This is a genomic window from Niabella terrae, assembly GCF_054783135.1.
Genome location: NZ_BAAGRD010000012.1, coordinates 230,686 through 277,595, shown reverse-complemented (window position 1 = coordinate 277,595; position 46,910 = coordinate 230,686). Strand labels below are relative to the sequence as shown.

The window sequence follows — 46,910 nt, the reverse complement described above, 5'->3', positions numbered from 1 at the left end:
TCTTGGATTACTTCAAGGAGTTGCAATCACGCCATCAGGTTAGCTAAGGAACCGCCGTATACGGAACCGTACGTACGGTGGTGTGGGAGGTCAGGTAGCGAAATAATCGCTACCTTCCTACCCGATTACTTATTGCGCCAAGTCATTTCAACTGGGATAACATATCAATTTAGAAGGTTATACAAAAGATAAACATAAGAAGGAGGCCGACAAGAGGCCTCCTTTGCTGAACAGGTGCGGGTTACCAGGAAATTTCACCATTGGTCGGATTGGTCTCTTCACTGAAGAATTTTCCTGTCGGACCATTTTTATCTACCAAGGCGTATTTAATAATACGTTGAGCAGCGACGCTGACCTCACCTCCATTGAAAAATGTAAAATCGGTTTTTGTTAATCCCGGGCACACTGCATTTACTTTAAAGTTGGTGTCACGCAATTCATAGGCGAGCTGTATAGTGTACATGTTCAACGCTGCTTTTGAGATAGCATAAACACCATATTTGGCATAGTTATAGGCCGGCCAGTTCGGATCGCTCTGTAAGGAAAGAGAACCGACGCTGGTACTCACATTCACTATTCTCGGTTCTGGGGACTGCCGCAACAGATCAATAAATGCTTGTGTAACGCTTGCCACTCCGATTACATTTGTCTTGAGCGCCTCCAGGTACTGAGTGGTTGTGGCGTCCAAAACGGTATATGGATCGCTCCCACCATTAATACCCGCATTGTTAATAAGGATATCCAGCACTGGCGTCTTGCCGCCAATTTCTACCCGGGCAGTTTGAACCGATTGATCATCGGTGACATCTAGCTGGACGGCTTCAACACCCGTCAAGCCTTCTGCTTGTAATTTCCGTACCGCTTCCAGACCGTTTTCCAAATTCCGGCTTCCCAGGAAGACATAAAACTCCTTTTGTAGTAGCTGCCTCGCTGTTTCAAAGCCAATACCCTTGTTGGCTCCTGTGATTAATACTGTTTTCATATGTATACTCTTTATTTGAGTACAAAATTCCAGTATCGGATAATGAAACTATTTACCAAATGATAAAAAGTGAACTATCGGATATTTTTACGTATCCGGCTTAGGGATTGTTGTGTAATACCGAGGTAGGAAGCAATATGGGACAAAGGAATGCGATTGATCAGCAAGGGGTAATTTTCCAGGAATTCCAGGTATCTTGTGGTAGCATCTTGCGATATGACGGGACCTTTTCTCGACTTTTGATACATGCATAATTGTACCATCTTATTCTTGATATTATCCCATTCGACAATAATATGGGAGAGCTCTTCCCAATCTTTTTTGGAAAAAACAATAAGGGTGCAGTCAGTAATGGCCTGTAGGTATTCGGAGGATGAGGTATTTGCTTCAAAGTTCACATAATCGCACACAAGGCTATTTTCACCAATAAAGCACCGCGTGATTTCTTCACCACGATTATTGTAGTAGCAGCCGCGAATAACTCCTTCGACAATAAAGCCTACCTGCTTAGGGATCTTTCCTGCTTCTGAAAAATAGTCGCCCTTCCTTAACGTGAAGGAAGTTCCTTTACTGACAATAAGCTGTATTTGTTGCTGGTTGAGGTTGCCGAATTTCAGAATGTATTGAACTAGTTCTTCCATAAAATCACCTTTCTAATAATTTCTTTAGAGCGGTGGATGTCGGTTTATCCCGACAACCAATGTTATTTGGTTAAATATTCCCATTTAGTCATACTGGCCCTGAGATCTTTTGTTCGCGCGTCTATACTAAAAGTTCCATCGCCTCTATGATGAAAAATGCGCTGTTCCTTTCTGTCAGTATTTACCCAGGCATTCACCGCTTCCGCAATAAACAGGTTGTACTTGCCAGACAACTGTGTGTTAATGATGCGGCATTCGATGTTGGCCAGGCATTGCTTTATAAGCGGGGCTTTAACTGTTTTTGCCTGCAGGCCATCTAAATTAAATTCTTTAAGCTTGTCCATGTCGGCACCACTGCAATTTCCTATGTCAACAGCTTTTTTCATTAAATCCACACCCGGGATGGCAATGACACACTCTTTGGTTTTTACAAGTGCGCTATAGCTGAAGTCCCAGGGCCCGAGTACAAAAGCAATTAATGGGGGATCATGCTGGACCATCATATGGAAGCCCATTGTCATAATATTGCTTTTGCCTTTGTCAGCTGTTGTTACAAGTACCAAAGGCCCCGGTTCGAGCAGCCGTACTACCTTGTCCAGGGGAAATTTAGTTAATCCATTATGTTTAGAGTCCATTGATCAGTTCGATTTTTTGATTCCTAATACGACAATAGCTTCCAGCAAAGATAATGTTATCGTCAGCGGATTTTTCATAGCATTGTTATCACCAGCCGCCTGAGATCTAAGTCTGCAGGTACTAATTTCGAGCATTAGACGGGATTTCGATTTAACAAATGGTAAAAAATAGTTCCATGTCCATTTAGGTATACTCAAGTGAGTTTCCGGTGTGGTCGGTGTGTCTAGGAAACCAAAATAAGCGATGGAGAGTAAGGTTTTGATCAATTTTACCTTTTTCGAGAATTTATTTAAGTATCTTATGTGGGAAAGGCTGCTTTATGCGATATTTAATTCAAAAATAAGGTAAAAGGATGGGAGTGGAAAACATGAATGAACTTGATTGGAAGGGGTACGAGCAGGTTACCAAGTACACCTACGAAAAACTCGGTAGCAAGTATGGGATCAAGATAAGAGGGCACGGTAGAGATTGCAAGGTGAAGGGAAAATCCGGAGTCGAACACCAGATCGACTTGTTGACAGAACAACCGGTTAGCGAAGGTTTTCACCTTACCGCAATCGAATGCAAGTACTTGAATAAAAAGGTTACCAAGGAGATTGTGATGAAGCTAAATTGCGTGATGAAGGATGCCGACATACAAAGCGGCGTTATTGTTAGTAAAGCCGGTTTTACAAAAGACACAATGGCATATGCAGAGCATGTGGGTATAAAATTGGTGCAATTTAGAAAAGCTGCGGTAGACGATGTAAACTTTGAACAAGCAATCAATGTTGGTGTCCTGGAAGTGCGCACCAAAGCTAGTATTCGTCGTCCCATAATCACAAAAATAGACTTGGGGAGCGAACAGATTACCGACGAGCGTGACATAGAGGCGATGCATTACTTCGAAATAGTTACATCGGAGGGTAGGAAAGCACCATTTAATAATTATATGATGTCCTTCAGTGAGGAGTTACATAGACAACCCCTTCTGCGGACAATTTTCAGAGAGTATCAGCCAATTATTGGAAAAATTGACCGGGGGAATAGAAACGACATCATTATCAAAAAGATCAGTTTTAGTGGGTTTTTAGTTGAAATAGACGCAAGCACCAAGAAATCGTTTCGACTCACTGATCAGGTTTGGATGATTATGAAAGAAATTTTTGAGAAAAAAAGCTATTTACTTTCGGAAAGCGGCATAATATATAACGGGGGATAGGTATATAGTACCAAAAAGTATCAGGAAACGTAATTAAATGTTCCAACTTGTCCGTTTTACCTTTCTTAATCCTACTTTATTTTAGCTTCAATTAGCTTTTTCAGCGGTGGCTATCTTTTCTAAAATTCTTTGGCCTGGCTATCCGCTCTATCTTTTGCGGGGTGGCCTGCTCACCCTTTCTCTCCATGAGCCCGCAAAAAATGCCATTAATATCCATCAAACGAAGGAAGGGTGTTTTCCAATTTCAAGTAAGGTCTTATTCTTCATCTCTCTTATCAAGAAATAATTTACTCAGAGTATTTAGAGTATGAAGTGACTTTACGAAAATACCATGAGCAACCTCTCTGTAGTTATCCTCGCTTATTTCAAAAAAAGCCACGGTTTTTTACAATTTTTATTGGAATTACTAAACCGGTGAGCCATCATGCCTAACCTCAAATCTTGCAAATTTCGTAAGTAGGTAATCATATCTGGTATTTGAATTTGACGGCGATCAAGAAAGCGATCTAACTTTGCAATCCCCTTTTTGTTCTCAACTTTTGGTAATCCTTTTACCAGCATTTCTTCATTTAAACTGTCAATTGTAAGTTTTACTAGAATCAGCATTTTGTTCACAAAACGATCGGATATTATCTTCCGAGGGCAGGTGTAGCGAATTGAAATGATGTAGATCACTGCCTACCGGCTCTTTATAAAAATGCCAACCATATTTTTTAAACCATTTTTTGTTGAATTCCCGGTACTTGGCTTTAAATCGAATATCAAAAGAGTCAGAATCTCTAGCCCAGTTACCCAATATCATAGTAGCATAATAGGATCCGCTAATCCCCATTTTATTTTGTGGAGCAAGATTGTACTGTTTCCAATGAAGTTGCTCTTTCTGTGGTAGCATAGCAGGTCATTCAGAAACACAACGACGTAGTCGTCGTTATTGTTATCCATTTTAACGCTGATATAATTTGATTTAACACGAAATCCATCCACTTGATATTTCTGTGGATTGTTATAATATTTGTTTAGTACTTCTTTTTTGAAATAAACAGGAATAAAGAATTTATGTTCCTCAGCGTTACAAAGAACTGATAGTTCTGTTCCGTCATCATTATTAAACACTAACTTTAAGAAAATAATAAAACTTGATTCAAATGGCGTAAAGGTGATTTTTACAGATCAAATGATATTGAGTCGGCTTATGACTGTATCTATCAATGACTCATTAACAAGGATTATTATTCCTAATATTAATGGATCCGCAACTATTAGTACGAATATAATCCTAGGGTACCGTTTCGATTATTTTATTACTGGTCGAATATTTTAGTAAGATGATTTACAGAATAATTATATTTATAATTGTATTGCAACCTTTCCCAAAGGATCTATATCCTCAACTTGCAATTGACACTAACACCGTAAAGAAAATATTAAATACTGGAGATAAAGCACTAGTTGAGAAAACTTTGGATAGAATTGAAAATTTGGTTTCTACCGGGGATGCTAGTATTGACGATCAATGGCCTGAAATCTTGTACAGTTGCTATTTACTTTCATCCAAAATAGGCGAAGAGTCTGATTCTTGGTATTTTCTTCAAGACGCTGTGTCACATGGATTTGATGATAGCATCCAATATATAACCGACAAAAATAGATATGCTTTAACCACGATTGACGACGATAACGAAAAGCTTTTTCTAAGAATTATGAAATCAAACGGCGAGAATAAAAAACTAATTCGTTCATATATTAATGCATTTGAAAACCCTAAAGGAATTCCATTCGATATAGGTTATAAACTATCAGCGAAAGAACTATATTTGAAATTCTCCAATTGGAACAACTACCCAAGAATACGTAGGGGAATTGATGATGTATTATTCGAACTTACTGACGATAATTATGGAAAAATTCCTTTTAGGGTTCAGATCCCCCAGTCCTATAGTAGATTAGACAAAAGCCCATGCATTATTTTATTACATGGTGCAACAAAGTCTTCTACATTCAAGAAAGCAAATGAACTTAATTTAAATCAGGACTTTTCGGCCGAGGCGTTAGCGAGAGGCTATATTGTAGTAAGACCTATTGCAGATGAAAAAAGATATTTTAGTTGGCAACCCAACCCTTATAGAGAATTCCCCGAAAGTTCGAATTTATCATATATTCTACTGCTCAAAATACTTTCATTTACAAAAAAATATTTAAATATTGACGATAATAGGGTTTTCATTACGGGCCATTCTGATGGAGCTGATGGCGCATATTGTAGTTCCTTATATTTCCCCAATTTTTTTGCAGGCGTAGGAGTGTTTAATTCTATGTTTACCCAGTTGGGCGCAAAGGATCTGTTTTTCGAAAACTACTTATCTAATAGTTATTACATAGTACATTCAACAGAGGATAATCTCAGGCGGGTTTCGCATACAAGACAGGTCGTTAACGCATTACGGAATACATCGGTTAATTACGTTTATAAGGAATATGAAGGGTTTAAACATTATGATAAACATATTTCATTAGAACAGGGGAATCTATATAACTTCTTCGATTCTCTGTCAAGGATTCCCTATCCGGATACTGTTTGTTTTTCTTTTAATAATGGGATATTCAATAGAGTTGCGTGGTTGGAATCTACTACTGGAAATACTTTTAACCTAGCTAGCGATTTTAAATTTAGTAACTCCGGAAGTGCGTTACTAGGCTTGATGAATTTAGGTCCCAAAGATGAAGTCAAATCGAAAGTTATTGCCACATATAAAGATAATGTATTTAGAGTCTTCTGTAGAAATATTGGATCAATAAAGATATTCTTGTCCCCGGTTATGGTCAAGTTTGACAAGCCTGTCACAGTTTTTATCAATGGAAAAGAAACTTATCACAAAAAGGTAGAAGAAGATAGATATTTTATGGCGAAAAATTTCAGGGAAAAATTTGATCGATCGAGAGTATATGCCACGTTTATCATATTAAATAGCCATGATTGAAGAGCGGTGACTATGAAGCGGTTTAATAATTTGCGAAGCTAGTATTACTTGTAGCAATATTCCGGTCCAACTTCAATCTGGGACTAATCAAAAAAAATGGAGGTATTTATCTTCGAAAGATCGGGTAAATGTTTATTTTAAATATGATTTTATGGGACCCTTTAAAAGTTTATTGGTTTTGATATTATCTTTGATTGTTATTGAATCAAATGCCGCTATTGGGTATGAAGTTGAAAAACACATGCTTCCAAGCATCATCGACACAGTACCTTCTAAATCATTAGATACAGTTTTAATAAAAACAATTCCGAAACTAATAACATACAAGTCTGATGGCTTGTTTTTTAATATCTCTCAAAGCCCGTTTTCTCAGGGTGAAAGTATATTTGACATCTTAAAGTATATTCCCAATATTGAAACTGATCAACATGAACGAATTCGAGTAATGGGCAAAGGGGGTTTTATTTTGCAAGTAAATAATCGGAATGTAAATGTCTATGGCGAGCAACAGACAAATTTTTTGAAAACACTTAATTCGGAAAATGTTGAAAAGATTGAAATAATAACGAGTCCTTCTTCTAAGTACGACGCTCAGGGAGCCTCCGCAGTTATTAATATAATTTTAAAGAAGGTTAAACCAGGCACATCAGTTAGTATCTTTTTAAATTCGTCTCAAGGAAAATACAATTCGACATCAGCTGGTGGCAGCTTTGCTATGGGTGGCAAAAAATACTCTTTGGGGATAGATCTGTCAAAAGGAATTGACCATCCGAATGAACGCAAAATTGAGCAGAGAAGACTTAGTGGCAATTCTTTTACAGAATATAATTCTTTCGAAAATTCTCTATCAAAGGATAAAAATTTTAATCTGAGAATCTTTGGTGATTTTAATATTGGAAAAACAATTTTAATTAGTCCTTCTGTCAACATTCTTAATAGCAATGCAAAGGGGAGTTCGATCTCAGATATGACAATCACTTCAGATCAAGTTACAAATGCGAACAGCAATACTACCACGAAAAATAGCAATTACTTAATTATCCCTCAGTTATATATGTCCAAAATTTTGGGGAAGGAAAAATTGGATAAGATAGAATTAAATTTAAATAGTATTAGTTATGAGTATAAATATAATTCCAAGTATGAATATATATCTCAAGGTCCTACTTCAATTTCAGACAGTGTATTCAATGTTGATATTCCAAAAAATAACTCACGAACAAAATCAAGGGAGGCGTCTTTAAATTATGAAAAAACATTTCACGAAGGGTTAAAATTAGAATCGGGAGTGAAATATTTTGCAAATTCATTTTCTAATAAATATGAATATGTTGATCCTGATAATTTAATCCAGTCGCATTATGACTACAAAGAAAATATCACCGCTTTATTTTTTAATCTGAAAAAAGATACCGGAGTAACAACCTACCAGACTGGATTTAGAGTAGAAAAGTCAAATATCAATGGAGTATTAAATAATAACAGCGAAGACATTAATTACAACCTGTTTAATTTTTTCCCAAATTTCTCTTTTAATCATAGGTTTAAAAACAGAACGAATGTTTCGTTAGCGTTTAATACGAGAATTCAACGACCCTCATTTAAAAATTTAAACCCTTCTCGAACTATTTACAACCCATATACTTCAGAAGTTGGTAATCCTGATTTGAAGGCAACATTGACCTATGCTTTTACCGCCAGGTATGCGATGAAATCGGGTGTTAATATTACTTGCAGTTATACAATATTAAAAAACAGTATCTCACAAGTACCCGTTTTAATTGACTCTACTAATAGTATACTAAATAAATATATTAATATCAATAATCGGAGTGTGTCATATTTTGGAGTTTATTACCCAATAAGGGTGTCAAAATCTCTTTTCTCAATATTCAATGGATCCTGTATTTTAAACACTTATTCAAATAATAATGATTTGTACAAACTAAACAAAAAGGCTCAGACATATAGAATTTCAAACACGACAAATTATAAAGCCTCGAAAACATCATCAGTGCGTTTATCGATGATTTATTTTCCGAGAAGCCAAAACGACGTAGCCACTTCGAAGAATAAGTTTATCCTTGATATTGCATTCAAGAAATCTTTCTTTAATCAAGCATTATCTGTGGTGGCAAAAGTTGAGGATCTATTTTATACCGGTAGAGAGATTGGGGTATACACAATTCAAGGTCAAACCGGTTCCTTTGAAAAGTCATTTGATTCAAGAAGGATAAGTTTATCTCTTTCATACAGTATTCAAAAGGGGAAAATAAATAGGAGTACGTCAAAAAATGACAATATCGAGAACCAGGGCAGAATTATGTAACCTGATTTATTTTTAATAAACAAATGGATTCAACTGTAATTTAATATCCATGGAAAATTAATTTATATGGAAATTTGTCAAACCCCGTATCCTAAATTCCCATATGCCCTGGCCAACTGGATACTTTGATCCCGCCTGTTGTAGTTGGTAACTGCCGCTTCTGTATCTGACTTTCGAGCATTTTGTTTTTTCCTGTTCCTTTCTGGGTAACGATGGAGCATCCCTGGCGCGCAGCAAATTGCTAATCTGAGGGCCTGTGAAAAAAGTAATCAGTGGAATAAAGTTGTCAATCCGGTCAAAAATGCCGCTTTGGATGATTTGTCATATACCCAATCTTTTTCATTTTATTTTATTTACAATATTAATCGTAATATTGCAATACGGTTATGGGTTTAACAAGAACTGAAATATTTACTGAGGAGCAAAACCAGCTTGCTACCATGCTAAAAGCGCTGGCGCATCCTGCCCGGATTGCTATCCTGCAATCTATTATCCGCGCAAACACCTGCATTTGTGGTGAACTGGTAGGGGAGTTAGGTCTGGCGCAGCCAACCATTTCCCAACACCTGAAGGAATTAAAAAATGCCGGTATCATTCAGGGAAATATTGAAGGGGTACGGGTCTGCTATTGTATTGATCCCCAAGCCTGGAAATTATTGAAAAGCAGTCTTTCTGCTTTTTTAGATTCCTATAAAGGAGGAAGCACCTGTTGCTAAAAAAATTTGATCTCATTAATCGTAAAATTGCAATATAATATGAACAATTCTGAATTTATCAACTGGCAGTCATTTAAAAACGAACTGGGTAAATATCCGAACCAGGTTTTACAGTTTGAATATGCAGAAGGCAAATGGGTCGATGCCTCTTACCATATTACTGAAATCAAGCAGGCGCCTATTGTTTCCGTGGATTGCGGTGGTGTGATGAACGCCTGGACAGAGATTATCGTGCAGCTTTGGGAACCTCGCGAAACAGAAGAAGGCCGGGCTATGCAGGTCAGTAAAGCGCTGTCAATTGTAGACATTGTAGAAAAGAAATTATCATTGAATCCTACAGCTATTGTAAAGATAGAGTTTGGAAATTCTAAATTTGATACCCGCCAGATGTACCCGAATTCTTTTACCGTGAAAGATGGCAACCTGGTTATTGGCCTTAGTCCGGATTATACCCAATGCAAGGCAATTGGCCGCGGCCAGAGCTGCGGTACCCCTGCTGAAGGAGAAGCCTGCTGCGCACCCGTTGATAAAACAGAGAAGAAAAAAATTGAAATGGTAAACCTTGCAGCCGACGGGCAGGCCTGTACGCCGGGAAGCGGTTGTTGCTAAGCAATACACAATCTATGCAAATTCGCAATTTAGAAAGCCAGGATTGGCAAGTGGTAAAGGAAATTTATGAATTAGGCATTGCAACCGGCGATGCTACTTTTCAAACCGAAGCCCCATCGTGGGAGGAATGGGACAAAAATCACATTCAAACCTGCAGGCTGGTATTAGAAATAGAAAGTTTGATTGTTGGTTGGGCTGCCCTTACTCGGGTGTCCTCCCGCTGCGTATATGCCGGAGTTGGCGAAGTCAGTGTCTACATTCATCCTGCGCAATCAGGCAAGGGCTATGGTTCGCAATTGCTGAATGCCCTTATTGAAGAAAGCGAAAAGCAGGGTATTTGGACATTACAGTCTGGCATCTTCAGGGAAAATATTGGAAGTCTCCGTATACACGAAAAAACAGGATTCCGGTTAGTGGGCTACCGTGAAAAAATTGGGAAAATGAATGGTATTTGGCGGGATACGCTGCTATTGGAGCGAAGAAATCAAAATATAAAATAAATGAAAAAAGTATTGGTACTCTGTACCGGGAATAGTTGCCGGAGCCAGATAGCAGAAGGCTTTTTGAGACAATTTGCTGGTGATAAGGCACAAATTTACAGTGCGGGCATTGAAACTCATGGCGTAAACCCTAAAGCAATAAAAGTGATGGCAGAAGATGGAATTGATATTTCCGGCCACACTTCAAACAATGTGAATGAATATGCTGGTATTGACTTTGACTACGTAATTACTGTTTGTGATAACGCCAAAGAAAACTGCCCGGTATTTCCTTCGAAAGCAGAAAAATTTCATTACGATTTTCCGGACCCGGCCAAGGCTACCGGCACTGATGAAGAAGTCATGAATGAGTTCCGCAGGGTGCGTGATATGATCAAAAAATATAGCCAGGACTTTGTAAAAGAAAATATTGGTATCTAAAAAGCAAAAAACTGTGTCTGCTCAAAATTGCGCACCTGCTCACGAACGGAGAAAATTAAGTTTCCTGGATCGGTACCTTACCCTATGGATTTTCCTGGCAATGGCTGTTGGTCTGGAATACTTCTTTCCATCTTCCGCCACCTTTATCAATTCCCTTTCCCGGAAAATGACCGAAGAGTTGTCCTGATGGCCGAAGACCGAAGCCAGAAAACTCTTTCCACACCGGTAGGGCAACAATGAGTAAATTCTCTTTTTTTTAAATACTGCTAAATGGGAAGATGGTGTTCCCTATAAATAGTTTGTCCTGGAGTGTCTAAAACTAGAAAATTGTTTAAAGCCAGCGTTTCTTGCATAGAATTTTTAAAAACCACATACATCGGATACTTATGTATTGATTATTTATGTATATTTGAAATACAAAATGATACTTTTTTGAATAAAATCAACTTATATAAGGGATGTCTTGAGCCCATCTTACTTAAACTTTTAAAGGATAATGGCCGCATGTATGGTTATGAAATCACGCAGAAAGTAAAAGAGATTACCACCGGCGAGTTGCAAATTACGGAAGGGTCGCTTTACCCTTTGCTGCACCGCCTGGAGGCTAACGGTGTGCTAACCGTGGAAACGGAAAACCTGGGTAACCGTATTCGTAAGTATTATTCCCTGACTACAACCGGAAAAAAAGAACAGATAAAGGCTACAGCTGAATTGGAAGCCTTTAGGAACACATTGCAACTTATTTTCAATCCTAAACTCACATGATATGCTTACCAAAGAACAAATTCAATCTCTTGACCAGTTCTGTCAGAAAAAAGGTGTGCGTTATTATGATCTTAAAATGGAAATGGTAGATCATCTTGCGGCAGGCATTGAGGAAAGGGTTGCAGCAAATTCCAACGTAGGGTTTAATACAGCCCTTCAGCAGGTATATGCATCCTTTGGTATTGCTGGGTTTTCAAAACTGGTACAACAACGAGAGGAAGCTGCACGGAAGGCCTGCCGGAAAAAAGAGTTCCGGCTTTTCCTCGATTTTTTTACATTTCCAAAAGTTGCCATCTCCCTACTTCTTTTTTTTCTTTTAATGGCACCTGTATCTATTTTTAAAATACAGGATGCTGGCGCAGTGTATAAGATATACTGTGTTTTTCTCTTTGTTTTCAGTATTTTGTCCGTCATTTTCGTGAGCAGGAAATTCAAACGCCCGATTCAGAAGTTGCTTACATTAAAAGGCACAGGAACCTTCACGGTATTTATAGGTCTTTTCCAGGTGCCGAATTTGTATTACAACCTTGCTATTAAAGGCTTTGAGATTGATATTAATCATGCACTATGGTTTAATCCGGTAATGGCTGGATTTTGCACCCTTGCTGTTCTATTTACACTGGCTCGATATCATGCTTATAGAATCACCTACAACCATGCCCGTTATCACTACCCAATGGCATTTGAGAAATAATTAAACAGCACAACACAACGGTAGGCCTTCTAATGTGAATAATTGCCAAGCTGCTTGTTCAAAAGCACTTTATGGATCTACCTTTCTGTTTGGATACCCTGGAAGAAGCCTCAATTTCGACTATGACCAGTATTTTGAACTCATATCCGTAAATGTAATGATACCTCTTAAACTATATTGACACTCAAATTTCGCAAACGCCCCCATTTTAGGAATAATCTGGTGCTTTGTATACAATAGGATCCATACTAATTGCTGTTTTAGTTGTAAGCCGACCTAACGGACATTGCAGATGCTAGTTCTCTTATCCGTATTTGTGATATCTGGAACATTTTGATTTTCCAAAAAAAAACCGGGCGATTTACCCCGCGACTGAATAAAGAATATTTGATAAATGCATTAAAAATGTCAAATTAACAAATAATGAGTAGCTTTATTTGAGAACGGCTGTCGGAATTCATAAAATAAGAAATAAAATTAGATAAAGCATCTAATTATGATTTATCTTTCGGTTGACAATATTTGACGATAGCGGGCAGGCAGGACTCAGTGGTGTGTATTGAGTTATAATTTTCAATAAAAAAGTTTTAATGAAAAGACTGATCTTAGTTCTCCATTTTATTTTTATGGCGGGCCTATCATTGCTTTGGGCAAAGGATCCACCTAAACCGAATATCGTGTTGATTTTAATAGATGATATGGGTTGGAAGGATGTAGGGTTTATGGGTTCCTCCTATTATGAAACACCTAATATAGACCGACTGGCAGCATCGGGGATGCGTTTCACTCAGGCGTATGCCAGTTCCTCGAACTGTGCGCCGACCCGGGCCAGTCTACTGAGTGGTCAGTATACCCCCCGTCATGGTGTCTATACCGTAGGAAATTCAGATCGGGGTAAAGCTGAGCAACGTCGTCTGGTACCGCTAAAGAATTCGCTGGGTATTCCGTTGGACAAGATCACCATCGCTGAAGCATTGCGACCAGCAGGATATGTGAGCGCGGCAGTGGGAAAATGGCATATTGGCCATACGCCGCAAGAACAGGGGTTTGATTTTGGAATAGATCGTAAGGAATTGGGCTATAAAGGTCATCGTAAAGAAGGTGATGCCTATCTCACTGATAAGCTTACTGATATCGCCATAGATTTTATGGAGCAGCACAATCCCCAAAAGACGGGCAAACCTTTTTTTCTGTATCTGGCGCACCATGCGGTTCATACGCCCATCCAGGCTAAAAAGGAATATATTGAGAAATTCCGAAAAAAATCAGGATCCGGATGTCAGCAGGACCCTACTTATGCAGCCATGATCCAGAGCGTGGATGAAAGCGTTGGCCGGATTAACGCATCGCTGGAAAAAATGGGTATCAGCGAGAATACGATACTGATCTTTTTCTCCGATAATGGGGGACATGGCGCCATTACCTGTCAGCGACCGCTGCGTGGCGGTAAGGGCATGTATTATGAAGGCGGCATAAGGGAACCGATGTTTGTTTACTGGCCGGGCAGGATAAAAAAAGGGGCTGTCTGTCAACAGCCGATTATGAGTACTGATTTTTATCCGACTTTTTTAAGCCTTGCCGGACTGCAGCCCGCCAAAAACTACTTGCTGGATGGTGAGGATATTTCACCATTGCTTTATGGTGCATCATCAGTCGAACGACCACCTTTATTCTGGTATTTTCCTGCTTACCTGGAAGCTTATAAGGGGTTAACGGAAGATTCCAGGGACCCGGCCTTCCGCACCCGGCCTGTAAGCGTGATCCGGAAAGGAGACTGGAAGCTACTGTTATTTCACGAAGAATGGAGTCTTGATGGAGGTATGGCTAAAATTGCGACGAACCGTGCCGTAGAGTTATATAATTTGAAAGAAGATATCAGTGAAAAGGTTAATCTCGCGAACAAGGAAATTAAAAAAAGGGACGAACTCCTCAAAGACTTATTTCAATGGCAAAAAGAGACCGGAGCGACTATATTGTCCCGACCCAACAGCCAGATCAACAGAGAATCAGGTAGGGGAAATCGTGAGAAAAGGAAGAAAAAGGCGGTTTAGCCTTTTTCCGGTAGAAATCGTAGCTATACAGAACGGGTAACCGGCGACCAGGAGTAAACGACCAACACTTTTCAGAAGATTAAATAGAAAAATGATGATAGGTGACTTTTTCGATAGTTTCTAAAAGATACCTGCCGGAGAATTTTGATCCGGCAGTCATTAAAAAGTTTTTTAAATAGTATAAATGAAAGGGATACAGATTAAATATGTCATGGTGCTAACATTCATATGCCTGGTGAATGTTCTGTTAACAGCTGCATATGGTCAAGTGGGATTTGGTCAGGCGGAAAAAATAAATCGAGACTGGAAATTCGCTTTAAATGATGTAGACCAGGTCGAAACATCTTCTTTTGATGACAAGAACTGGCTACGGGTGGATCTGCCTCATGATTGGAGTGTTAAAGGCCGGCTGGATTCTGTATTGGCCAGCTGTACGGGTTATCTGCCTGGAGGTATCGGTTGGTACCGAAAACGCCTGGAGATCAACTCGACACATGCGGGGCAGAAAGTGTATCTGTATTTTGAGGGAGTATATAACCGCAGCGATGTGTATATAAATGGCCATCTGCTGGGCCATCGTCCTAACGGCTATATTTCATTTATGTATGATGCTACGCCTTACATCGAATTTGGTAAAGAGAATATTATATCTGTCAGAGTCGATCATAGCAGGTATGCAGATTCCCGTTGGTATACAGGATCGGGGATTTACCGGAATGTGTGGTTGGTGTATGCTAATCCGCTGCACCTTGCCCAATGGGGCGTTTTTTCCTTTCCCCAGGTTAAAAATGATAAGTACCAGTTACATATTAAAACGGAACTTGAGAATGAAAGCCGGAAAGAAGAAAATTTAACTGTCATACAGGAGCTGTTTTCACCGGACGGTAAAACTGTAGCAACAGTCAAAAAGGAGTTAATGGTAAAAGCCGGGCAGAAAGGCGAACTGAGTGTTGATTTACCGGTACAAAATCCCAAGTTATGGGATCTTGCGACGCCCCATCAGTATAGGCTGGTAACCAAAGTGGTTCACAAAGGGAAATTGGTGGATAGCTCATCGGTAATGACCGGATTCAGAAATTTTCAGTTCGACCCCAATACCGGGTTTTCGCTAAACAGAAAGAATATAAAGATGAAAGGCGTCTGTCTGCATCATGATGCGGGCGTATTGGGAGCCGCGGTACCAAAGGAAGTTCTGAAGAAAAGGCTGATGACACTCAAGGAAGTAGGTGTGAATGCGATACGTACGTCCCATAACCCTCAGTCGCCGGATTTGTATGCAGTTTGCGATGAATTAGGTATGCTGGTACTGAATGAGGCCTTTGATGAATGGGAGTTCCCAAAAAGAAAATGGTTGGAAGGCTGGAATGTAGGGAAACCGGGTTCCGATGGCAATTATGATTTTTTCGAACAATGGGGAGCCAGGGATTTGGCAGATATGGTAAGAAGAGACAGGAACCATATTTCCATCTTTGCCTGGAGTATTGGAAATGAAGTGGACTATCCCAATGACCCTTATTCGCATCCCATATTGGACGGTGACGGCGGTTTTACACAAAGAAGTTTCGGGGGCTACAGAAAAGATGCTCCCGATGCCAACCGGTTGGGAGTGATCGCCAAGAAACTGGTGGGAGTTGTGAAGCAATACGATCTTTCCCGCCCGGTCACTGCAGGTTTGGCCGGTGTGGCCATGTCAAATGAAACGGCCTATCCGGGCGCTTTGGATATAGCCGGATACAATTATACGGAGAGTCGTTACATCAGTGATCATAAAAAATATCCCCGCCGCGTAATCTTTGGCAGCGAAAACCGACATGATTACCAGGCCTGGAAAGCGGTATTGGATAACGAACATATTTTTGGCCAGTTTTTATGGACGGGAATTGACTATTTGGGGGAGTCTGGCAAATGGCCTTCCCGCGGATTTTATTCAGGATTACTGGACTTTGCAGGCAATATTAAGCCAAGAGGGTATTTCCGACAGGCTTTATGGAGTGAAAAACCCATGGTATATATTGGGACTTATCCTATAAAGGGCGCGCCATCGGGTATTGCCGAAGATGTACTTTCCCAGACTGAAAATGACAGAAAGCGATCTGAAAGATTATCGATAGACGCCTGGCCCGTATGGAATTATAAAATAGGCACTACGATCAGGATTGTCTGTTATACCAATACGCAAAAAGCTCAGTTACTACTTAATGGTAAAAAGCTGGGTGAACCCAAAGGAAATGATCCGGCTACCCGGATCATCTACTGGGACATTCCTTACCAGGCAGGGACACTGGAGGTTATCGGAATGGATGAGAATAACAAAGCCGAAGCCAGATATGCCATTACAACCCCACAAGAGGCTTATGCTATTCAGGTAATTGAATCTGATAATAAGATCGAGAAAATCGGCGGCGTTGCTCAGATAAGGCTTCAGATTAAGGATAAGGACGGGATTCCGGTAAAAAATGCCATGAATGAAATCCTGTGTGAAATAGCAGGCCCCGGTGAATTATTAGGATTGGAAAACGGTAATAATACGGATATGGGAGATTATACCAATGACCGTCAACAGGCTTATAGGGGTAAACTTACGGCTTATGTGCGCTCCAAAGCCGTGTCAGGAACAATAAAGATAAAATTCAGCTCAAAAGGATTAAAATCTTCTATCGTAAGTATTGCCATAAAAAAGTAATCAGTAGCTTCGACTACCCCGATTTTTAGGTAAGGGAAATATAGATTTGTTTGCCGATTGCGCAAGAGCACCGCCGGGATATGCCGCCGGGAATATATTCATTTGAACCTCCGCATTTTATCTTATTTTGCGCCATTCTAAATTTGATGCAAAAAGGCATGACAACCGAGAATATAGATATTTTGATCCGTTCTTCTCCTGCATTACAGATGTTGCGGATGAGAAGTGTCGGCTGGGTATTGCCTTTTTTGTACCAGGCGTTTAAGGAGCAACGGATGATGGTCATGAAAGAGGACCAGCTATTGCCCCTGCTGGCTGATATGCTGAATACGCAGGTCGAGGGTACGGAGGACCTGGAAGATGCAAGGATCGAATTCGGGGAAGACGAAATGAGCAGAGCCCGAAAATACCTGCAAAGCTGGGTTCAGAAACGTATGCTGCAGGATTTTCCTGACACGGAGGGGAATACAAATTATCAACTCAGCGCCTATACGGAGAAAGTGTTTCAATGGATGCAGAATCTCCAGGTGGGGCAACATCATGTGGGTACGGAAAGCCGCTTTAAGATGTTATTTGCCTCACTTCGCGATATGGTAGAGAATACGGAGGATGATCGGGAGAAAAAACTACAGATTTTAAAAGATCGCCGTGCGGAGATTGATAAGGAGATCAAAGCGATTGAACTGGGCGTGGCACCGCAACGGTATAATAATGCGCAGGTGCAGGAAAGGGTGGATCTGTTCACTAAATTATGCTATGAGTTGATTGGAGATTTCCGGGAGGTAGAAGATAATTTTAAACAGATTCACCGAAGTATCGTTGAACAACATACCAAGGCAGAGCAAAATAAAGGTGCAATTCTGGGCTTTGCTTTTGAATCTTTTGATGCATTACGCAGCAGTAATCAAGGAAAAAGTTTCTATGCTTTCTGGGACTTTCTGATATCCCGTAGTGGGCAGGAAGACTGGCGTCAGCTCACTGAACAATTGCTGATATTGCTCGAAGATCGGGGATTGGACACTGATACTGTCTTTTTGCAGAATATTAAATCGTTTTTACTCGAGCAGGGAAAAGCGGTATATGATGCCAATGATAAAATGGCGGAGAAACTGAGCCGTATTATCAGCGAAAAGGAAATAGCAAGGCATCGAAGGTTGCGGCAACAAATCGGTAGTATTAAGGAGCTGATGTTTGAGTTGATGGAAGAAGAGTTTGTTGAAGCAGGTTTGATATTGGAAGAAGCTGCGGAAATTAAAATGGTGATGGACCGAAAGCTAATGTTGGAGGAAAAAAAAGCGCCGGGGGTATTAAAGCAGCCCGTGGCTGCTGTAGAAAAGATAGCGGACGTGGAACGTTTTAGCCGGCTGCTGAATACGACATTTATTGACAAAAAATTGCTCTGGCTTAAAGTGGAACAGGCATTGGAGCGCACCCAAACAGCAACATTAGGGGAAGTGCTGGAAGCTACTTCACTGGACAATGGACTGGCGGAAGTAGTCAGCTATTATGGGTTTGTAAAGGAGAAGCGAAAAAGAGCGCAGGTAATCGAATCTACGGTGGAATTGATAAAATTGAATAAAGAAGCGACCAGGTTTGTGGAGGTTCCTTACCTCTTATTTAGTAAATAGAAATTAAAGATGACAGATAAAATTCATTTATTTACACCTGTTTTCATTAAACTCTTAAGGGGACCCGTTGAGTATCTGGAAAAAAGTACCTGGGATAAACTGTTACAATACAAAGCAGAGCTTATCGTTTTTTTGCAACATTTGGGTCTGACACTGGTCTTGGACGAACAGGATGGTTATGCATATATTAAACATACGGTTCTGGAAGAAGACGCGATGAGTGTAAGCTGGATACAGCGACGAGGGCTGACTTATGACGAAAGTGTGATGTTGGTCTTATTGCGTGATATGATGGCAGAATTTGAAGTGGGGGATGCTACCTATCGTGAATTGATCAAGAAACGAAGGGAAATAAAGGAGTATGCCGAACTTTTTTTCAAGGAAAATGCCAGCCGCGTAAAAATGTTAAAGGATATTGACCGGCTGATTGACCGTGCTGAAGAAAATGGATTCCTGGACCGTTTAGAACACCATGATCTGGCCGATGAGCAGAAGTTTCGGATAAAAAAGATCATTAAAGCACGTGTAGACAGTGAGGTGTTAGAAGATTTTAAACAGCAACTAACCGCATATGCAACTAAGCGTATTTAGTACAGACAGTGTAAAAAGTGGATTTCGGTTGCAATACATGGAGGTATTGAACTGGGGGACATTTGATGAACAGATATATCGTATTAGCCCCGGAGGAGAAACGAGTTTGTTGACCGGTGCAAATGGCAGCGGTAAAACAACCTTTGTGGATGCATTACTTACGTTGATTGTGCCTGAAAAAAGGCATCGTTTTTATAACCAGAGCAGCGGCAGTGAAAAGAAAGGCGATCGTACGGAAGAGTCCTATGTTATGGGAGGTTTTGGCACCATCAATAGCGAAAGTGGTGTTACAAAGACATTGTACCTGCGTGAAAATAAGGAAACTGCCTACAGTATTTTATTGGTGAATTTTGCCAACGAAGCCATGCAGGAAGTAACCCTTTTTCAGGTGCGCTATTTTACCAAGGGAGAAATGAAGAAAGTCTTTGGTATTGCCCATAAAAGTCTGCATATCGAAACGGACTTTAAGCCTTTTGATCTGGGGAATATCTGGCGAAAGCGTTTGGACCAGCAATACAATAAAGGCAGTCGTAAGCATGTGGAATGGTTTGATGCGGCGAGCCGGTATGCGAACCGGATGGTGTCAGTATTGGGCATGCAAAGTATCCAGGCGCTTACGTTATTTAACCAGACTGTGGGTATTAAAGTGCTGGGCAATCTGGACGATTTCATACGAAAGCATATGCTGGAACCCAAGGACATGGAGTCTCAGTTTCAGGAATTGAAGCAGCATTTAACCACGCTATTGGATGCACAACGCAATATTGAAAAGGCAGAGGAACAAATTCGTTTACTCCGGCCCATTGAAGAACATTTTGGCGCCTTTAAAGAACTGCAGGTAAAGCAACAGGATTTGGAGCAAACGATCCAGACAGCTGTATTATGGAAAAGTTTCACGCATGATCTTTTATTACAACAGGCTTTGGAATCCGGACAGACTGATCTCCGGGAACTGGATAACCGTTCCCTGGAAATTAAGGAACAGGTGCAGACCCTGCGTGAAGAAGAGCGGATCATTCGTAATCAGATAGATCAGAATAAGGCCGGGCAAAGGTTGCAACAACTCGAGCAGGAGTTGCATGAGCTGCAGGCAAGGGAAAAAGAAACGGCGAGAAATCAGGAGCAGTTTACCGAGTGGTGTACGGTCTTGAATTTTAAGGAAACTTCCGTATCAGATGAGCCTGGTTACAAGCGGATCCGAAAGGAAGCCGAAAGAACCGGCGATCAACTGCGCCAGGAGGACCAAACCAATCGGGACGAAGATTTCAACGCCAAAAACCGACAACGGGAAGCCCTAACTGAAAAGGAAAGCATTGAGGTCGAGCTGAATGTATTGTTACACAGCAAAAGCAATATACCGGCACAACTTGTCCGGCTGCGTCGTGAATTATGTGATAATTTAAAACTGGATACCACCGAACTGCCCTTTGCAGGAGAATTGATGCAGGTTAAAGCGGAAGAGCGGGGCTGGCTACCCGCTTTGGAAAAGCTGTTGTATGGTTTTTCACTTCGGCTGCTGGTGCCTGACCGGCATTACAAACGGGTGACACGATATATTAATCAAACCAATCTGGGAACCCGGCTGATATACCATCATGTGACGGATCCTATTGCTGTTCTGGCCGAGGATCAGACGGTTTTTTATAAATTGGATTTTCATCCGGATCATGCATTGTCAGAATGGGTTCAACAACAAATTGTTCAGCAGTATTCCTATATCTGCCTGGATGATGAAAAATCAATTGAACGGTATGATAAGGCTATTACCCTCAATGCGCTTATCAAAAACAGGAGCCGGCATGAAAAAGATGACCGGCCGGGGATGCGCGATGCAAGCCGCTATGTTATGGGCTGGAATAATGAACAGAAAAAGGAATTGCTGATGGGTCGCCGGCATAGTCTGGTGGGTGAACTGGATGACATAAATGAAAGGATAGAACGCTGCAGGACCCGTTCCGAAAGATTGAAAGGTAAGTACTTAGCTTTGAGCCGTATTCAGGAGCACGAAGGATACCTGGTACTGGATGTTGCCGGGGTCCAGCGGCAAATGCATCAGACGGAAGGACAAATAAAAGAGCTGCGTGAAAGCAATAAACAGCTACAGGCACTTCGTACCCAGCTTGATGAAAAAATGGAGCAGCTGGCGGCTACTGAACTTCTACGGGAAACCTGCACAGGTGAAAAAACGCTACTGCAGAACCGTATCGATACAATGGAGGGGCAACGAATGGCCTTGCAGAATTTACTGGAACATATCACTGCGAACGATAAAGATGCATTGTTGGTGTTCCAGCAACAACATGCCGGTACGATCGGCGGCGTGGGCCTGGAAACCATGGAGGAAACCTACCGGCAGTTTAAAGAACAGCTCGAAAAGCAAGCGCAGACGATACAGCAGCGACTGTACCGGGAGGAAAATGTCTTAAACAGATGTATCGGACAAATCAAAAATCCGCCACCGGCTATTTTGCAGCGTTTTCCGGATTGGTACAGTGATGTTCAGTTCCTGCCAGATGAAGCTATCTATGCAGATGATTTTAAGGAATGGCTGGATAAACTAAATACCGAAAATCTTCCCAGGTACCGGCGTGATTTCGAAAACTTTATTAATGATACCATTACCTATAAAATCGGTGGCCTCAATGAGGAAATGGAGAAATGGGAACGTGAAATTAATTATAGTGTCGACAAGCTGAACAGTTCATTAAGCGGCATCAATTTTAACCGGTTACCGGATACCTATATCCAGCTGGGAAAAAGAGCTGTGGCGGATGCCACCATTAAGGCTTTCCGAACAGCATTACTGGACGCCCTGCCGCAGGCAGCTAACTGGCAACAAAGCGCATTTGAGGAAAAAGCCCTTCATTTTCGCCAGAAAGTACAACCTTTGATCGACAGTCTGGATGAAAGTGAAATGTACCGGGCCAGGGTGATGGATGTGCGTAACTGGTTTGAGTTTTGGGCGGATGAGAAATACCGGAATACAAATGAATTAAAAAAAACCTACCGTCAAATGGGACAGTTGTCGGGCGGGGAAAAGGCGCAGTTGACCTATACAATATTATGCAGTGCCATTGCTTATCAGTTTGGCATAACACGGGAAGGCAATAACAGCAGGAGTTTGCGGTTTATTGCAGTTGATGAAAGTTTCAGTAACCAGGACGAAGATAAAGCTACTTATCTGATGGAACTGTGCAAACAGCTGCACTTACAGCTGCTGGTCGTTACGCCAAGTGATAAGATCCAGATCGTTCAGGATTTTATCGCCCATGTCCACCTCGTTCAAAGAGTCAATAATCGTCATAGTATCATGTATAATATGACGATTAAGGAATTGCAAAGCGATATCAGAAAGCATGCAATAACCGTAACTTCGGAGACCGCAGGTTCGGCAACCCTCTGAGAAGCTGTTATATTTGTGAGAGTTCCCAGTCGGTTGCTTTGCCTTATCCGAATAGAAATGTAGTATTGACAGCATGATAGAAGCTTATCTTCAACAACTGAGAAAGTATTATAAGAGCTATCTGAAAAGCGTGATTTCAGGGGAGCCTTTTACGCCTTTTATACTTCGTGGCGGTAAGAGTAAGCCCAGGACCACTGTCGAACTACATACATTGATTGCAATGTTCCAGCAATTTGAAAAAAAAGCTCCCCAAAAAGGATGGACGATCAGCTGGGAAGACTGGAGCAGCCGAATATTGGGTAAACAAATTTGGGCGTCTAAAATTGTTGTTGAAACCGAGGCAGATTATCTGTTTCTTTTGGATAAGGAGCAGGAAACCGCAGGGTTTAAGCAGCAGCTGCAAAGCCTGGTTGACTGGCGCCCTGAGATTCGGGGTTTTCTGTTGGATAGCCCGGAGAAGGTATGGGAACTAAAGCAGGTTTGGCCATCGATTCAGAAAGTAGTTGATTATCTGCTGGCAAATGATGTAAGCCTTCATTATTTACGTAGCATTCCCGTCCCGGTTCATTCCAAATTTATGGAAAATCATCAGTCCGTAATACTGAGAATACTGCAAGTGTTGGCTCCCGAGAGGTTTACGGCCGCAAGCAGGTCGTTGGGCGAAACATTGTCAGTCCGAAGGAAACCCCATATTTATCCCGTGCGATGGCTTGATGCCACTCTTGCCCTTGACCTGATGCATGGGATGGAGGTGGTTGGAATAACGGACGAGACGATGCAACATGTGGACTGGAATATACAGGAAGTCTGGTTGGTGGAAAATGAGACCAATCTGTATCTGATTCCTCCGAGAAAGAATGCGCTGGCAATTTTTAGCAGAGGATATGCGACTCATAGACTTGGTAATATTCCATTTTTCAGCAGGGGACGCTTACTGTATTGGGGCGATCTGGACGAGGATGGTTATGAAATGTTGAATGCCATGCGAGAATATTACCCTCATTTGCAAAGTGTGTTTATGGACGAAAATACATTACGGTTACATGTCGGAGAGTTGGGCAAGCAAAATGCCGTATACAAGACCTCGGTGCTGCCCTGGTTAACTGAAAAGGAACGTGCCGCTTATCATATATTAAAGTTTCAAAATGGCAGGCTGGAGCAGGAGAGAATTCGTCAGGATTATATAGCGGACGAATTATTGAAAATCTGACAGCTCTGTAAGGAAAATTTCCTTGCGGATCCTGCAGTGACTATCTTTGTTATTCAAACGGAGATTTGCCAGTTCGGTCTATGCGGCGTACGGGGCCCTGTCATATTATTTTTGTAAAACAGTCGATAAAACCTATCCGAAAATGAAGTTTGTTTTTGTCTTCTTACTTGCGCTTCCATTCTATGTTCTTGCCGGGGAGAAACCAGCGCCCCCCAATATACTGTTCTGTCTGGCAGATGACTGGGGATGGCCCTTTGCCGGTGCTTATGGTGACAAAGCAATAAAGACTCCCAATTTTGACCGATTGGCAAGAGAAGGAGTGTTATTTGAACATGCCTTTGTGTCCAGCCCTTCATGCACACCCAGTCGAAATTCTTTTTTAACCGGGAAATATCACTGGCAATTGCAGTCAGGGGCTAATTTATGGAGCACCCTGCCTGAAAAGCATCAAAGTTTTATCCATCTGCTGAACGCACAGGGCTACCTGATTGGGCGCACCAAGGCCAAGACCTGGGGCCCCGGAAGTCTGGACAATTGGATCGCGGCACATGGTAAGCATCCCTCTGGAAAAGGGTATAACAGTTTCCGGGATTTTTTAGATAGTACTCAGGCGGGCCAAAAGCCCTTTTTCTTTTGGTTGGGCACCGCTGACCCCCACCGGCCTTATGTAAAGGGATCGGGTGCCAAAAGCGGGATAGACCTGTCAGATGTTTTTCTTTTTGATCATTATCCAGAATCGGACATCGTGCGTAGTGATGTGGCTGATTATTATTTTGAGGTGCAGCGCTGGGACCGGCTGGTGGGAAAGGCAATAGATGAATTGGAGCGGCGCGGTTTATTGGACAATACCATTATTATAATGACGGGTGACCACGGGATGCCTTTTCCCAGGTGTAAGGGCAATTTGTACGATTCAGGCGTCCGTGTCCCCTTCGCCGTCCGATGGGGATCGGTGGTGGCGACCGGTCGTCAGGTGGAGGATTTTATTTCTTTTGCAGACATTGCACCTACACTTCTCGAAGCTGCCGGAGTCCGACCACCTGCTGATATGACCGGACGAAGCTTTCTGGACTTGTTGCAATCCGAAAAGAGCGGTTGGATTGATTCAGTACATCGGTCAGACGTCGTTTTTGGCCGAGAGCGGCATACATTGGCTCAGGAACGACCCAGCCAAAGCGGATACCCCTCCCGCGCTTACAGAACCAGAGATTTTCTTTATATCCGCAATTACGAGCCTGACCTTTGGCCGGCAGGTACCTGGAAAGAAAGCCTGAGTACGGTTGGAAGATATGCAGATTGCGATAACGGTCCGACCAAGAACTATATATTGGACAACAAAGACAAAAATGAGGAACTGCATCGCATATATCAGCTTTGTTTTGCTAAAAGACCCGCTGAAGAACTCTATGATTTAAACAAAGATCCGGGGCAGCTGCGTAATTTGGCATCCCTGGCCCCGTATAAAAAACAATTACAAGTGATGAGGGACCGTCTGCAAAAAAAACTGGATCAACTGGAGGATCCCAGGGCCCGGAATCCTCATTATCAGGGGTTTTATGAATATCCCTATCTGGGCAATAGTATCAGGAAAAATTAACTGGTAGTGGGTTCCGTTGTATGGAACAGATTTGCAAAGCCATTTCTGGTATATATTAAGTCTGACCTAAATGGTCTGTTTGCGGAATAATTGACTGTGAGAAGGTATCGGATGTGCTCATAGTTTCTATGAGCCGAACCTATTATCAAACCTTTGGTAGTGAATTAAAGTAAGCGACCGGAGACATATTGAAGTACTTTTGAAAATTACGACTGAACAGACTTTGGGAGGAGTAACCGGTCATTTTTGAAATCTCGTAGAGCGAGTATTCGTTTTCTGCAATCAGTCCCGCTGCTTTTTTTAGCCGGGTAATATCAATGAGTTCTTTGGGTGATAGTGAGGACAGGGATTTAATTTTTCTGTAAAAAGTTGTTCGGCTCATAAACATATGCTCGGCCAGCATATCAATATCGATATTCGGATTCTTGATATTTTCATGAATATAATCGTCCAGTTTTTTTAAAAAAGCTTCATCGGTTTTGGAATGTGCCATGACCCGGACATCGTCAAAGGGGGAACTTGCAAAATGATCTTTTATTTTTCTTCTGTTTCTGAGCAGATTGCTGATCTGCACCTGCAGGAGTTCCAGTGAAAAAGGTTTCTGGATATAGGCGTCGGCGCCCACTTCCAGTCCTTCGATATGTGCCTGGTAGGTATTCTTTGAGGTTAGTAATATGATGGGGATATGACAGTATTCTACATTGGACTTAATGGTTGAACAGAGTTCAAACCCGTCCATGCCCGGCATCATAATATCCGAAATGATCAAGTGAATGATTTCCTTGCTGAGTATTTGTTGAGCAATGGCCGCATCAGCAGCCAGTTGTACTTTAAAGTTATCGCCCAGGGCCACGGACAGAAAATCCAGGATATCTTCGTTATCGTCAATAACAAGAATCGTTTCCATTGTACTAATTAATCTTTTTCCAACTACCTAACTGGAATTCAATTTCCTGATGGATCGGAAGTTTCAGTTCAAAGATAATTAAATCCTGCTTTCCGGACAGGAGTGTCAGGGTGCCCTTATGCAACTCTGTAAGTGATCTGGCAAGAGATAGACCGATCCCTGTACCTGGCTGATCTGCAGCACGCAGCCGTACAAACGGGTCAAAAATCTGCTTCGCGAATTCATCCGGAATGGCCTTGCCGTCATTATGGAAACGGATCCTAAAGTGGGACCTCATTTCCTGGTCCATATCGAGGTGCAGGTCGACTTTTTCCGCGGCATATTTAACCCCATTGGAAGTCAGGTTGGTCACTATCTTTATAAATGCTTCGCGGTCCACGAATGCCATTATGGGCAGTTCAGGAAGTTGTATCCCAATTTCGATGCCTTTGGATTCTGCCTGCTGACGGAACCCACCGGCGATATCGGTAATGATGGCGCCAATATCTGTTTTAACGAAATTCAGACTAAACTGATTGGCTTCTGTCTTGCGAAAATCCAGCAACTGGGTCGTCAGGCTCACCAGACGATGGGTGTTTTTTTCAGCAATGCTTAGGCTTTTACTGATTTTAGGATCATCCCCGAATTTTTTGCGAAGCAATTCTATTGGCCCGGATATCAGGGTGAGCGGTGTCTGGATTTCATGCGTAATATGGGTGAAAAATTCTATTTTGGACTGATAGATTTCTTTTTCCTTTTCCAGTTCAAAAAGCTGCATTTTTCCGGCCTGGCGTTTTTCCTGATAACGATGATAATACCTAAGGGCGAGATATAAAAGGCCCAGGAATGCCAGTAGATAAAAGACATACGCCGTGCGTGTTCTCCAGATGGGAGGCAGGATATGAATGTACAAGGTTCTTTTTTGTCCTTCCCAGGTGCCGATATTACTTTCGGCCTGTACGATGAATTCATATCTGCCCGGTGCCAGATCGGTAAAATAGGCATTCCGGTTGCTGGTCAGATAGGTCCATTCTTTGTCCAATCCGTTCAGCCTGTATTTGTAACGGGTGACTTCCGGCGCGGAAAAATTAACGGCGGCAAATTCAACACTGAAATTGTTCTGATTGTATTGAAGGGTTATTGTATCGGTATATAAAATGGATTTTCGCAGCGGGCTTTTTTCTGCGTCCGGTAATACTTCTTTATTATTGATCTGAAAACCTGTGATATACATAGGAGGACTGGGTTCTTTCTGGTCGAATGCCGCCGGATCGAAGCCAATCATACCTTTTACAGATCCAAAATACAGCCTGCCATTCGAATGCTTGTAGGCAGAATTATAATTAAACTGATCGGTAATCAATCCATTGGCGCGGGTATAGACCCTGATCTGCTCATTACGCAGGTTCAGGCGTACCAGTCCCTTGAGTGAACTGATCCAGAGATGTTTTGCGTCATCTTCCAGGATGCTGTACAATACGTTGGTGGGCAGTCCTTCCTCAGTAGTAAATCTTTTGGTTGTTTTCCAATCAGGGCTCATTTTAATCAAACCGCCCCCTGTTGTGGCGAACCAGAGGTTGTGATCGCTGTCTTCAAAAATACTGTGTACAGCAAATTCATTGACCGGTCTGCTACTGTCGGTGTGACCAAAGCGGAAGTTGCCGGTTTTGCCGGTATGGGGATTGTAATAGTAGACACCCTGGGTTACGCTTCCCGTCCAGATATTGCCCCGGGAATCCTCAAAGATATCAAAGACATAGGAGTTATAAGGGATCTCTTTGATCCTGCGGAAAGTCTTCAGAATGGGATCGAATTCAAAAAGGCCGGATCCCCGGTAGGCCGTACCGATCAATAGTTTTCCTTCCCGGGTCCGGAAGATGGAAATTATAAAGTCACTCACCTGATCTCCTTCGGAGCCGATCAGTTTAAATCGATCCGTAATGTAGCCGGTTTTCATATCCATAATTTCCAGACCCTGAAGGAATGGACCAATGTACAGCTGATCACCTACGGCCAACAGGCCATGGATATTGGAATAGGAGATGGCACCCTGTTCTCCCGTAGCCCGATATTGCCGGAAATTGCCGGTGGAAAGGTCCAACCGGTTCAGGCCTGCATCTTCGGTCCCGATCCAGAGATGGCCGTTATTGTCCGCACAGATTTCCCGAACGGCTTCACCGGATATTGAATTAAAACCCGGCACCGGATAATATTTTTCGAAACGTGCATTGTCCTTAGAGTAGTAATTGAGGCCACCGAAAAAAGTACCTGCCCACATGCTGCCACGTCTGTCCCGACAAACGGTATAAACGGCATTGTCACCAATCGCATAAGGGTCTCCGGCCCGCTTTTTCAACTGCCTGCGCGTGTTATATTGCAGGTCGTAAATATAGATGCCTGATTCAGTAGCGATCCAAAACTGATCCCGTTCTCCCCGGGTAATATCACGTACGTATATATCGCTATGATCTGTTTCTAATACCAGGTCACGGACGGTACCCGTTTTCGTATTGTAGAGTTTCAGTCCCTGTTTAAAACAACCGACCAGCAGTTGATGGTCGTCAATCGGATATATTTTACTGATCGATCGGGAGTTGGCCGGGACCTCAGTGGACACGATTCTGATCTTATTTTCCGAGCCCGCATTCGGTTCGTACCTATATATGGTGCCGTCGTTTTCGCCGATCCACAAATGGTCATTGTCGTCCAGGGCGATACAGGAAGCCGAAATCTTCAATGCTTCTATCCGTCTGGCGACCGGGTCATACCGGTATAGACTGTAATTGATCAGAAACCACAAATTATTCCGGCGATCAATGATCAGGTTACTGGTATAAGACTGAGGACAGGAATCGGGTTGCAAGAATTTTTCCTGATAGGGGTTGTATTGAAACAAACCTTTTCCGGTGCCGATCCAGATCAGGCCATTCTGGTCTTCTGCCAGACTGTTAATAATATTGTTGCCGATTGAGCCCAGGCGATTTTTGGCATTTACAAAAGTTTTAAAAGTGTAACCGTCAAATCGGTTAAGTCCGCCCCGGGTACCGATCCATAACAATCCGGTGCGATCCTGGATAACAGCAGTCACGGAATTGTGTACCAGCCCGTCATCCACCCGGTAATGTTTAAAATAGTATTGACCCGCTAATGTTGTCGAAAAAAGCAGCGCCGCTGGCAGCAACAGGCAGGAAAATCGCAGGAATCTCATATTCTTGATTCAAAAATATAGCATTCGAATCGAAAACCCGGGCCGGAGCAATGCTGCGGCAGGCAAAAAACACCTAAATTGATACGAATCGTCAAAATATTGAACAAGCAATTCATAAGTACTTTGCTTTCTTTGGCGATTATTTTAATTGTTTACCTGACATACCCTGATGATTCAGGAGGCGGCACCCGAGGTATACGGGCCACCTGTTAAAGATGCATATATGATGAGAATTCGATGGGCTGCCGTTCTGTTTTTGATTTTCCATTTTAGCGCAACTGGTGCGCAACAATTGGTATTGCCCGGTGATCACGCCGATCCCTCAGTTGTCCGTATAGGGGATCGTTACTGGGCTGCGGGGACTACTTCCAACTGGTTTCCTGCCTTTCCCCTCTATCAATCCGAAGATCTTATACATTGGGAGGCAGCAGGTCATGTTTTTACCAGTAAGCCGGACTGGGTGGACCATTATATGTGGGCTCCGGAGATCAGTTATGATAAAGGAAAGGTCTATATGTATTATACTGCCCGTAAGAAGGGGGGCAGCCTCTGCATCGCTGCGGCAGTTGCCGACCGACCAGAAGGACCCTATACCGACCTGGGCCCTTTGATCTGTCAGGAAGATGGTTCTATAGACGCTTTTGCCGTTCGTGATGAAAAAGGCGTTTTATACATGATCTGGAAAGAAGATGGAAACAGCAAAGGCAAACCGACGCCCATCTGGGCGGCGAAAATGCGGGAGGATCGCAGGGGATTAATTGGTGCGCCGCAGGAGTTATTCAGAGCAGATCAGGCCTGGGAAAAAGGCCTGGTAGAAGGGGTTTCGATACTCCGCCACGGAGATTATTTTTATGCCCTGTATGCAGGCGCCGCCTGCTGTGGCCGCAGTTGTAGTTATGGAACGGGCGTGGCACGCTCCAGAAACCTGTTGGGGCCCTGGGAGAAATATGCCGGCAATCCGGTTTTAAGTGATGGCCCTGACTGGACTTGCCCGGGTCACGGAACGCCCGTAATGCGCGCCGACAAATTTTTCTACCTCTATCACGGCTACAGTACCCAAAGCAGGAATTTTGGTGGTCGCCAGGGACTGTTGAATGAATTTGCGTTTACAAAGGATGGATGGCTCCGTTTTTCCAATAACACACAATATGGGAAGCTGACCGTTCCCTCCATGATCAAAGATGATTTTCCCAATGTTCAACTTGCCACGGGCTGGCATTGGAGTATATTCAGGGACATCCGTTATAAAATCGCCCACCAGACCCTGGAGCTGGAGGCTTCTCCCAGGCCCGCGGGGGCACATATCGGTCAGGCCATTCGCTGGTCGGATTATGGCGCTTCAGTGACATGGCTTTCGAAATCCACGGCGGCCTCAGGTCTCGCACTGATCGGTGATGATAATAATATTTTATACGCGGCTGTTCATAATGATACCCTGCAACTGATACAGGTGACCAAAGGCAAACCCACGCTGTTGGCTGAAAAGCGAGTTCATACATCATCTTCAATAAAGCTTAAACTGGAAGTGCGTGACAACAGCCAGGTGAAATTTTACTTTCAGGTGGGTAAGGCTGCATTTCAGTTATTGAACCGGCAGCCGGCGGATATTAGCCAGATGCCGCCCTGGGACCGGGCCATCCGGGTGGGGCTTATTGCAAAAGGAAACAAGAACCAGTCAGGTTACTTTAAAGCATTCAGCATGTACCGGCTAAAAGGATAGATCAGGACTTCGGAGACCTGACCTGGCATGCCAACAGTTTTTCTAAGATAAATAATGTCATATGAAATTTCAAAAACTTGTTATTGTTTTATTATTGCTGCAAACCCAGTTATTGCCGGCGCAGAAAAATTCATTGAAAGATTTTCCGGCAGGCTATCAGCCTGAGGAGATCGGTACCCTGCTCGCTTATCGCTTCGTGTATGCCAAACATGCTTTACATGGTGGTAAATGGATCAGTTATCCCGAAACATTTTACTGGAAAGGCGCCCTGGAGTTTGCGCGGCTGACCGGGAACGAAAGACTGTTCGGATTTCTGCAACGTCGCTTCCGCATACTGCGCGACAAAGAGCAGCAATTGCTACCGCCCAAGAATCATGTCGACCTGAATATGTTTGGGAGTTTACCGCTCAGTCTTTGGTCCCTGACCCGGAAAAAGGAATATCTCGACCTGGGACTTCCCTATGCAAATAGCCAGTGGCAGGTTCCTGACAACGCTGGCTCCGGACAGAAAGCCTGGGCAGAAAAGGGATACAGCTGGCAAACCCGGCTCTGGATCGATGATATGTATATGATTACGATCCTGCAGACCCAGGCCTATAAGGCCACCCGTGACCCGCAGTATCTCGATCGTGCCGCCAAAGAAATGGCTTTGTACCTGACCGAATTACAACGTCCTAACGGGCTATTTTACCATGCACCTGACGTGCCATTTTACTGGGGGCGCGGTAATGGTTGGATGGCAGCAGGAATCACCGAATTACTGCGTTATTTACCCAAATCACATTCGTACTATCCGGTCATCATGAAGGGTTATCACAAAATGATGGAGAGCCTGAAAGACCACCAGCGGCCCGACGGCATGTGGGGCCAGCTGATTGACAAAGCAGATTGCTGGGCAGAGACATCAGGAAGCGCCATGTTTACCTATGCATTTATAACAGGCGTTAAGAAGGGCTGGCTGGACAGCCGCCAATACGGTCCTGCTGCCCGGAAAGCCTGGATGGCGATGGTTTCTTATATAGACAGCAAAGGTGCTGTATCTGAAGTCTGTGTAGGAACCAATAAGAAAAATGATCTTCAGTATTATTATGACCGGCCCCGTCATACGGGAGACTACCATGGTCAGGCACCTTATCTATGGTGCGTCAATGCCCTGCTGGAAAAATAACCAGGTGAAAGTCTGATAGCTATTGTCTGCGGTACTGATTCCTGTATTTTGCGGGCGGTACACCCATGAGTTTTTAAGGAAGCCTGGGTGCGGGTAATACAGAGAAGGCCCGTGGCTGCTTTACTCAGGTTTGCCAATTCGATGTCTCCCATCCGGGTGCCCTGCTGCACCTGCGCTTAATGGAAACGGATTTACTGTTCGATCTGCAGGGGCAATCCAGGTAGGCGAGCTGGTGGAGTACCACTGTATCCACTGTTAAGGGTTTGCCGGGACAGATGGCCATGCGCTGCCTTCTGAATCCTACGCTCTCGTCATTTTTGTCGAAGGCCAGGGTTAGGGTCTACGCAGCGGCCATCTGAAATCTTAACGTCAATGCGGTGAAGGTTTTGGCATCCCGCCTGTTTTTTGCAACTCCTTATTTTGTTCTGCTAGGGTTTACAAAAGAATTTTTATAAATTTGAGTTAGAGATTTTTATTTTTTGAGTTATCGCCACCTAACGCTATATAGGCAACGCGTTTCTTTACTTTTTGCCGGAAAATGGTGCGTTGGGACATCCTTTTCATCTCTGTGCTGCTTGCAGTGAGAAAAGTACTTATCGGGTGGGGGAGAAGCAACACAATTAAAAGTAGGTAAAGTAAGATACTGAAAATAACGCAGATGCCCGGATTCCAGCCGTCAGTCTGCTCTAATTGTTTCACTCAAAAACAATGATCATGACGCCCAAAAAACTCTGGATTGCCCTTAGTGCAGTTATTGCCTTTTCTTTTGTTATCCTTATTTTCTACGGAACTGAAATCTATCGTAAAATACCGCCGGTTCCCGACCGTATTGTAACGACCGGTGGAACGGTATTAGCGACCGGTAAGGATATCCGGGATGGTCAGAATGTCTGGCAATCCATCGGGGGACAAACGGTGGGTAGTATCTGGGGGCATGGTGCCTATATTGCTCCGGACTGGACGGCCGACTACCTGCACCGGGAGGCTGAATTGTTATTGGTAGAACTGGCAAAAAAAGATGGCATTGATTTCAGTAAATTACCAGATGACGAGCAGGCACGTTACCAGGTTCGGCTTAAATCTGAATTACGTACCAATACATTGAACCCTGAAACGAAGGAGATCGTTTTCAGTGAGGAGCGGGCAGAAGTATTCAGGCTGCTGGCCGATTATTATGCCCGGCTCTTTATGAATGATCCTCAAATGGCGACAGTCAGGGAAAATTATGCGATTCCTGTCAACACAATTAAGGACAGTGCCCGTATGGCAAAAATGCATGCTTTTTTTGCATGGTGTACCTGGGTTTGTGTTACCGAACGTCCTGAATCCGAAGTGAGCTATACGAATAACTGGCCCCATGATGAACAGGTGGGTAATATCCCGCCGCCTTCACTGCACCTCTGGTCCGGATTTAGTGTGCTGTTGCTCCTGGCTGGTGTCGGACTCCTGGTATTCTACCATGCCAAAAATAAGGAGGAGGAAATCAGCGAACAAATGCCGCCGGAAGATCCTTTGAGAAGTATGAAACCGACGCCTTCGATGCGGGCGACATTAAAGTATATCTGGGTGGTGGCATTGCTGATTTTAATCCAGATGCTTGCGGGTGTGATCACCGCCCATTATGGTGTGGAGGGCAGCGCCTTTTACGGGATTCCGCTGGATAAATTTTTACCACAGTCCATTTCCAGAAGCTGGCATGTGCAACTGGCCATTTTCTGGATTGCAACTTCCTGGCTCGCGACAGGGCTCTACATTGCACCTGCGGTCTCAGGGTACGAGCCCAGGTATCAGAAACTGGGCGTGAACGTACTATTTGTCGCGCTGTTGATCGTCGTATTCGGTTCCATGACCGGACAATGGCTGGGCGTCATGCAAAAACTGGGTATGGTCGACAATTTCCTCTGGGGCCAGCAGGGATACGAGTATGTGGAACTGGGCCGGGTTTGGCAGGCCCTCTTGCTGGTGGGGCTGGTACTGTGGCTGGTGCTGATGATCCGGGCACTGATGCCCGCGCTTCGCCGTAAAGACGAAAACCGGCACCTGTTGCTATTGTTCGTGCTGGCATCGGTTGCTATTGCCCTTTTCTATGGTGCCGGCATGATGTACGGCCGCCAGACCCACCTGGCCATTGTGGAATACTGGCGCTGGTGGGTGGTTCACCTCTGGGTTGAAGGCTTTTTCGAAGTTTTTGCCACAGTGGTTGCGGCATTTCTATTTACACGACTGGGGCTGTTGCGCCTCAAATCTGCTACCATTGCCGTACTGTTCTCCACGATCATATTTTTAAGCGGTGGTATCGTCGGTACCTTCCATCATTTATATTTCAGTGCAACACCCACCGGTGTTCTGGCGCTGGGTGCTTCATTCAGTGCACTGGAAATTGTACCCTTGGTGCTGATTGGATATGAAGCCTATCAGAATTATCAGTTAAGCAAATCGTCAAAATGGATCCAGGCTTATAAATGGCCCATCTATTGTTTTATCGCCATGTCTTTCTGGAATTTTTTAGGCGCCGGTATTTTTGGGTTTGCCATCAATCCGCCCATTGCCCTGTACTATATTCAGGGGCTCAATACAACGGCTGTGCATGGTCATGCGGCGCTTTTTGGCGTCTATGGTATCCTGGGGATCGGCCTGATGATGTTTATTCTGAGAGGCCTGTATCCCGACCGGCAGTGGAATGATAAGCTGATAGGCTGGGCATTCTGGCTGATCAATATCGGCTTATTTGTCATGGTCACGATCAGTATGCTGCCTATTGGGATTATGCAGGCGGTAGCCTCCATACAGGAAGGCTACTGGTATGCGCGGTCCGCTGCTTTTATGCAGACTGATATCATGAAAGTTTTGCGGTGGGCCCGGGTGCCTGGCGATACCGTACTGGCCCTGGGAGAACTATTGCTCGTGATATTTATAATAGGCCTGAAAACCGGCTGGTCCCTGAAGGAGAAAAGGTAAGGAGTAAAGAGGTCCGGCAGAGTCTGTATCTTTGCAGGGTTACAGGCCAGGCTATCGCTCCTGCTTTCAGCAGGGGAGGAAAGTCCGGACAGCATAGGGCAGCGCACCGGTGAATAGCCGGGTGTTCCGTTCAGGAGCAATAGAAAGTGCCACAGAAAATAACTACCCTGCAAAGGGAAAAGGTGAAAATGTGAGGTAAGAGCTCACGGAAGCGGACAGTAATGGCTGCTTCGGGTAAACCTTGTGTGCTGAAATGCCATGTATACTGAAGCAGAAGCGGCCCGTTTCAAATCCGTCTCCGGACGGATACTTCAGAGGGTAGGCAGATTGACTGCCGGCAGTAATGCCGGTGGCAGATAAATGATAGCCATCCGCCCCCGGCGGGTACAGAATCCGGCTTATCGGCCTGTAACATTTTAAATTTTTCCAAAGCGCATATGCTGACGCAGCCCTCCCGGTACCAAAAAAACGGGACTGTGGTGAGCCTGAAACAATAACCCTAGATTTGCGGGACCACAATCAAAGGACTATGCGTTATCTGATTCTGATATCCATTCTACTATTGAGCGCCTGTGCGGGCCAGCGGCGGCTATCTGCAATACCGGAAAATGAGCTGCGGGTTTCCGCTGTCAGGTTTTTGGACGAATACCGGATCCCCTATGAACAACAGTTCCGGCAAACCTGGGTAGGCGGGCTCTCGGGCATTGATTATGACCGGGAATCGGACCATTATTTCCTGATATGCGACGAACGGTCGGCGACCAGCGCTGCCAGATTTTACACCGCTTCTATTGTGACCCGGGGATATACCATTGATACCATTCTTTTCCAGGACATGGGTATACTTCGCGATAGCAGGCAGGACAGTTTTCCGGCCCTGAAAAAAGATCCGGCCCGGGCTGCTGATCCGGAGTCGATCCGCTATCATCCCCCCTCAAAAACCCTGGTATGGAGTAGCGAAGGCGATAAGGCAGAACGTGGCGGACAGCGGATCTATCAGAATCCCTGGATTTATCAGATGGATATCAGGGGTGGATTTATGGACAATTTTATCCTGCCTGAAAATTTACATATGCAGGTTGCCGATCGGGGTGCACGGGAGAATGCTGCCCTCGAGGGGTTGAGTTTTTCGCGCGACTACAGGTATTTATGGGCCAGTATGGAAGGGCCGATTTATGAAGATGGTCCCCTGGCGACTGCAGCGGATGCCGGTGCACCGGTTCGTTTTACCCAATTTGACTGGGTGACAAAAAAGCCCCTAATGCAATTTGCGTACCCGCTGGATGCCGTAGCCCATAAACCCGTACCGGCAGACGCTTTTAATGTCAATGGTGTTTCCGAGATCCTGAATATCGGCGGTCACCGCTTTCTGGTGCTGGAACGTTCCTTTTCAACCGGTACAGCCGGTTGTGTCATCAAACTTTATCTGGCTGATTTCTCGGCCGCAACCAATGTAATGGATTTTTCCAGCCTCCTGCAGCCTACCTATACACCTGCTTCCAAACGCCTGCTGTTAGACTTCAGTCAATTGGACAGACTGATAGACAATGTGGAAGGGATAACTCTCGGTCCGCGCCTGCCCAATGGGCATTACAGTCTGGTGCTGATTGCCGATAATAATTTTAATGCCAGCGAACCGCAACAGGTGTTCCTGCTGGAAATGATTCCCTGATCACTCCAAAAGATTAGGATAGGGTCGGACGATCGGTCGGCCCGCTGCCTGGCTTTGCGCAGGCGGATGCATTTTTATGCCGGGTCTTGTTTTTTCAACTGATTTCATATATCTTTATGATATCATTTTAATATCAAAAAATTCATATGGAAAAAAATTTAAAACCTATTTCAGGATACTTTACGATTCTGATTGCATTGGCATTACTTGCCTTCGGCATTTATTGTTTCTTTGCTTATCTTAACCCGGATGGAGGGCGTAACACAGCTTATGTTATTCTGGGATTTCTCGCTTTATTGACTTTCTTTTTTCTGCTGAAAGGCCTGATGATTATCCAGCCCAACCATTCCCGGGTCCTTACTTTTTTTGGAAAATATGTGGGTACGGTAAAAGAAAACGGTCTGTTTTTTATCAATCCGCTGTATTCAACCTATAAACTCAGTCTCCGGGCGCAGAACTTTCAGGGACAGACCCTGAAGGTAAACGACAAAATGGGTAATCCCATTGAAATTGGTGCGGTGATTGTATGGCGGGTGAACGATACTTACAAAGCCGCTTTCGAGGTAGCCAGCTATTCCGACTATGTCCGTACCCAGAGCGAAGCCGCTATCCGGCACCTGGCGGTCAGTTTTCCTTACGACAACCTGGAAGACGAACATGCCGATATTACGCTCAGGGATGGAACTGATAAGGTCAATGAGATACTGGTGCAAGAGTTGGGGGAGCGCCTTGATGCAGCCGGCATCCTGGTAATGGAGGCCCGGATCAGCCACCTGGCTTATGCATCGGAAATTGCCGGTGCGATGTTGCAAAGACAGCAGGCGACCGCTATTGTCGCTGCCAGAACGAAAATTGTGGAAGGTGCGGTCGGCATGGTGGACCTGGCTTTGAAGAAACTGTCTGAAGAGAATATCGTGGAACTGGATGACGAACGAAAAGCCGCCATGGTCAGCAACCTGATGGTCGTACTTTGTGGCGAGAAAGCCGCCACACCGATTTTAAATGCGGGTACATTATATCAATAGCAGGCGGAAATATTTTTGGATGAACCTCCTTCATAAGATTAGAAGTTTTGAGTGATAAAAAGAGTTTTATATTAAGGATAGATACCCAGACCTACGGGTTGCTGGAAAAATGGGCATCGGATGATTTCAGAAGCGTCAACGGACAAATAGAATACCTGCTCAATATAGCCCTGCAGAAAGCCGGTCGGCAAAAGCCATTGAAAAAGAGCCAGACGCCAAGCGGGAAAAAATAATTATCTTTCGGCAAATTATCGCTATGAGAGTGCTACCATTCTGTTTGTCTGCGATCATTACATTGCTGTTGGTCGCCGTCCTTAACGGTCCGATCGGCAGTAAGATTCCCATGCCCTTGGGTAGTTTTCTAAGCCCCCAGACCGGCTTCTGGCAGAATGCCGAAGACACAGCAGCGGATTTTAGTCAGCAATTACTGATACCGGTTCTGAAGAATCAGGTAAAAGTATACCTGGATGAGCGTCTGGTACCACATGTATTTGCGGAATCTGATGAAGACCTGTATTTTGTTCAGGGATACCTGCATGCCAGATTCAGGTTGTTTCAGATGGACATCCAGACCAGGGCTGCGGAAGGCAGGGCAAGTGAAGTGGCGGGTCCGATGGCCATTGCTTACGATAAGGAACAACGCCGGCTCGGGATGAAGTTTGCCGCAGAAAATACACTTGCTGAAATTGAAAAGAACCCGGCGGCACTCCACTTGTATTCAGCTTATACCAAAGGCGTGAATGCCTATATCCAAACCCTGACCCGCAGTCAGTTGCCGCTGGAATACAAGCTTCTGAATTTTGAACCCGAATTATGGACCAATCTTAAAACCTGCCTCTTATTAAAGATGATGGCCCGGATGCTCTCTTCCGGAACAGAACATGATCTGGCCTATAGCAATCTTAAATCCATACTACGGCCGGATCAGCTGGATATACTGTATCCCCAGGTTCCGGATTCTCTGTACCCCATTATTCCGGAAGGAACCATTTTTGCCCGGCCTGCACAACGGGCACAGCCGCCGCAAGGCGCCGATACGGCTTATTTCAATTATTCGGATTCCAGAATTACAGCGGCTTCCGGGTATCGGGAGGATCCATCCAATGGCAGCAATAACTGGGTGGTTGCAGGTGCTAAAACCGCCAGTGGATTTCCGATTCTGTGCAACGATCCACATCTGGAATTATCACTGCCTTCCATTTGGTATGAAATGCAACTCAGCACCCCCCGGTCCAGCTGTTATGGCGTAACGATACCAGGCAGCCCCTTTGTGATTATTGGTTTCAATCGTGATATTGCCTGGGGGGTTACCAATGCCCAGCGGGATGTCAAAGACTATTACCGGATCCGTTTTCGCGACAGCAGTCGTAGCGCGTATTGGTTTGATGGAGCTTACAGGCCCGCCCAGCAACGGATTGAACGGATCGAGGTCAAGGGAGGTGATCCCGTATTGGATACTGTATCCTATACCGTGTTTGGTCCGGTGATGTATGATCAGGCTTTTGAAGATACGGTCAATCACCAGACCGCATTGGCAGTAAAATGGGTGGCGCACCATACGGGTGATGACGGCTATACTTTCTATAAACTGAACCAGGCTAAAAATTATAACGACTACCTGACTGCTATTAAAACTTTTGAGTGTCCGGGTCAGAACTTTGTATTTGCCAGCCGAAACGGTGATATTGCGATCTGGCAACAGGGCTTGTTTCCCGACCGCTGGAAAGACCAGGGCCTGTATGTGATGCCCGGAGAGGACAGCAGTTATCTATGGCAGGGATTTATTCCCCAGGAAGAAAACCCGCATGCCCTCAATCCCAACCGTAATTTCCTGGAAAGCGCCAACCAGCGGCCGGCAGACGCGAGTTACCCGTATTTTATTCCCGGTACCTATATCACACCCCGGGCTACAGCAATCGAAGGTTTTCTTTCCCGCATGAACAGCATCACGGTGCAGGACATGATGACCCTGCAAAACAATTACTTTAACCCTCTGGCCAGGGATATGCTGTCGGTATTGTTGCCTCATACGAAGCGTTCCGAACTATCAACGGCTGCGCGTAAATATTATGATATTATTTCCGGTTGGGATTTTAATGCGGATCCTGCTTCAAACGGACAAACGGTTTACCAGCTCTGGACCGATAGTTTGCAGCGCAATATCTGGTGGGATGATTTGAACCCTGCCGGACCGACGACGCCGCTGCCGAATGAGCAGACACTCATGGAACTCCTTAAAAGAGACAGCACTGCTTCCGGTTTTATGGATGACAGGCGGACACCTGAAACTGAAACTTTATCAGAAATCGTCACCCTGTCGCTGAATCAGGCTGCGACGGCGCTGGATGGGTTTGACCAGCAGGGACACCTGGAATGGTCCAAGCTGAAGGACGTTACGGTATACCATATCCTGAAATCCTTATTGCCTTTCGCCCGACAGGGACTACCCGTGGGTGGTTCCGGCAATGTCATTAATGCCGTTAAAAAAAGCCATGGTCCCAGCTGGCGCATGATTGTTCAGGTCGCTGGTGAGCCGGAAGCTTATGGCGTTTATCCGGGAGGACAGAACGGTAACGCAGGCAGTCGGTTTTATGACAGTGGTGTGGACAACTGGGCAGCGGGTAAGTACTACAAACTCTGGATGATGAAAAAGGAGCAGGCAACGGACCCACGTGTGAAATGGCGGATGGATTTTATCCCTGACTGATTAAGGGCCGATAAGCGATGACAATGGCAGGTAAACCCGTGCCTGGCCCCAAATTTTTAAGCATTTAAATTAAAAACGATGCGGTTTTTTATTGCAATTATAGTTACCGGCCTGCTGGCGCTTGTTTCCGGCCTGATATTTCCCTGGTGGAGCATCGCTGTCGTGGCCTTTATCGTTTCATTGCTTATTCCGCAGTCTTCCCGCACTGCTTTTGTTTCCGGCTTTCTGGGCATCTTTCTCTTATGGCTGCTGTTGGCAGCACTCATCAATGCTTCCAATGCCGGACTGCTGGCAGGCCGGGTGGGTCAATTGCTGGGTATAGGTGAAAATCCGGTTTTGCTGGTGCTTGTGACTGCCCTTGTAGGTGGCCTGGTAGGGGGGATGGCCTCCCTCACAGCCAGCTATTTAAAAATTAGAAATCGCTGAGTTTTAACTATATTTGCCACATGAAATTTGGTGCAGCCTGCAACTGCCCTATTAGTTCAGTTAATTGCCATGCTGGTGCATGGTTCAAATTTCAGGTTTTATGGCATTACACAACCGGGTCTCCCGAAAGGAGCTCAAAGAACGTATTTTAAAAGATCACACCCCTCGTACAACCATTTCTTTTTATGCATACTTCTGCATTGAAGATCCCGATGGTTTTCGAAATGATTTGTACCGCAGGTTCCATGCATTGGGGGTGCTCGGCAGAATTTATGTAGCAGGTGAGGGCATCAATGCCCAGATCAGTGTACCGTCAGAAAACCTTGAAGCCTTTAAATCAGCATTGTACACCGCAAATAAAGCCCTGGACCAGTTACGCCTGAACCTTGCTGTGGATGATGGAAAGTCTTTTTATGTACTGGACGTGAAAGTGCGGCCAAAAATTGTGGCAGACGGCATTACGGACCCTCATTTTGATATGGGCCGAAAAGGTAAATATGCCGATGCCCGGACCTTTAACCAGATGGCAGCCGATCCGGATACTATTATTGTGGATATGCGCAATCATTATGAATACGAGGTCGGACATTTTGAAAATGCGCTGGAAGTGCCCAGTGATACGTTCCGGGAACAATTGCCTATGGCAGTAGAAATGCTGGCGGATCAGAAAGATAAGAATATCATTATGTATTGTACCGGTGGTATTCGCTGTGAAAAAGCTTCCGCTTATATGCTGCACAAAGGTTTTAGGAATGTATTTCACCTGGAAGGCGGTATCATCAATTATGTCAACCAGGTGAAGCAACAGAACTTAGAAAATAAATTTCATGGCAAGAATTTTGTATTTGACCAAAGGCTGGGAGAGCGTGTAACCCAGGAAATCATCGCCAAATGCCATCAATGCGGTAAACCGGCGGATACGCATGTGAATTGTGTCAATGATGCCTGTCATCTTTTGTTCATTCAATGTGAATCCTGTGCCGCAGCTTACGATGGTTGTTGCAGTCCCGAATGCCGGGATTTTATCCATCTTCCTGAAAATGAACAGAAATTGAAGCGTAAAGGAGTTGATTTGGGAAGAAATGTTTTTAATAAATCAAAGTCTCGGGTCAGGGACTTAACGACACGCAACGGGAATTCATAGAAAATTAACCTCCGGCTGTTACTTTTTACCGTTCCTTTGCGTCCTATTCACAGTAAACCCTATCCATCTATGAATAAACTTTTAATGATGATTATAGTCTTGGCACTAGTAATCACGCCCGCAGCATTATTTATTGTTGATAACCAGGATGTTACTTCAATAAATGCGCACAAGCCCGACCGTCATGAACGCATGAATCATGATCGGTTCGTCTGGACAAATATGAATTGGTAACCTTACCGGATTCCCGGTCAGGCTTTACGTTAATGAACAAAAAAACCGGCTAATGCCGGTTTTAATCGTATCAGGAAGCTGATGATCAGCTATACCCGCTCAAATTTATTAAAGAAGAAATCACCTTCGATTACCGCATTCTCATCGCTGTCACTTCCGTGAACGGCATTTTCTTCAATCGAATTGGCGAATTCCTTGCGAATCGTCCCGGCTGCTGCCTGTTCGGGATTGGTAGCGCCGATTAATTCTCTGAAAGCCGCCACAGCATTTTCTTTTTCCAGGATCGCCGCAATAATTGGCCCCCGGCTCATAAATGCTACCAGGTCCTTATAAAACGGCCGTTCTTTGTGTACTTCATAAAAAGCACCTGCCTGTTCGGGCGAAAGTTTTGTTAATTTGAGGGCCACCAGTTTAAAGCCAGCTTTGGTAATCCGGTCGATAATGGCGCCGGCGTGACCACCGGCCATGGCGTCCGGTTTAATCATGGTAAATGTGCGATTGCTCATATTCTTATTATGTTTTTTGGCCCGCAAAGGTACAAAAACAGAATATTTAAATAAGCTTAATTTACCTATTTTTGCGCCGCATATCATGGAACCGATAGCCGAATTGTACCCCATATTAGCCGAACCACATAAAATCGTGGTTACCATGCATCAAAAGCCGGACGCTGATGCTATGGGGTCTGCTTTGGGGTTATTTCATTATCTCAAACTAAAGGGGCATCAGGTTACCGTGATTTCACCTACGAACTGGGCTTCCTGGCTCGGCTGGATGCCCGGAGCGGACGGGGTACTGAATTATGAGAAACAACAGGAGAAAGCGGACCAGTTACTGGAGGAAGCTTCCCTGCTGTTCTGTCTGGATTTCAATATCTTCCACCGGACCAAGACGATGGCAGAGAAGCTGGCGGCCATCGGATGCATCAAAGTACTGATCGACCACCACCAGCAACCCGATACAGCCAGTTTCCATTTCGGCATCAGCGATAATACACAGAGCTCCACCAGTGAAATGGTATACCATTTTATCAAGGGTAGTCCGCTGTCAGTTGCATCGGTGATCAATGAAGATATCGCCCGTTGTCTCTATGCGGGCGTAATAGCAGATACGGGATCCTTCCGGTTTTCGGCCACCCACAGTTCTACGCATTTAATGGTGGCTGACCTGATGTCGACGGGATTTAATCATGCAAGAGTACACAGCCAGCTCTACGATAATTTTTTAGAGAATCGCTTGCGTTTTATCGGTCATATTCTCAGTAACAGACTGGAGTTTTTCTATGAATATAATACAGCGCTGATTGTTATTCCCAAGTTTGATCTGATTAAATATGAGATTAAGACAGGAGATACTGAAGGACTGGTCAATTATCCGCTTTCCGTGCAGGGCATCAAACTGGCCGCACTGGTGATAGATCGGGAGGAAGAAAGAAAATGGAGTTTCAGAAGTAAGGAAACTTTCGATTGCAATAGTTTTGCCCGGGCTTATTTTAACGGTGGCGGCCATTACAACGCAGCCGGAGGCAGCTCCAAGGAGAGTTTGAGGGATACAATAGAGATGTTTAAACAGGCCATCCGGGATAACGAAACGCAATTACGGTAAGCAACCGGAAGTCAGGCGCCTGACAACAAATAATTAAATTTTAACAGATAAAGAACAAACAGATGAACCCGTCATAAGAATGTAGCCAATAGGGATACATGATTTTACGAGGCCTATTATATCTGACCATTAAAACAATAAAAAAAAACAGATGAAACGTTTACCCATTTTGAGTGTAGTAGTGGTTGCGATTTTCGCATTTACTGCTTGTAAAAACAATGCCGGATTTGAGAAGACGAAAAGCGGATTGGAGTATAAAATTGTCGAAGGCCCCGGCGACCGGAAAGATACCGTGAAAAATGGCGAGGTCCTGAGGGTTCAGTTTACGCACAGAATTACCGGTGAAGGCAAGGATACTTTGCTGCAGTCAACTTATGAGACATCGCCGATGGTCATTCCCATTGAAGAAGTACCTGACGGTCAGGGAGACTATACCCCGGTAGAACTGTTCAGCAAACTGCGTAATGGTGACAGCCTGGTAGTCAGAATGCTGGTAGATTCCATGATCATGAAAGGCATGATCAGTCCGGCGCAATTCCCGCCCTTTATCAAACGTGGCGATGCTTTCGTTTATACTTTTAAAGTGCTGGGCGTATATCCCAATGAAGCGGCCGCTAATGATGCCAGTCGTAAGGAAGAAATCGCCGTGCTGGAAAAATCAGGCGAAAAAGCAAAGCAGGATAAAGAAGTACAGGATTATATCGATGCCAAAGGTTTAACTACTGTTAAATCCCCACTGGGTGTTTCCGTAAAAATTGATGAGCCCGGAACCGGCGCTCCCGCTGTCGATGGTAAATTCCTGAAAGTAAAATATACCGGTAAGATTCTGGGTACCGACTCCACATTTGATTCAGGAGAACTGCCCCTGGAATTAGGAAAAGGCGGTTCTATCCCCGGTTTTGAAGATGGCCTGCGTCAGTTCAAACAGGGTGGTAAGGGTACCATTTTTATTCCCGGTTACCTGGCTTATGGTAAGGACACGATGAGAGGATTCAAAGCCTATCAGCCAATGTACTTCAACGTGGAAATTACCGAAGTACTGGATTCCATGCCGCCTCAGCCGCAGATGCCGATGGCCATGCCTAACGGTGGTCAAATGCCTCCGCAGCAATAATACCAAAGACCAAACTGAATTTTAAACATGATGCGATTTCAATTTCCTCTGGCCGTACTGGTACTGGGTCTGATGGTTACAGCCTGTAACAATCTGGATTACCAGACAACTGCCAGCGGCATGAAGTATAAGATTTTTGACGGGGGAAGTACCGATAGTACCCGGCCGGGAAACTGGTTAAAAGCCAATATCCGGCAGACGCTCCGGAGTGATAAGGACACGATTTTGGGCGAGACTTACGGTAGAATGCCGGCATTTATCCGCATTCAGGATTTGCCTGCCACCACACCGGGACAGGGTAAATATGGTCCTGAAGTCTTATTCGGACAGTTGAAAAAAGGCGACAGCCTGGTCGCCATCATGTTTGTGGATTCATTAATTAATAAGGGTATCGTTCAGCCCGCGGCACTGCCAGCTTATGTCAAAAAAGGGGGCAAACTGATCCTGACCATCAAGGTTATGGAAGTATTCAAATCTGACAGCCTGGCCAATATTGACCGGCAAAAAGAGCAGGAAAAAGATGCCCCCAGAGCCCGGAAGGAACAGGAAGAACAGATGAAGAAGATGAAGGCCGAGCAGGAAGCGGCGGCCCAATCGGAAATCGCGTCCCTGGAAAAATCCGGAGAAAAAGACCGGCAGATCGGGGAAGTGAAAAAGGAACTGGAGGCCAGGAATATTAAGGCGATACAGACCCCCATGGGTACGTTGGTGAAAATCGACGATCCGGGAACCGGCCCCCAGGTAGCTGATGGAAAGTATGTAACGGTAAAGTATGATGGTCGCCACCTGCGTACGGACAGCAGTTTCGATGCCAATCAGTTTACCATTCAACTGGGCGTACAGCCGATGATCCGCGGATTCGAGGATGGATTACGCCAGTTCAAAAAGGGCGGCAGGGGTACGATTTATATACCCGGATACCTGGCCTATGGCAAGGAAGGCAATGGTGGAAACTTTCAGCCTTATGAACCGCTGTATTTTGAAGTGGAAATTATCAACCTCAGTGATACGGATCCTGCTGCCCAACCGGCGGCGCCCCATCCACCGCAGCCCTAAGCTGCATTCGATAAACGATTTACAGATAGCCACTTCAGTTAATGGAGTGGCTATCATTTTTAACGGCATCCTTCATTGCCTGAAGGAGCCGGACGGCTTCCCGGGCGGCCTGAACGTCGTGAACCCTCAGGATATCGGCGCCTTTGAGCAGACCGACGGTATTCAACACAGTCGTTCCGTTCAGGGCATGGTCTGCGTCAGTTTCCAGTGTTTTGTAAATGGTGGATTTTCGGCTGATACCGAGCAGGACCGGCGCACCCAGCAACCGGAACTGTTCCAGTTGCCGGAGTAGTTGAAAGTTATGGTTGATCGTTTTACCAAACCCAAATCCCGGATCTATAATCAGGTCTTTG

Annotated in this window: 36 protein-coding genes and 1 other RNA gene (1 of these 37 running past the window's edge); 29 read left to right on the top strand and 8 right to left on the bottom strand. The window is 44.3% G+C overall.

Going from position 1 to position 46,910, the window contains the following annotated elements; genetic code table 11:
* Positions 1-241 precede the first annotated feature (241 nt).
* The 3 genes from ACYVI9_RS14135 to ACYVI9_RS14125 form a co-directional block, all read right to left on the bottom strand.
* Positions 242-982: an SDR family oxidoreductase gene (locus tag ACYVI9_RS14135; protein WP_460765492.1), complete on the bottom strand. Its 741-nt coding sequence runs from the start codon at positions 980-982 to the stop codon at positions 242-244.
* 74 nt (positions 983-1,056) lie between these two features.
* Positions 1,057-1,623 carry a Crp/Fnr family transcriptional regulator gene (locus ACYVI9_RS14130; protein WP_460765490.1) on the bottom strand — a complete coding sequence of 189 codons (567 nt, stop codon included), beginning with the start codon at positions 1,621-1,623 and terminating at the stop codon, positions 1,057-1,059.
* 62 nt (positions 1,624-1,685) lie between these two features.
* A complete protein-coding gene (locus tag ACYVI9_RS14125; protein WP_460765488.1) occupies positions 1,686-2,258 on the bottom strand; it encodes a flavin reductase family protein in 573 nt (190 codons plus the stop codon).
* Between the two features lie 353 nt (positions 2,259-2,611).
* Between ACYVI9_RS14125 and ACYVI9_RS14120 the strand changes: the two genes are divergently transcribed.
* Positions 2,612-3,460, top strand: coding sequence for a restriction endonuclease (locus tag ACYVI9_RS14120; RefSeq protein WP_460765486.1), 849 nt, complete (start codon positions 2,612-2,614; stop codon positions 3,458-3,460).
* A gap of 577 nt (positions 3,461-4,037) precedes the next feature.
* On the opposite strand, the gene ACYVI9_RS14115 is transcribed toward ACYVI9_RS14120, so the two are convergent.
* Positions 4,038-4,352, bottom strand: coding sequence for a hypothetical protein (locus tag ACYVI9_RS14115; RefSeq protein ID WP_460765484.1), 315 nt, complete (start codon positions 4,350-4,352; stop codon positions 4,038-4,040).
* 433 nt (positions 4,353-4,785) lie between these two features.
* Between ACYVI9_RS14115 and ACYVI9_RS14110 the strand changes: the two genes are divergently transcribed.
* From ACYVI9_RS14110 to ACYVI9_RS14040, 15 genes are all read left to right on the top strand, one after another.
* A complete protein-coding gene (locus ACYVI9_RS14110; RefSeq protein ID WP_460765482.1) occupies positions 4,786-6,438 on the top strand; it encodes an alpha/beta hydrolase-fold protein in 1,653 nt (550 codons plus the stop codon).
* A 151-nt stretch (positions 6,439-6,589) separates the two neighbouring features.
* On the top strand, positions 6,590-8,767 hold the full coding sequence (locus ACYVI9_RS14105) for an outer membrane beta-barrel protein (protein ID WP_460765480.1): 2,178 nt from the start codon (positions 6,590-6,592) through the stop codon (positions 8,765-8,767).
* A gap of 386 nt (positions 8,768-9,153) precedes the next feature.
* Positions 9,154-9,483 carry an ArsR/SmtB family transcription factor gene (locus ACYVI9_RS14100; protein WP_460765478.1) on the top strand — a complete coding sequence of 110 codons (330 nt, stop codon included), beginning with the start codon at positions 9,154-9,156 and terminating at the stop codon, positions 9,481-9,483.
* 39 nt (positions 9,484-9,522) lie between these two features.
* On the top strand, positions 9,523-10,092 hold the full coding sequence (locus ACYVI9_RS14095) for a DUF6428 family protein (RefSeq protein ID WP_460765476.1): 570 nt from the start codon (positions 9,523-9,525) through the stop codon (positions 10,090-10,092).
* A 14-nt stretch (positions 10,093-10,106) separates the two neighbouring features.
* Positions 10,107-10,592, top strand: a complete 486-nt coding sequence (locus tag ACYVI9_RS14090; protein ID WP_460765474.1) for a GNAT family N-acetyltransferase — start codon at positions 10,107-10,109, stop codon at positions 10,590-10,592.
* The gene (locus tag ACYVI9_RS14085; RefSeq protein ID WP_460765472.1) at positions 10,593-11,012 is read left to right on the top strand and encodes an arsenate reductase ArsC; all 420 of its coding nucleotides are present in this window, start codon (positions 10,593-10,595) and stop codon (positions 11,010-11,012) included.
* 327 nt (positions 11,013-11,339) lie between these two features.
* Entirely contained in the window at positions 11,340-11,777 is a 438-nt protein-coding gene (locus tag ACYVI9_RS14080) for a PadR family transcriptional regulator (protein WP_460765470.1), read from the top strand.
* A 1-nt stretch (position 11,778) separates the two neighbouring features.
* The gene (locus tag ACYVI9_RS14075) at positions 11,779-12,471 is read left to right on the top strand and encodes a hypothetical protein (protein ID WP_460765468.1); all 693 of its coding nucleotides are present in this window, start codon (positions 11,779-11,781) and stop codon (positions 12,469-12,471) included.
* A gap of 677 nt (positions 12,472-13,148) precedes the next feature.
* Positions 13,149-14,522, top strand: a complete 1,374-nt coding sequence (locus ACYVI9_RS14070; protein WP_460765466.1) for a sulfatase — start codon at positions 13,149-13,151, stop codon at positions 14,520-14,522.
* 184 nt (positions 14,523-14,706) lie between these two features.
* Positions 14,707-17,205 carry a sugar-binding domain-containing protein gene (locus ACYVI9_RS14065; protein WP_460765464.1) on the top strand — a complete coding sequence of 833 codons (2,499 nt, stop codon included), beginning with the start codon at positions 14,707-14,709 and terminating at the stop codon, positions 17,203-17,205.
* A 158-nt stretch (positions 17,206-17,363) separates the two neighbouring features.
* Complete coding sequence (locus ACYVI9_RS14060) at positions 17,364-18,833, top strand: DUF3375 domain-containing protein (RefSeq protein ID WP_460765462.1); 1,470 nt, start codon at positions 17,364-17,366, stop codon at positions 18,831-18,833.
* 9 nt (positions 18,834-18,842) lie between these two features.
* Positions 18,843-19,424 (top strand): DUF4194 domain-containing protein, encoded by a 582-nt coding sequence (locus ACYVI9_RS14055; protein ID WP_460765460.1) that lies wholly within the window; start codon positions 18,843-18,845, stop codon positions 19,422-19,424.
* Positions 19,405-22,827, top strand: coding sequence for an ATP-binding protein (locus tag ACYVI9_RS14050; protein ID WP_460765458.1), 3,423 nt, complete (start codon positions 19,405-19,407; stop codon positions 22,825-22,827). The genes ACYVI9_RS14055 and ACYVI9_RS14050 overlap by 20 nt, the downstream gene beginning before the upstream one ends.
* A 73-nt stretch (positions 22,828-22,900) precedes the next feature.
* Positions 22,901-24,037: a Wadjet anti-phage system protein JetD domain-containing protein gene (locus ACYVI9_RS14045; RefSeq protein ID WP_460765456.1), complete on the top strand. Its 1,137-nt coding sequence runs from the start codon at positions 22,901-22,903 to the stop codon at positions 24,035-24,037.
* Between the two features lie 142 nt (positions 24,038-24,179).
* On the top strand, positions 24,180-25,634 hold the full coding sequence (locus tag ACYVI9_RS14040) for a sulfatase family protein (protein ID WP_460765454.1): 1,455 nt from the start codon (positions 24,180-24,182) through the stop codon (positions 25,632-25,634).
* Positions 25,635-25,779: 145 nt separating this feature from the next.
* Here ACYVI9_RS14040 and ACYVI9_RS14035 read toward each other — a convergent pair whose 3' ends face one another.
* Together ACYVI9_RS14035 and ACYVI9_RS14030 are read right to left on the bottom strand one after the other, a co-directional pair.
* Positions 25,780-26,541: a response regulator transcription factor gene (locus tag ACYVI9_RS14035; protein ID WP_460765452.1), complete on the bottom strand. Its 762-nt coding sequence runs from the start codon at positions 26,539-26,541 to the stop codon at positions 25,780-25,782.
* Between the two features lie 4 nt (positions 26,542-26,545).
* On the bottom strand, positions 26,546-29,728 hold the full coding sequence (locus ACYVI9_RS14030; RefSeq protein WP_460765450.1) for a ligand-binding sensor domain-containing protein: 3,183 nt from the start codon (positions 29,726-29,728) through the stop codon (positions 26,546-26,548).
* A 223-nt stretch (positions 29,729-29,951) separates the two neighbouring features.
* On the opposite strand from ACYVI9_RS14030, the gene ACYVI9_RS14025 reads away from it, so the two are divergent.
* The 10 genes from ACYVI9_RS14025 to trhO all read left to right on the top strand — a co-directional run bounded on the left by ACYVI9_RS14025 (position 29,952) and on the right by trhO (position 42,548).
* Complete coding sequence (locus ACYVI9_RS14025) at positions 29,952-31,448, top strand: glycoside hydrolase family 43 protein (RefSeq protein ID WP_460765448.1); 1,497 nt, start codon at positions 29,952-29,954, stop codon at positions 31,446-31,448.
* 61 nt (positions 31,449-31,509) lie between these two features.
* Positions 31,510-32,616 carry a glycoside hydrolase family 88/105 protein gene (locus ACYVI9_RS14020; RefSeq protein WP_460765446.1) on the top strand — a complete coding sequence of 369 codons (1,107 nt, stop codon included), beginning with the start codon at positions 31,510-31,512 and terminating at the stop codon, positions 32,614-32,616.
* Positions 32,617-33,330: 714 nt separating this feature from the next.
* A complete protein-coding gene (locus ACYVI9_RS14015) occupies positions 33,331-35,574 on the top strand; it encodes a nitric-oxide reductase large subunit (RefSeq protein WP_460765444.1) in 2,244 nt (747 codons plus the stop codon).
* 38 nt (positions 35,575-35,612) lie between these two features.
* Positions 35,613-35,991: RNase P RNA component class A (gene rnpB / locus ACYVI9_RS14010), an RNA gene on the top strand.
* A 112-nt stretch (positions 35,992-36,103) separates the two neighbouring features.
* Positions 36,104-37,246, top strand: a complete 1,143-nt coding sequence (locus tag ACYVI9_RS14005; RefSeq protein ID WP_460765442.1) for an esterase-like activity of phytase family protein — start codon at positions 36,104-36,106, stop codon at positions 37,244-37,246.
* Positions 37,247-37,392: 146 nt separating this feature from the next.
* A complete protein-coding gene (locus tag ACYVI9_RS14000) occupies positions 37,393-38,271 on the top strand; it encodes an SPFH domain-containing protein (RefSeq protein ID WP_460765440.1) in 879 nt (292 codons plus the stop codon).
* Between the two features lie 47 nt (positions 38,272-38,318).
* Positions 38,319-38,504: a type II toxin-antitoxin system antitoxin gene (locus tag ACYVI9_RS13995; RefSeq protein ID WP_460765438.1), complete on the top strand. Its 186-nt coding sequence runs from the start codon at positions 38,319-38,321 to the stop codon at positions 38,502-38,504.
* A gap of 23 nt (positions 38,505-38,527) precedes the next feature.
* Positions 38,528-40,978 (top strand): penicillin acylase family protein, encoded by a 2,451-nt coding sequence (locus ACYVI9_RS13990; protein WP_460765436.1) that lies wholly within the window; start codon positions 38,528-38,530, stop codon positions 40,976-40,978.
* A gap of 78 nt (positions 40,979-41,056) precedes the next feature.
* Positions 41,057-41,404 carry a hypothetical protein gene (locus ACYVI9_RS13985; RefSeq protein ID WP_460765434.1) on the top strand — a complete coding sequence of 116 codons (348 nt, stop codon included), beginning with the start codon at positions 41,057-41,059 and terminating at the stop codon, positions 41,402-41,404.
* 100 nt (positions 41,405-41,504) lie between these two features.
* Positions 41,505-42,548, top strand: coding sequence for an oxygen-dependent tRNA uridine(34) hydroxylase TrhO (gene trhO, locus ACYVI9_RS13980; protein WP_460765432.1), 1,044 nt, complete (start codon positions 41,505-41,507; stop codon positions 42,546-42,548).
* Between the two features lie 323 nt (positions 42,549-42,871).
* Here the strand turns inward: trhO and ACYVI9_RS13975 are convergent, their stop codons facing one another.
* Entirely contained in the window at positions 42,872-43,288 is a 417-nt protein-coding gene (locus tag ACYVI9_RS13975) for a nucleoside-diphosphate kinase (protein ID WP_460765430.1), read from the bottom strand.
* Between the two features lie 85 nt (positions 43,289-43,373).
* On the opposite strand from ACYVI9_RS13975, the gene ACYVI9_RS13970 reads away from it, so the two are divergent.
* The 3 genes from ACYVI9_RS13970 to ACYVI9_RS13960 all read left to right on the top strand — a co-directional run bounded on the left by ACYVI9_RS13970 (position 43,374) and on the right by ACYVI9_RS13960 (position 46,557).
* Complete coding sequence (locus ACYVI9_RS13970) at positions 43,374-44,387, top strand: DHH family phosphoesterase (protein ID WP_460765428.1); 1,014 nt, start codon at positions 43,374-43,376, stop codon at positions 44,385-44,387.
* A gap of 151 nt (positions 44,388-44,538) precedes the next feature.
* A complete protein-coding gene (locus ACYVI9_RS13965) occupies positions 44,539-45,501 on the top strand; it encodes an FKBP-type peptidyl-prolyl cis-trans isomerase (protein ID WP_460765426.1) in 963 nt (320 codons plus the stop codon).
* A gap of 27 nt (positions 45,502-45,528) precedes the next feature.
* Positions 45,529-46,557 (top strand): FKBP-type peptidyl-prolyl cis-trans isomerase, encoded by a 1,029-nt coding sequence (locus ACYVI9_RS13960; protein WP_460765425.1) that lies wholly within the window; start codon positions 45,529-45,531, stop codon positions 46,555-46,557.
* Between the two features lie 34 nt (positions 46,558-46,591).
* Here the strand turns inward: ACYVI9_RS13960 and folP are convergent, their stop codons facing one another.
* Positions 46,592-46,910: the final stretch of a dihydropteroate synthase gene (gene folP / locus ACYVI9_RS13955; protein ID WP_460765423.1), read on the bottom strand. Its footprint extends 539 nt past the window's final position; 319 of the gene's 858 nt are visible here — the last part of the coding sequence; its start codon lies beyond the right edge, outside the window — the gene reads right to left on this strand; the stop codon is at positions 46,592-46,594.

Bases quoted from the DNA above. Each gene is read 5' to 3' on its own strand.
- ACYVI9_RS14090 (WP_460765474.1), top strand. From the start codon at position 10,107: ATGCAAATTCGCAATTTAGAAAGCCAGGATTGGCAAGTGGTAAAGGAA.
- ACYVI9_RS14040 (WP_460765454.1), top strand. From the start codon at position 24,180: ATGAAGTTTGTTTTTGTCTTCTTACTTGCGCTTCCATTCTATGTTCTT.
- ACYVI9_RS14050 (WP_460765458.1), top strand. From the start codon at position 19,405: ATGCAACTAAGCGTATTTAGTACAGACAGTGTAAAAAGTGGATTTCGG.
- trhO (WP_460765432.1), top strand. From the start codon at position 41,505: ATGGCATTACACAACCGGGTCTCCCGAAAGGAGCTCAAAGAACGTATT.
- ACYVI9_RS14005 (WP_460765442.1), top strand. From the start codon at position 36,104: ATGCGTTATCTGATTCTGATATCCATTCTACTATTGAGCGCCTGTGCG.
- ACYVI9_RS14135 (WP_460765492.1), bottom strand. From the start codon at position 982: ATGAAAACAGTATTAATCACAGGAGCCAACAAGGGTATTGGCTTTGAA.
- ACYVI9_RS14065 (WP_460765464.1), top strand. From the start codon at position 14,707: ATGAAAGGGATACAGATTAAATATGTCATGGTGCTAACATTCATATGC.
- ACYVI9_RS14105 (WP_460765480.1), top strand. From the start codon at position 6,590: ATGGGACCCTTTAAAAGTTTATTGGTTTTGATATTATCTTTGATTGTT.
- ACYVI9_RS14020 (WP_460765446.1), top strand. From the start codon at position 31,510: ATGAAATTTCAAAAACTTGTTATTGTTTTATTATTGCTGCAAACCCAG.
- ACYVI9_RS13975 (WP_460765430.1), bottom strand. From the start codon at position 43,288: ATGAGCAATCGCACATTTACCATGATTAAACCGGACGCCATGGCCGGT.
- ACYVI9_RS14095 (WP_460765476.1), top strand. From the start codon at position 9,523: ATGAACAATTCTGAATTTATCAACTGGCAGTCATTTAAAAACGAACTG.
- ACYVI9_RS14000 (WP_460765440.1), top strand. From the start codon at position 37,393: ATGGAAAAAAATTTAAAACCTATTTCAGGATACTTTACGATTCTGATT.
- ACYVI9_RS14125 (WP_460765488.1), bottom strand. From the start codon at position 2,258: ATGGACTCTAAACATAATGGATTAACTAAATTTCCCCTGGACAAGGTA.
- ACYVI9_RS14085 (WP_460765472.1), top strand. From the start codon at position 10,593: ATGAAAAAAGTATTGGTACTCTGTACCGGGAATAGTTGCCGGAGCCAG.
- ACYVI9_RS14035 (WP_460765452.1), bottom strand. From the start codon at position 26,541: ATGGAAACGATTCTTGTTATTGACGATAACGAAGATATCCTGGATTTT.
- ACYVI9_RS14115 (WP_460765484.1), bottom strand. From the start codon at position 4,352: ATGCTACCACAGAAAGAGCAACTTCATTGGAAACAGTACAATCTTGCT.
- ACYVI9_RS13990 (WP_460765436.1), top strand. From the start codon at position 38,528: ATGAGAGTGCTACCATTCTGTTTGTCTGCGATCATTACATTGCTGTTG.
- ACYVI9_RS13970 (WP_460765428.1), top strand. From the start codon at position 43,374: ATGGAACCGATAGCCGAATTGTACCCCATATTAGCCGAACCACATAAA.
- ACYVI9_RS13960 (WP_460765425.1), top strand. From the start codon at position 45,529: ATGATGCGATTTCAATTTCCTCTGGCCGTACTGGTACTGGGTCTGATG.
- ACYVI9_RS14130 (WP_460765490.1), bottom strand. From the start codon at position 1,623: ATGGAAGAACTAGTTCAATACATTCTGAAATTCGGCAACCTCAACCAG.
- ACYVI9_RS14100 (WP_460765478.1), top strand. From the start codon at position 9,154: ATGGGTTTAACAAGAACTGAAATATTTACTGAGGAGCAAAACCAGCTT.
- ACYVI9_RS14015 (WP_460765444.1), top strand. From the start codon at position 33,331: ATGACGCCCAAAAAACTCTGGATTGCCCTTAGTGCAGTTATTGCCTTT.
- ACYVI9_RS13985 (WP_460765434.1), top strand. From the start codon at position 41,057: ATGCGGTTTTTTATTGCAATTATAGTTACCGGCCTGCTGGCGCTTGTT.
- ACYVI9_RS14045 (WP_460765456.1), top strand. From the start codon at position 22,901: ATGATAGAAGCTTATCTTCAACAACTGAGAAAGTATTATAAGAGCTAT.
- ACYVI9_RS14075 (WP_460765468.1), top strand. From the start codon at position 11,779: ATGCTTACCAAAGAACAAATTCAATCTCTTGACCAGTTCTGTCAGAAA.
- ACYVI9_RS13965 (WP_460765426.1), top strand. From the start codon at position 44,539: ATGAAACGTTTACCCATTTTGAGTGTAGTAGTGGTTGCGATTTTCGCA.
- ACYVI9_RS14025 (WP_460765448.1), top strand. From the start codon at position 29,952: ATGATGAGAATTCGATGGGCTGCCGTTCTGTTTTTGATTTTCCATTTT.
- ACYVI9_RS14120 (WP_460765486.1), top strand. From the start codon at position 2,612: ATGGGAGTGGAAAACATGAATGAACTTGATTGGAAGGGGTACGAGCAG.
- ACYVI9_RS14030 (WP_460765450.1), bottom strand. From the start codon at position 29,728: ATGAGATTCCTGCGATTTTCCTGCCTGTTGCTGCCAGCGGCGCTGCTT.
- ACYVI9_RS14055 (WP_460765460.1), top strand. From the start codon at position 18,843: ATGACAGATAAAATTCATTTATTTACACCTGTTTTCATTAAACTCTTA.
- ACYVI9_RS14110 (WP_460765482.1), top strand. From the start codon at position 4,786: ATGATTTACAGAATAATTATATTTATAATTGTATTGCAACCTTTCCCA.
- ACYVI9_RS14060 (WP_460765462.1), top strand. From the start codon at position 17,364: ATGACAACCGAGAATATAGATATTTTGATCCGTTCTTCTCCTGCATTA.